This window comes from Kushneria sinocarnis, assembly GCF_003633775.1.
GTDB lineage: Bacteria > Pseudomonadota > Gammaproteobacteria > Pseudomonadales > Halomonadaceae > Kushneria > Kushneria sinocarnis.
The window spans coordinates 1-56,365 of sequence record NZ_RBIN01000002.1 but is presented as its reverse complement, the minus strand read 5'-3'; the positions used below and the strand labels follow the sequence as shown (position 1 = coordinate 56,365).

General features: G+C 63.4%; 51 protein-coding genes and 1 tRNA gene (1 of these 52 cut by a window edge). 30 read left to right on the top strand and 22 right to left on the bottom strand.

Annotation, left to right across the window (positions count from 1 at the left end; translation table 11 throughout):
• Nucleotides 1-240: the start of a LysR substrate-binding domain-containing protein gene (locus C7446_RS02820; RefSeq protein WP_121171118.1), read on the bottom strand. The gene continues 675 nt to the left of window position 1, outside the view; 240 of the gene's 915 nt are visible here — the first part of the coding sequence; it begins with the start codon at nt 238-240; the stop codon falls past the left edge of the window.
• Nucleotides 241-390: 150 nt separating this feature from the next.
• On the opposite strand from C7446_RS02820, the gene C7446_RS02815 reads away from it, so the two are divergent.
• Nucleotides 391-1,764, top strand: coding sequence for an L-serine ammonia-lyase (locus tag C7446_RS02815; protein WP_121171116.1), 1,374 nt, complete (start codon nt 391-393; stop codon nt 1,762-1,764).
• Nucleotides 1,765-1,770: 6 nt separating this feature from the next.
• On the opposite strand, the gene C7446_RS02810 is transcribed toward C7446_RS02815, so the two are convergent.
• A complete protein-coding gene (locus tag C7446_RS02810; protein WP_121171114.1) occupies nt 1,771-2,670 on the bottom strand; it encodes a LysR family transcriptional regulator in 900 nt (299 codons plus the stop codon).
• Between the two features lie 16 nt (nt 2,671-2,686).
• On the bottom strand, nt 2,687-4,069 hold the full coding sequence (locus tag C7446_RS02805) for an amidase (RefSeq protein WP_121171111.1): 1,383 nt from the start codon (nt 4,067-4,069) through the stop codon (nt 2,687-2,689).
• A gap of 393 nt (nt 4,070-4,462) precedes the next feature.
• Here C7446_RS02805 and gbdR point away from each other — a divergent pair, with 393 nt between their 5' ends.
• Complete coding sequence (gene gbdR, locus C7446_RS02800) at nt 4,463-5,584, top strand: choline metabolism transcriptional regulator GbdR (protein WP_121171109.1); 1,122 nt, start codon at nt 4,463-4,465, stop codon at nt 5,582-5,584.
• Between the two features lie 21 nt (nt 5,585-5,605).
• Here the strand turns inward: gbdR and C7446_RS02795 are convergent, their stop codons facing one another.
• Together C7446_RS02795 and C7446_RS02790 are read right to left on the bottom strand one after the other, a co-directional pair.
• Nucleotides 5,606-5,962, bottom strand: coding sequence for an AzlD domain-containing protein (locus C7446_RS02795; RefSeq protein ID WP_245977628.1), 357 nt, complete (start codon nt 5,960-5,962; stop codon nt 5,606-5,608).
• Nucleotides 5,962-6,492: an XRE family transcriptional regulator gene (locus C7446_RS02790; protein WP_121171107.1), complete on the bottom strand. Its 531-nt coding sequence runs from the start codon at nt 6,490-6,492 to the stop codon at nt 5,962-5,964. Before C7446_RS02790 ends, C7446_RS02795 begins: the two co-directional genes overlap by 1 nt.
• Nucleotides 6,493-6,710: 218 nt before the next feature.
• Between C7446_RS02790 and C7446_RS02785 the strand changes: the two genes are divergently transcribed.
• The 7 genes from C7446_RS02785 to C7446_RS02755 all read left to right on the top strand — a co-directional run bounded on the left by C7446_RS02785 (nt 6,711) and on the right by C7446_RS02755 (nt 15,517).
• Entirely contained in the window at nt 6,711-7,700 is a 990-nt protein-coding gene (locus tag C7446_RS02785) for a dipeptidase (RefSeq protein ID WP_121171105.1), read from the top strand.
• Nucleotides 7,701-7,898: 198 nt separating this feature from the next.
• Nucleotides 7,899-8,441, top strand: a complete 543-nt coding sequence (locus C7446_RS02780; RefSeq protein ID WP_121171103.1) for a DUF5943 domain-containing protein — start codon at nt 7,899-7,901, stop codon at nt 8,439-8,441.
• Nucleotides 8,442-8,465: 24 nt separating this feature from the next.
• The gene (locus C7446_RS02775; RefSeq protein ID WP_121171101.1) at nt 8,466-10,526 is read left to right on the top strand and encodes an oxidoreductase; all 2,061 of its coding nucleotides are present in this window, start codon (nt 8,466-8,468) and stop codon (nt 10,524-10,526) included.
• A 156-nt stretch (nt 10,527-10,682) separates the two neighbouring features.
• Nucleotides 10,683-12,671, top strand: a complete 1,989-nt coding sequence (locus tag C7446_RS02770; protein WP_121171099.1) for a (Fe-S)-binding protein — start codon at nt 10,683-10,685, stop codon at nt 12,669-12,671.
• Entirely contained in the window at nt 12,668-13,939 is a 1,272-nt protein-coding gene (locus C7446_RS02765) for an electron transfer flavoprotein subunit alpha/FixB family protein (RefSeq protein WP_121171097.1), read from the top strand. Before C7446_RS02770 ends, C7446_RS02765 begins: the two co-directional genes overlap by 4 nt.
• The gene (locus tag C7446_RS02760; protein WP_121171095.1) at nt 13,926-14,744 is read left to right on the top strand and encodes an electron transfer flavoprotein subunit beta; all 819 of its coding nucleotides are present in this window, start codon (nt 13,926-13,928) and stop codon (nt 14,742-14,744) included. Before C7446_RS02765 ends, C7446_RS02760 begins: the two co-directional genes overlap by 14 nt.
• A gap of 173 nt (nt 14,745-14,917) precedes the next feature.
• A complete protein-coding gene (locus C7446_RS02755) occupies nt 14,918-15,517 on the top strand; it encodes an HNH endonuclease (RefSeq protein ID WP_121171093.1) in 600 nt (199 codons plus the stop codon).
• Between the two features lie 20 nt (nt 15,518-15,537).
• On the opposite strand, the gene C7446_RS02750 is transcribed toward C7446_RS02755, so the two are convergent.
• Together C7446_RS02750 and C7446_RS02745 are read right to left on the bottom strand one after the other, a co-directional pair.
• A complete protein-coding gene (locus tag C7446_RS02750; protein ID WP_121171091.1) occupies nt 15,538-16,182 on the bottom strand; it encodes a transglutaminase-like cysteine peptidase in 645 nt (214 codons plus the stop codon).
• A gap of 81 nt (nt 16,183-16,263) precedes the next feature.
• Complete coding sequence (locus C7446_RS02745) at nt 16,264-16,797, bottom strand: DUF421 domain-containing protein (protein WP_121171090.1); 534 nt, start codon at nt 16,795-16,797, stop codon at nt 16,264-16,266.
• A 242-nt stretch (nt 16,798-17,039) separates the two neighbouring features.
• Between C7446_RS02745 and C7446_RS02740 the strand changes: the two genes are divergently transcribed.
• Nucleotides 17,040-17,297, top strand: coding sequence for a hypothetical protein (locus C7446_RS02740; protein ID WP_121171088.1), 258 nt, complete (start codon nt 17,040-17,042; stop codon nt 17,295-17,297).
• Nucleotides 17,298-17,389: 92 nt separating this feature from the next.
• Here the strand turns inward: C7446_RS02740 and C7446_RS02735 are convergent, their stop codons facing one another.
• Entirely contained in the window at nt 17,390-18,700 is a 1,311-nt protein-coding gene (locus tag C7446_RS02735) for an aromatic ring-hydroxylating oxygenase subunit alpha (protein ID WP_121171086.1), read from the bottom strand.
• Nucleotides 18,701-19,015: 315 nt separating this feature from the next.
• Here C7446_RS02735 and C7446_RS02730 point away from each other — a divergent pair, with 315 nt between their 5' ends.
• The 4 genes from C7446_RS02730 to fdhA all read left to right on the top strand — a co-directional run bounded on the left by C7446_RS02730 (nt 19,016) and on the right by fdhA (nt 23,036).
• Nucleotides 19,016-20,119 carry an FAD-binding oxidoreductase gene (locus C7446_RS02730; RefSeq protein ID WP_121171084.1) on the top strand — a complete coding sequence of 368 codons (1,104 nt, stop codon included), beginning with the start codon at nt 19,016-19,018 and terminating at the stop codon, nt 20,117-20,119.
• A gap of 108 nt (nt 20,120-20,227) precedes the next feature.
• Nucleotides 20,228-20,830, top strand: a complete 603-nt coding sequence (locus C7446_RS02725; protein ID WP_121171082.1) for a DNA-3-methyladenine glycosylase I — start codon at nt 20,228-20,230, stop codon at nt 20,828-20,830.
• 132 nt (nt 20,831-20,962) lie between these two features.
• A complete protein-coding gene (locus tag C7446_RS02720; RefSeq protein WP_342768342.1) occupies nt 20,963-21,562 on the top strand; it encodes a Yip1 family protein in 600 nt (199 codons plus the stop codon).
• 277 nt (nt 21,563-21,839) lie between these two features.
• The gene (gene fdhA / locus C7446_RS02715) at nt 21,840-23,036 is read left to right on the top strand and encodes a formaldehyde dehydrogenase, glutathione-independent (protein ID WP_121171080.1); all 1,197 of its coding nucleotides are present in this window, start codon (nt 21,840-21,842) and stop codon (nt 23,034-23,036) included.
• Nucleotides 23,037-23,100: 64 nt separating this feature from the next.
• On the opposite strand, the gene C7446_RS02710 is transcribed toward fdhA, so the two are convergent.
• A complete protein-coding gene (locus tag C7446_RS02710) occupies nt 23,101-23,868 on the bottom strand; it encodes a 2OG-Fe dioxygenase family protein (RefSeq protein ID WP_121171078.1) in 768 nt (255 codons plus the stop codon).
• A 323-nt stretch (nt 23,869-24,191) separates the two neighbouring features.
• Here C7446_RS02710 and C7446_RS02705 point away from each other — a divergent pair, with 323 nt between their 5' ends.
• From C7446_RS02705 to C7446_RS02655, 11 genes are all read left to right on the top strand, one after another.
• On the top strand, nt 24,192-26,132 hold the full coding sequence (locus C7446_RS02705) for a putative bifunctional diguanylate cyclase/phosphodiesterase (RefSeq protein WP_245977627.1): 1,941 nt from the start codon (nt 24,192-24,194) through the stop codon (nt 26,130-26,132).
• A gap of 158 nt (nt 26,133-26,290) precedes the next feature.
• A complete protein-coding gene (locus tag C7446_RS02700; RefSeq protein ID WP_121171076.1) occupies nt 26,291-27,541 on the top strand; it encodes a sarcosine oxidase subunit beta family protein in 1,251 nt (416 codons plus the stop codon).
• A gap of 60 nt (nt 27,542-27,601) precedes the next feature.
• On the top strand, nt 27,602-27,937 hold the full coding sequence (locus C7446_RS02695; RefSeq protein ID WP_121171074.1) for a sarcosine oxidase subunit delta: 336 nt from the start codon (nt 27,602-27,604) through the stop codon (nt 27,935-27,937).
• Entirely contained in the window at nt 27,934-31,002 is a 3,069-nt protein-coding gene (locus C7446_RS02690) for a sarcosine oxidase subunit alpha family protein (protein ID WP_121171072.1), read from the top strand. Before C7446_RS02695 ends, C7446_RS02690 begins: the two co-directional genes overlap by 4 nt.
• Nucleotides 30,995-31,660: a sarcosine oxidase subunit gamma gene (locus C7446_RS02685; protein WP_121171070.1), complete on the top strand. Its 666-nt coding sequence runs from the start codon at nt 30,995-30,997 to the stop codon at nt 31,658-31,660. The genes C7446_RS02690 and C7446_RS02685 overlap by 8 nt, the downstream gene beginning before the upstream one ends.
• Before the next feature lie 308 nt (nt 31,661-31,968).
• Nucleotides 31,969-32,784, top strand: a complete 816-nt coding sequence (locus C7446_RS02680) for a Crp/Fnr family transcriptional regulator (protein ID WP_121171068.1) — start codon at nt 31,969-31,971, stop codon at nt 32,782-32,784.
• A gap of 133 nt (nt 32,785-32,917) precedes the next feature.
• Nucleotides 32,918-34,033, top strand: coding sequence for an S-(hydroxymethyl)glutathione dehydrogenase/class III alcohol dehydrogenase (locus C7446_RS02675; RefSeq protein ID WP_121171066.1), 1,116 nt, complete (start codon nt 32,918-32,920; stop codon nt 34,031-34,033).
• A gap of 103 nt (nt 34,034-34,136) precedes the next feature.
• Nucleotides 34,137-34,988, top strand: coding sequence for an S-formylglutathione hydrolase (gene fghA / locus C7446_RS02670; RefSeq protein WP_121171064.1), 852 nt, complete (start codon nt 34,137-34,139; stop codon nt 34,986-34,988).
• Nucleotides 34,989-35,200: 212 nt separating this feature from the next.
• Nucleotides 35,201-35,899 (top strand): monofunctional biosynthetic peptidoglycan transglycosylase, encoded by a 699-nt coding sequence (mtgA, locus tag C7446_RS02665; RefSeq protein WP_121171062.1) that lies wholly within the window; start codon nt 35,201-35,203, stop codon nt 35,897-35,899.
• A gap of 184 nt (nt 35,900-36,083) precedes the next feature.
• Complete coding sequence (locus tag C7446_RS02660; protein ID WP_121171060.1) at nt 36,084-36,476, top strand: DUF4168 domain-containing protein; 393 nt, start codon at nt 36,084-36,086, stop codon at nt 36,474-36,476.
• 163 nt (nt 36,477-36,639) lie between these two features.
• Nucleotides 36,640-38,139 carry a sugar porter family MFS transporter gene (locus C7446_RS02655; RefSeq protein WP_121171058.1) on the top strand — a complete coding sequence of 500 codons (1,500 nt, stop codon included), beginning with the start codon at nt 36,640-36,642 and terminating at the stop codon, nt 38,137-38,139.
• Nucleotides 38,140-38,235: 96 nt separating this feature from the next.
• Here C7446_RS02655 and C7446_RS02650 read toward each other — a convergent pair whose 3' ends face one another.
• On the bottom strand, nt 38,236-39,120 hold the full coding sequence (locus C7446_RS02650; protein ID WP_121171056.1) for an AEC family transporter: 885 nt from the start codon (nt 39,118-39,120) through the stop codon (nt 38,236-38,238).
• Between the two features lie 430 nt (nt 39,121-39,550).
• Here C7446_RS02650 and C7446_RS02645 point away from each other — a divergent pair, with 430 nt between their 5' ends.
• On the top strand, nt 39,551-41,254 hold the full coding sequence (locus C7446_RS02645) for a multidrug ABC transporter permease/ATP-binding protein (RefSeq protein WP_121171054.1): 1,704 nt from the start codon (nt 39,551-39,553) through the stop codon (nt 41,252-41,254).
• On the opposite strand, the gene fhuB is transcribed toward C7446_RS02645, so the two are convergent.
• From fhuB to lpxO, 5 genes are all read right to left on the bottom strand, one after another.
• Nucleotides 41,207-43,186, bottom strand: a complete 1,980-nt coding sequence (gene fhuB / locus C7446_RS02640; RefSeq protein ID WP_121171052.1) for a Fe(3+)-hydroxamate ABC transporter permease FhuB — start codon at nt 43,184-43,186, stop codon at nt 41,207-41,209. The genes C7446_RS02645 and fhuB overlap by 48 nt on opposite strands.
• On the bottom strand, nt 43,183-44,148 hold the full coding sequence (locus C7446_RS02635) for an iron-siderophore ABC transporter substrate-binding protein (RefSeq protein WP_147408717.1): 966 nt from the start codon (nt 44,146-44,148) through the stop codon (nt 43,183-43,185). The genes fhuB and C7446_RS02635 overlap by 4 nt, the downstream gene beginning before the upstream one ends.
• 9 nt (nt 44,149-44,157) lie before the next feature.
• Nucleotides 44,158-44,925: an ATP-binding cassette domain-containing protein gene (locus tag C7446_RS02630; RefSeq protein WP_121171048.1), complete on the bottom strand. Its 768-nt coding sequence runs from the start codon at nt 44,923-44,925 to the stop codon at nt 44,158-44,160.
• 159 nt (nt 44,926-45,084) lie between these two features.
• The gene (locus C7446_RS02625; protein ID WP_211327835.1) at nt 45,085-45,837 is read right to left on the bottom strand and encodes a 4'-phosphopantetheinyl transferase family protein; all 753 of its coding nucleotides are present in this window, start codon (nt 45,835-45,837) and stop codon (nt 45,085-45,087) included.
• 14 nt (nt 45,838-45,851) lie between these two features.
• Complete coding sequence (gene lpxO / locus C7446_RS02620) at nt 45,852-46,748, bottom strand: lipid A hydroxylase LpxO (protein WP_211327834.1); 897 nt, start codon at nt 46,746-46,748, stop codon at nt 45,852-45,854.
• Nucleotides 46,749-46,940: 192 nt separating this feature from the next.
• On the opposite strand from lpxO, the gene C7446_RS16815 reads away from it, so the two are divergent.
• Both C7446_RS16815 and C7446_RS16810 read left to right on the top strand, forming a co-directional pair.
• Nucleotides 46,941-47,351 carry an aldo/keto reductase gene (locus tag C7446_RS16815; protein ID WP_342768341.1) on the top strand — a complete coding sequence of 137 codons (411 nt, stop codon included), beginning with the start codon at nt 46,941-46,943 and terminating at the stop codon, nt 47,349-47,351.
• Nucleotides 47,257-47,742, top strand: coding sequence for an aldo/keto reductase (locus C7446_RS16810; protein WP_342768340.1), 486 nt, complete (start codon nt 47,257-47,259; stop codon nt 47,740-47,742). Before C7446_RS16815 ends, C7446_RS16810 begins: the two co-directional genes overlap by 95 nt.
• A 139-nt stretch (nt 47,743-47,881) precedes the next feature.
• On the opposite strand, the gene C7446_RS02610 is transcribed toward C7446_RS16810, so the two are convergent.
• The gene (locus tag C7446_RS02610) at nt 47,882-48,481 is read right to left on the bottom strand and encodes a hypothetical protein (RefSeq protein WP_121171046.1); all 600 of its coding nucleotides are present in this window, start codon (nt 48,479-48,481) and stop codon (nt 47,882-47,884) included.
• Nucleotides 48,482-48,552: 71 nt separating this feature from the next.
• Between C7446_RS02610 and C7446_RS02605 the strand changes: the two genes are divergently transcribed.
• Both C7446_RS02605 and C7446_RS16880 read left to right on the top strand, forming a co-directional pair.
• Nucleotides 48,553-48,628 (top strand) — tRNA-Ile (locus C7446_RS02605).
• Nucleotides 48,629-48,688: 60 nt separating this feature from the next.
• Nucleotides 48,689-49,087: an NrsF family protein gene (locus C7446_RS16880; protein ID WP_425454100.1), complete on the top strand. Its 399-nt coding sequence runs from the start codon at nt 48,689-48,691 to the stop codon at nt 49,085-49,087.
• On the opposite strand, the gene C7446_RS02595 is transcribed toward C7446_RS16880, so the two are convergent.
• From C7446_RS02595 to C7446_RS16430, 6 genes are all read right to left on the bottom strand, one after another.
• Nucleotides 49,011-50,255 carry an efflux RND transporter periplasmic adaptor subunit gene (locus C7446_RS02595; RefSeq protein WP_121171042.1) on the bottom strand — a complete coding sequence of 415 codons (1,245 nt, stop codon included), beginning with the start codon at nt 50,253-50,255 and terminating at the stop codon, nt 49,011-49,013. The genes C7446_RS16880 and C7446_RS02595 overlap by 77 nt on opposite strands.
• A 255-nt stretch (nt 50,256-50,510) precedes the next feature.
• Nucleotides 50,511-51,524: a hypothetical protein gene (locus C7446_RS02590; RefSeq protein WP_245977625.1), complete on the bottom strand. Its 1,014-nt coding sequence runs from the start codon at nt 51,522-51,524 to the stop codon at nt 50,511-50,513.
• Between the two features lie 136 nt (nt 51,525-51,660).
• The gene (locus tag C7446_RS02585; RefSeq protein WP_121171038.1) at nt 51,661-52,758 is read right to left on the bottom strand and encodes an SIR2 family protein; all 1,098 of its coding nucleotides are present in this window, start codon (nt 52,756-52,758) and stop codon (nt 51,661-51,663) included.
• A 2-nt stretch (nt 52,759-52,760) separates the two neighbouring features.
• The gene (locus tag C7446_RS02580; protein WP_121171036.1) at nt 52,761-54,431 is read right to left on the bottom strand and encodes a restriction endonuclease subunit S; all 1,671 of its coding nucleotides are present in this window, start codon (nt 54,429-54,431) and stop codon (nt 52,761-52,763) included.
• Complete coding sequence (locus C7446_RS02575) at nt 54,428-55,918, bottom strand: type I restriction-modification system subunit M (protein ID WP_121171034.1); 1,491 nt, start codon at nt 55,916-55,918, stop codon at nt 54,428-54,430. The genes C7446_RS02580 and C7446_RS02575 overlap by 4 nt, the downstream gene beginning before the upstream one ends.
• Before the next feature lie 11 nt (nt 55,919-55,929).
• On the bottom strand, nt 55,930-56,365 hold a 436-nt coding region (locus tag C7446_RS16430), incomplete at its 5' end, for a hypothetical protein (RefSeq protein WP_170149988.1).

The window sequence follows — 56,365 nt, the reverse complement described above, 5'->3', positions numbered from 1 at the left end:
CTGGCCATAGGCCTCGATCACCACCCCGGCCAGCCGCTGCCCCTCGGCCGTCAGCGAGAGCCGACGATGGTGACGATGAAACAGCCGGAACCCCAGCCGTGCCTCGAGCTGCTTGACCTGCTGGCTGACGGCGCCGGTGGTGATATGCAGTTCACCCGCTGCCTGGGTAAAGGAGAGACAGCGCGCTGCCGCCGCGAAGACATGCAGTCCGCCGTGCATGGCGCCATTGAGTCGTGACATGACGGCCTCTGATGGATGGTTTAGTTTTACTAAAAGGTCGCTTAGACAATATCGCTTGAGGCAGCGGCCGTCAGCCCCGAATCTGTCATGACTATCCGTTGATTTCCCATGGTGGTTTAGCTCCACTTACAATAAATCGGGAGTAATGACATGCCCATCAGCGTCTTCGAACTGTTCAATATCGGCATCGGCCCCTCCAGTTCCCATACCGTGGGGCCCATGCGTGCGGCATGGCGATTTCTGCAGGACCTGCAGCAGCGTGCGGCACTGGAGCGGGTCAGCGGGCTGGAGATCCATCTGCACGGCTCACTGGCGGCGACCGGTCAGGGACACGGTACCGATCGGGCCGTCATCATGGGGCTGATGGGCGAGCAGCCGGATACCATCGAACCGGCGATCATCGAGCCCTGCATCGAGGAGCTGCTGGAGTCCCAGACCCTGCGACTGGACAATCGCGTCACCATCCCCTTTCTCTGGGGGCGCGACCTGCACTGGTCGCCGGAGCCACTGCCCTGGCATCCCAACGCGCTGACGCTGGTGGCGCATCTCGCCGGTGACACGGTGTTTTCCCAGACCTGGTACTCGGTCGGCGGTGGTTTTGTCATCGAGGCCGGAGAGATCGATCCCGAGGCCCCGCTCGAGGGCGAGGTCGAGCTGCCGCATGAGTTCGACAGTGCCGATGAGCTGCTGAAACTCTGTCAGCAGCACGATCTGAGCATCGCCGAACTGATGATGGCCAACGAGCGGGCGTGGCGCAGCGAAACGGAGATCCGCAGCGGTCTGCTCACCATCTGGCGTGCCATGCAGGCGTGTGTCGAGCAGGGGCTGCATCGGGAGGGCGTACTGCCGGGCGGGCTGAACGTACGCCGCCGGGCACCGCTGCTGTATCAGCGGCTGCAGCGCAATGAGCGCAACCTGATTGCCACCACCTTTTCGGCCATGGACTGGGTCAATCTCTATGCGCTGGCGGTCAACGAGGAGAACGCCGCCGGCGGGCGCATGGTGACAGCGCCCACCAATGGGGCAGCAGGGATCGTACCGGCAGTGCTGCACTACTGGATGCAGTTCGAGGAGAGTGCCTGTGAGCGTGGCGTGGTGGATTTTCTGCTGGCCGCCGGGGCGATCGGCATCCTGTGCAAGAAGAATGCCTCGATCTCCGGTGCCGAAGTGGGCTGCCAGGGCGAAGTCGGCTCCGCCTGTGCCATGGCCGCGGCCGGGCTGGCCGAGGTGATGGGTGGCACCCCCGCGCAGGTCGAGAATGCCGCCGAGATCGGGCTTGAGCACAATCTGGGGCTGACCTGCGATCCGGTCGGTGGGCTGGTGCAGGTGCCCTGTATCGAACGCAATGCCATCGCATCGGTCAAGGCGATCAATGCTGCCCAGTTTGCGCTCGGCGGTGACGGTACGCACTTCGTCTCGCTGGATCGCGTGATTCGCACCATGCGCGATACCGGTCGCGACATGCAGAGCAAGTACAAGGAGACCTCCCAGGGCGGATTGGCGGTCAATGCCATCGAGTGCTGAGCGGGGTCACTCACCCGGCAGTACCGGAGCTACCGGCGTTGCCATGCGTTCGACCAGAAAATCGACGAACTGACGCACGCGTGACGAGGGCTGGCGATGGCGGGGATAGACGATCCAGGCACCGGTGTGCGGATAGCGAAAGGCTTCGAGCACGCACTCCAGCCAGCCCGTTTGCAGATGCTCGCCGATCAGGTCCTCGGGCAGCTGCGCCAGCCCCATCCCGCGGGTCACGGCGTCCAGCATGGCGCGTGACGAGTTGGCCTGCCAGCTGCCGGTGACCCGCGGCTCCCGGCGCTGGCCGTGCACTTCGAACAGCCAGTGGTCGTCGGCGCCGGCCAGACAGTTGTGCCGGGCCAGATCATTCAGGGCCATCGGGCGGCCGTGACGTTCCAGATAATCCGGGGTGGCGACCACCTGAAGCCGGCGTTCGCACAGGCGACGGGCGATCAGGGTGGAGTCTTCCAGCACGCCGATCCGGATGCCCAGATCAAATCCCTCGCCGATCAGATCGACTGCCGTATCGGTGAAGGTCATCTGCACTTCAAGCATGGTGTGGGCGTTGGCGAACTCGTTGACCAGCGGGGCGATATAGCGTTCGCCGAAGACCGGCGGTGCCACGATCCGCAGGGTGCCGCTGGGCTCGTCACGCAGGGTGCGCACCGCCTGTTCGGCCTCGGCCAGGCCGCTGAGCATCGGCTGACAGCGATCGAAATAGAGCTGACCGGCATCGGTCAGATGCAGGCGACGGGTCGTACGGTAGAGCAGGGGCACGCCCAGCTGCTGTTCGAGCTGACTGATCAGCCGGCTCACGTGTGAGGGCGATACCTTGAGCTGACGGGCCGCCTGGGAAAAGCTGCCGACCCGGGCAACCTCGATGAAGGCTTCGATACGATCCCAGCGCTGCATGACGTGTCCTGTTCCGTTACCGAGGTGGCCATTCGGCCGTGACCAGCTGTTCCACCACTGCTGATGTCTGCAGTACCCGCTGGTCCTCGCCACCGGGGCAGGCCACCATCAGGCCCAGCGGTAGCGGCATCTGCGGTGACTGAAACGGCAGTGATAGCGCGCAGGCGTCGAGATAGTTGAAGACGTTGGTATGGCGCAGGGCGCGGCGATTGGTCTCCATGAACAGGGCCCGATCGCGCTCCAGCGGCGCCCGGGCGGGAGGCAGCAGGGGCGTGGCAGGCAGCAGCACGCCATCGAAGCCGACCAGATCGCGCTGAAAGCGCTGCTGCAGCGTCGTGCGGGGCCAGAGCCGTTCGAGATAGTCACGGGCGCTGGTGGTCAGACCGCCGCCGAGACGCTCGGCGACGATCGGATCGAAGCGCTCCGGCACTGCTTCCAGCCGCTCATGGTGCAGGGCAGCGGCTTCCGGGACCACCAGACCGCCGCGGGCGTTGATGGCCACGGTGTCCTCGATGGCCGTAATGGGCAGCCGCTCGAGCCGGCAGCCGTGTGCTTCAAGACGCGCACAGGCGTGCTCGAAGGCGTCGCGGACCGCATCATCAAGCTCCTCGAAGAGGGCGCCCTGCGGCAGCGCCAGGCGCAGCGGGCGCGGCGAGGCATCCAGCACGGGGCACTCCCTGCCGCTCAGTGCGGCCCACAGGCGGGCACAGCACTCCACGGTGGGAGCGATGGGGCCGATACAGTCGAGACTGGTCGACAGCGGCCAGGCCCCCTCGCGTGGCACGCTTGCCTGGGTGGGCTTGAAGCCGGTGAGGCCGCAGAAGGCCGCCGGTACGCGCAGCGAGCCGCCGGTATCGCTGCCCAGGGTGGCGGCCGCCAGACCGAAGGCAACCGACGCCGCTCCGCCCGACGTCGAGCCGCCGGGAATGCGGTCGCCATCGAAGGGATTGGGGGGTGTGCCGTAATGCGGATTGAGCCCCAGGCCGGAGAAGGCGAACTCGGTCATGTTGGTGCGCCCGAAGGCCAGCGCCCCGGCCCGGCGCAGCCGGCTCACGGCCGGGGCATCGCGCTCGGCCGGCGGTTGATCGGCGAGCACCTTCGAACCGGCCCGGGTGATTTCGCCGCGCACATCGAAAAGATCCTTGAGGCTGACCGGTACGCCCTCGATACCGCTGCCGACCGGCTCGAAGCCTGCCGAGGCGGCCTGCTCCAGACGCTCCAGATCAGGGTCGAGAAAAATGGTATCGCGGGCCGAATGGTTGCGAATGCGCTCCGCCAGCGCCCGGGTGGCCTGACCGGGAGAGAAATCGCCACGCTGCCAGGCAGCAGTCAGCTCGGCCAGCGAGCGCCGGCGTGGCGGACGTTGCCAGAATTCGTGGGCCTGTGCCAGCTCCGTCATCACCCTGTTTCCCTGCCCCTGCAATGGTTGAACCGGCCGCCGGTTATTGCGGTGGCCCGTCCGATGGCGGCCGCTGTCGTGAACGGAGTCGGTCAGTGCCGCTCACGGGTACCAGGGCCATGTCATGACAGCGTCATACTGTACTCATGGTGCCGCATGAAATGCGCTCGCACCATCCTGCCCTTGCCGCTCGGCCGGGACCGACGGCCCCGTCCCTTGAGTATCCGTTCAATTATTGCAGTACAGCAATGATGATTTGCGTCAGGATTGCCAATCGATGCGATGACACACCGGCCATGGCAGGCATAGTAGAGCCGTGTGCAGGGGCCATTTCGGCTGCGACACAACAATAACAATCGATGCCGTTCGAGACGGCTTGTGGAGGTTCCCTTGATGGCAACGAATGACAATATTTCCGTCTCATCGGGCGATGTCGGTTCCAGGCCCCAGACGGTCGGCTTTCTGCTGCTGAACGACTTTACCCTGGTCTCGCTGGCCTCGGCGGTGGAACCACTGCGCATGGCCAATCAGCTGGCGGGGCGGGAACTCTACTGCTGGTACACCCTGACCCTGGATGGTGAAGCGGTGCGGGCCAGCGATGGCCTGTCGATCACGCCGGATGGCATGGCCTCCCAGATTGCCGAGCTGGACATGGTGGTGGTCTGCGGGGGCGTGGGCATTCAAAGCAGCGTGACCCGGGCCCACGTCAACTGGCTGTGTAGTCAGGCCACGCCGGCGCGCCGGCTGGGCGCGATCTGCACCGGCAGCTGGGCGCTGGCGGCTGCCGGCCTGCTCGATGGCTACGAGGCCAGCGCGCACTGGGAGTGCCTCGCCGCCATGCAGGAAGCCTTTCCGCGTACCATGCTCTCTACCCGGCTCTATTCGATCGATCGCGATCGTTTTACCTGCACCGGGGGTACGGCGCCGATGGACATGATGCTCAATCTGATCTCGCGTGATCACGGTCGCGAGCTGGCTGCCGGCATCTCGGAGATGTTCATTTGCGAGCGCATGCGCAGCGAGCAGGACCAGCAGCGGGTGCCGTTGCGCCACATGATCGGGGCCCGTCAGCCCCGGCTGCTGGAGATCGTGTCGCTGATGGAGGCCAATCTGGAAGAGCCGATCACCCTCGATGAGCTGGCCCGTTACGTCAATGTCTCGCGGCGTCAGCTGGAAAGGCTGTTCCAGCGCCACCTGGGCTGCTCGCCGTCGCGGTACTACCTGAGCCTGCGACTGGCACGGGCGCGTTCGCTGCTGCGTCAGTCGGCCATGTCTGTGATTGACGTGGCAGCCGCCTGCGGCTTTGTCTCCACCCCGCACTTTTCCAAGTGTTACCGCGAATCCTTCGGGGTCTCACCGCGTGACGATCGCGGGGCGACCATCCGCATGCAGCGTCTTGAACCCCTGCCGAGAGCGGTCAAATCGGGCGGGGAACGGCTGACGCCGGTCAGTGCCGCGGCACTGGCACTCGACCATGCGCGGGGGGAACCGACCTACGCCAGCCTGGCGGTCTGACTGAATGCCTGCGCTGATGAGTCAGCCACCCATCAGCGCAGTCACCATGCCGAACACGGCCACGCCGGCCGGTACGGGCCAACCGAGCGAACGGGTGCGATACCAGACCAGTGGTGTGGCACCTGCTCCGGCCAGCGTGGAAAGCCAGGCCATTGGCTCGTTACCGCTCGGTACCAGCGCGTGTCCCGGTAGTGCGGCAATCATGAGCGGCCCAAGCCGGCCCAGCCAGCGTGGCATGGCGTCGTGTCTCGCGTCCCTTGCCCGGGCATGCAGCCGTGCCCGGGCCCAGAACAGCGGCAGCAGTCTCATCATCAGAGTGCCCAGGGCATCGCGCATGCCACCCCGCCAGGGCTTCATGGTCATGCCCTCAGCGCTCATCAGCGAGGCCTCCGCGGGGCATGGAGGATGGTGATCAGCATCGCGACCGGTTGATCGCCGGCTTCGTAGAGATGTTCGCAATCCGCGTTGAACTCAAGCGAGTCGCCAGCGTCGAGTTCCGCTGGTGCTTCGGTAGGACCCACCCGAATGTGGCCATGAATGACCTCGACCCGCTCGCGGGTATGGGGCGTATGCGCTTCGGCAATACGACGGCTGTGCGGATCGCAGTGCATCAGATAGGCATCGACCGGACAGGCATCATCAGTTCCCTGTTCGAGCAGGGTGACGCGCATGCCGCTATCGATCAGGGCGCCTGCCGCCGGGGCGACCAGGGTGCCGAAGGGCACTTCCAGTTGCCGGGCCATTCGCCAGAGTGTATCGAGCGTGGGATTGCCGATCCCCTGCTCGATACGCGAAAGATTTGATTTGGCAATCCCGGCCCGCTCGGCCAGATGGGAAAGCGACCACTCGCGCTGCTGCCGCAGACAAGTGATGCGTTCGCCCAGTGCCTTCAGGGCGTGCTCTTCCATTCAGGGGCTCCTGTGGTCAGATTGTTCCTTTAATCGAACGTTTTATATATGGAACAGCCTGGCGTCAAGTCGACGCGTGATTGGCCATGACGCTTTCGGAACACCGGGGTGTCGCTTTTGTTGGTCGGGTGTCTCCGAGTCAGCGATATGCTGCGACGAACATGAACTGCCCGCCGTTCAGCGGGTATGCCTGCCATCCGCCCCGGAGGAATTTCGTCATGGCCACCGCAGCTGCCACGTCATCGCTTCATGATGACGCCATCGTGATTGATGGCCTGATCATCGCCAAATGGGATCGCGAGCTGTTCGAGGACATGCGCAAGGGGGGGCTGACCGCGGCCAACTGCACCGTCTCGGTGTGGGAGAACTTCGAGGCCACCGTGAACAACATCGTGTCCGTCAATGCCCTGATGCGTGAGAGCAGTGACCTGGTGCGCCCGGTACAGACCACCCGGGACATTACCCGCGCCAAGGAAGAGGGCAAAACCGGCATCATTCTCGGTTTCCAGAATGCCCAGGCCTTCGAGGACCGGCTGGGCTATGTCGAGATCTTCAAGAAGCTCGGCGTGGGCATCGCCCAGCTCTGCTACAACACCCAGAATCTGGTGGGCACCGGGTGCTATGAGCGTGACGGCGGCCTCTCCGATTACGGCCGGGAAGTCATCGGCGAGATGAATCGGGTGGGCATGATGTGCGATCTCTCGCATGTCGGTGCCAAAACCTCCGAAGAGGTCATCCGCGAGTCACGGAAACCGGTCTGCTACTCCCACTGCCTGCCGACCGGCCTCAAGGAACATCCCCGCAACAAGTCGGATGAGGATCTGAAGTTCATCGCCGATCATGGCGGCTTCGTCGGCGTCACCATGTTCACGCCGTTTCTGAAGGCCGGCGTCAACGCCACCATCGAGGATTACGTCGAGGCCATCGTCTACATCATGAATATTGTCGGCGAGGATGCCATCGGCATCGGTACCGACTTCACCCAGGGCCAGGATGCGAACTTCTTCGAGTGGCTGACCCATGACAAGGGCTATGCCCGTCGGCTGACCCGCTTTGGCGAGATCATCAACCCGAAGGGGATCCGCACCATCGGCGAGTTTCCCAACCTGACCCAGGCCCTGCTCGATCACGGTCTGTCCGAGACGGTGGTCCGCAAGATCATGGGGGAGAACTGGATGCGGACCTTGCGTGACGTCTGGGGCGAATAAGCCTGACGAGCCGGCTGCACGTCGCGAATACGGCGTTGAAGTCTGCCGCTTTCTGCTTATGGACAACCCGGTCCACTGCGCGATACCGACAGACTTCGCCTTGTCTTCGCCAGCTCGCTCGGCTCCTCGAGCGTCGTGGAAGATTCGGCTCGTAGCGCGTCACTCGCCAGCCAAAGAACAATTTTCGAGGTATCCGATATGACCCTGACGGCTCCCGAACTGCCCATCAGCGTCGACAGCGAAACCGGTATCTGGACCACCGATGCGCTGCCGATGCTCTATGTCCCGCGGCACTTCTTCATCAACAACCACGTGGCGGTGGAGGAGGCCCTGGGCGTGGAGACCTACGCCCGGGTGCTCTATGACGCCGGTTACAAGTCCGCCTGGCACTGGTGCGAGAAGGAGGCCGAGCAGCATGGCATCGAGGGCGTGGCAGTCTTCGAGCACTACATGCATCGGCTTTCGCAGCGTGGCTGGGGTCGTTTCATCACCGAAGAGATCGATCTCGAGCACGGTATTGCACGGGTGCGTCTGGAACACTCCTGTTTCGTCTATCAGCTCGGCAAGGTCGAGCGGCGGGTCGAGTACATGTTCACCGGCTGGTTTGCCGGTGCCATGGACCAGATCCTCGCCGCGCGTGGCAGTCCGCTGCGGACGATAGCGGAGCAGACCCAGAGTGCGGCGGAGACCGGCTGCGAAGTCGGTTATTTCGAAGTGATGCCGAAAGCAGCACCGGCCTGACGGGTCGGACGATCGAGGTGTGCCATGGCTTATGAAACCCTGCTCAAGCCGATTCAGATCGGCAACCTGACCATACGCAACCGGGTAGTCAGTACCGCTCACGCCGAGGTCTGTGCCACCGAGGGCGGCATGACCACCGATCGCTACGTGCGCTACTACGAAGAGAAGGCCAAAGGCGGCTGCGGACTCTGTATCTGCGGCGGTTCCTCGCCAGTGTCGATCGACAGCCCGCAGCAGTGGTGGAGTTCGGTCAGCATTGCGACCGATGAGATCGTGCCGCATTTTCGCAACCTGTCCGAAGCGGTGCATCGTCACGGCGGCAAGATCATGATCCAGATCACCCACATGGGGCGGCGTTCGCGCTGGGATGGCTTCAACTGGCCCCATCTGCTGTCGCCGTCGGGGATCCGCGAACCGGTCCACCGCGCCACCTGCAAGACGATCGAGGAGGAGGAGATTCATCGGGTGATCGACGACTTTGCCCAGGCGGCACGCCGGGTGAAGGAGGGCGGTCTCGATGGCATCGAGCTCTCCGCGGTGCACCAGCACCTGATCGACCAGTTCTGGAGTCCGCGGGTCAACAAGCGCACCGACCAGTGGGGCGGCAGCTTCGAGAATCGCATGCGTTTCGGCATGGAGGTGCTGAAGGCGGTGCGCGCTGAAGTGGGTGACGATTTCTGTGTGGGCATGCGCATCTGTGGCGACGAGTTTCATCCCGATGGCCTCGGTCACGAGGACATGAAACAGATCGCGGCCTGGTACGATGCCACCGGCATGCTGGACTTCTTCGGCGTGGTGGGCTCGGGGTGCGATACCCACGACACCCTTGCCAACGTCATTCCCAACATGTCCTATCCGCCCGAGCCCTTCCTGCACCTGGCCGGTGGCATCCGGGAAGTGGTGTCGGTACCGGTGATTCATGCCCAGAACATCAAGGATCCGACCCAGGCCAATCGCATTCTCGAGGGGGGCCATGTCGATCTGGTGGGCATGACCCGGGCGCACATCGCCGATCCGCATCTGATTGCCAAGATCAAGGCCGGCGAGCCGGACCGTATCCGCCAGTGCGTTGGCGCCAACTACTGCATCGACCGTCAGTATCAGGGGCTGGATGTGCTCTGCATCCAGAATGCGGCGACCTCGCGCGAGTACATGGGGCTGCCGCACGAGATCGAACGCAGCGACGGGCCGCCGCGGCGGGTAGTCGTGGTCGGCGGTGGCCCCGGTGGCATGGAGGCCGCTCGCGTGGCGGCCGAACGCGGCCATTCGGTGACCCTGTTCGAGATCGAACCGCAGCTCGGCGGGCAGATCACCATTGCCGCCCGGGCGCCCAGTCGCGATCAGATCGCCGGCATTACCCGCTGGTACGAGATGGAGCTGGCCCGGCTGGGGGTCGATCTGAAGCTGGGCACGCGGGCCGATGACGCCATGATTCGTGACCTGCAGCCCAACGTGGTGATACTTGCCAACGGGGGCAACTCCTTTACCGATCAGGTGCCGGAGTGGGGTGCCACCGATGGCCTGGCGGTATCGAGCTGGGACATTCTCCGGGGCACGGTCGAGCCGGGGCGCAATGTGCTGGTCTATGACACCACCTGCGAATTTGCCGGCATGTCGGTGGCGGACTATCTCGCCAGCCACGGCGCCCAGGTGGAGATCGTCACCGACGATACCAAGCCGGGCGTGGCCGTCGGTGGCACTACCTTTCCCACCTACTACCGCAGCCTCTACGAGAAGTCCGTGGTGATGACCGGTGATCTGGGCCTGCAGAAGGTCTACCGCGAGGGCGAGTCACTGGTCGCGCTGCTGGAGAACGAGTACACCGGCGAGCAGGAAGAGCGGGTGATCGATCAGGTGGTCATCGAAAACGGCGTACGTCCCGACGAGACGCTCTACTACGCGCTGAAGCCCCGCTCGCGCAATCACGGTCAGCTGGATCTGGAGGCGTTCTACGCGGCCCGGCCGCAGCCATGCCTGGCGCATGATGAAGGGGATTATGCGCTGTTCCGGATCGGGGACTGCGTGTCGCCGAGGAATACGCATGCGGCCATCTACGACGCGTTGCGCCTGTGCAAGGACCTGTAGGAAAGCCATTGCGCTCGGTCAGGCCGTATCGAAGGCCGGCTCACGATACTCATGGACACAGCCGTCCACTGTGCTCGTTCGCCGGTCTTCGCCTCGCCTGACCTTCGCTGATGAGGCTTTCTCGGCGTAGCACCATGGACCGAGGGAGAAGATGCCATGGACCAACTACTCTCCGTTCTGATTCCGGCCGCGCTGATCGTGGGGGCGCTGGGGGCCTGGCGGCGTGTCCGACTGTGGCGTCAGGGGCGCCCGGCCGCGGTCAATCTGCTGCAGGGCATGCTGCGCATGCCGCGGCGCTATCTGGTCGATCTGCACCACGTGGTGGCGCGTGATCGCTATATTGCCCACACCCATGTTGCCACCGCAGGCGGTTTCGTGGCGGCCATGGCACTGGCGATCGTGGTGCATGTGCTGGGGGTCGAGAACGTTGTAATGGCCGGCCTGCTGGGCCTCGCCGGTCTCACCATGCTGGTGGGCACCCTGTTCGTGGCGCGCCGGCGTCTGGAGCCACCGGCACGGCTGTCGAAGGGGGCCTGGCAGCGTCTGCCGAAAAGCCTGATGGCGTTCTCGCTCGGCATGCTGCTGGTCAGCCTGCCGCTCGGCGGTCTGGTGCCGGAGGGGGCGGCCAGCGTGCTGACGACGCTGGTGCTGGGCGTGCTGGTCGGCTGGGGCCTGCTGGAGCTGGTGGTCGGCATGGGCTGGGGCGGGCCGATGAAGCACGCCTTCGCCGGCGCGGCGCATCTGGCCTTTCACCGGCGTCCGGAACGGTTCAGCGATGTCAGTGGAGAAGGTCGGCATCCCGGCAGCCGCTCCACGGCACTGCTGCCGCTCGATCTGGACAGCGAGCAGGCGCCGGGCAGCGAACAGTCCATGGGGGTGGCCCGGCCCGATGAGTTCGGCTGGCAGCAGCTGCTGGGCTTCGATGCCTGTGTGCAGTGCGGCCGCTGCGAGGCGGCCTGTCCCGCCCATGCGGCCGGACAGCCGCTCAATCCCAAGAAGCTGATCCAGGATATGGTAATCGGCATGGCCGGGGGCAGTGATGCGCACTACGCCGGCACGCCCTATACCGGGCAGACCACCGGCGAGCACGGCGGAGCGCCCGGCGAGCGGATCGTGCCGCAGCTGGTCGAGCCGGAGACACTGTGGTCCTGCACCACCTGCCGCGCCTGCGTCGAGGAGTGCCCGATGATGATCGAGCATGTCGATGCCATCGTCGACATGCGGCGCTTTCTGACCCTGGAGGATGGTGCCACGCCGGAAAAGGGCGCCGTGGCACTGGATAACCTGATTGCCACCGACAACCCCGGCGGGTTCGACAACGCCAGCCGGCTCGACTGGGCCGCCGATCTCGAGCTGCCCCGCATCCGGGAGCGGCCGGAGGGCGTGGATGTGCTGCTGTGGCTGGGGGATGGCGCCTTCGACATGCGCAATCAGCGCACCCTGCGCTCGCTGGTGACCGTGATGCGGGCCGCCGGGGTCGATTTTGCCGTGGTCGGCGAGGAGGAGCGCGACAGCGGCGATCTCGCCCGACGGCTGGGCGATGAGGCCACCTTCCAGCAGCTGGCACGACAGAACATTGCCACGCTGTCGCAGTATCGCTTTGCGCGCATCGTCACCTGTGATCCGCACAGCTTTCATGTGCTCGGCCGCGAATATCCCGATTTCGGTGGACATTACCGGGTGCTGCACCACTCCGGGCTGCTGGCCGAGCTGATCGATGAGCAGCGCCTGCAGCTGGCGCCGGCGGCCAGCGGTTCCTCGCTGACCTGGCACGATCCCTGTTATCTGGGCCGATACAACGGCGAGTTCGAGGCCCCGCGCCGGGTGCTGCGGGCACTGGGCATGGAAGTGCGCGAAATGGCGCGCTCCGGCCACCGTTCGCGCTGCTGCGGCGGCGGCGGTGGCGCGGCGCTGACCGATGTGCCCGGCAAACAGCGCATTTCCGACATGCGCATGGGCGATGCCCGGGATACCGGCGCGGAAGTCGTGGCAGTGGGCTGCCCCCAGTGCACCGCCATGCTGGAGGGGGTGGTCGAGCCCGGCCCGCAGGTGCTGGATCTGGCCGAACTGGTGGCCCGGGCGCTGGTGGTCAGCGAGCACAATTCATCGACACTGCGTGAACCGCAGGAGGAGGTGCCGGCATGAGCAGTGGCATCATCGTACGCCGGGATCCGCGTGCCGAGCGGATCCGGCGCAATCGGCTGCATCCCCGCCATCACGAGTTCTGTCAGCCGGCTGCGCGCTGGATGGGGCCGAACGGGGTCATGCGACGCAACCCCCACACGGTGGCCGCGATCGGCCCGAACGGTCTCAGGCGGCTCGATCGCAGCGGCGCCACGGTTACCGGCGGGCCGTCACTGCGCAGCGTCAACGACGAGAGTCACGAGCAGCGCCGTCAGGTAACCCTCGAGTCGCCGGACTTTCTGGTGGCCGTGGTGCCCGAGTGTCCGGAAGGGCGGCTCTCCTCGCACGATCGTGACCTGTTCGGCCTGGCGCGCCAGCTTGCCGACCGCGATCCGGCCAGCTCCGGTGCGGTAGTGGCGATCACCTTCGATCACAATGCCCCCGAGCTGGCCGATGCCGGTGCCGATCGCTGGCTGGCGTTGGATGATGACAGCTATGCCGGCTACAGCCCGGAGACCCGGCTGACGGCACTGGAAACCGTGGCACGCAGCTGGTCGCCCCGGCACTGGCTGCTACCGGATGGTCCGGCTGTCGGCAGTGACCTGGGGCGGCGGCTGGCGGTACGGCTGGCCGGGCTTCAGCCGGGCAGCGAGGAGGCGCGCGCGGCAGCCCGGGTCTGGCAGGTCGACGGGGATCACTGCATCTGCCGGGGTGGTGGTGAGCATCGGGATATCCATCGGCCGCTGCCGCAGGTGGTGCTGGCACTGGCGGAGTGTGCCGAGCCGGTCAGCGAGACCCGCCACGAAGCGCGTCCGATCACGCTGGACACCGCGCCGGTGCCGTCGATCCGGCGGGTCACCGATCACGGTCGCGTGGCCGTCGATCCGTCGTGCATTGCCCTCGACCAGGCCCCCTTCATTCTGGCCGGTGGCCGGGGGATCGGCGACTGGCCGGGCTTTCACGAAACCGCCCGCCTGCTGGGGGCGGCCGAAGGAGCCTCCCGGGTGGCGGTCGATGACGGCTACATGCCGCGGGCGCGTCAGGTGGGCGCCACGGGGACCTTTGTCACGGCCGGCTGCTATATCGCCGTGGGCATCTCCGGTGCGGTCCAGCACCTGCAGGGGATCGAGCACTGTCAGCGGGTCGTGGCGATCAACAGTGACCCCGGCTGTGACATGGTCAGGCGCGCCGATCTGGCACTGATCGGCAACGGCGATGCGATCCTGGCAGCGGTAGCCGCCCGACTCGAAGCGCGCCAGCATGAGGAGTATCGCCATGACGTCGCCTGAGGTACGCGTACTGGTGTCCAGCGGGCGCCATCCGGTCTCCGGGCGCTCGGGCGCGGCCCGGGAGGATGCCCGGGCGGTGGAGATGGCGCTGGCACTGGCGGGCGAGGGGGTGACGCTGCTGCACGCCGGCGATCCGGCGGATGCCTCGCTGCGCTACTATCTGGGCATGTTTCACGAGGTGCCGGGCCTGCCGAGCGTGGGGCGGGTCGGTCGGCTGGACCTGCTGAGCATGCCGGCGGAGTCGGACGCCACGTCACTGCTGGCCGAACAGCTGCGCCATGCGGGCGCTTCGCTGGTCCTGACCGGCATGCGCTCGGAAATCGGCGAGGGGTCGGGGCTGCTGCCCTATCTGCTGGCCGAACGGCTGGGCTGGAACCTGGTGGCCGGCGTGGCGGCCATCGAGCACTGTGACAGTGAGAGTGCCACCATCCTGCAGGCCCTGCCGCAGGGGCAGCGGCGCCGGTTGAGCGTGCGTCTGCCCTGTATCGCGACCGTGGATCGGGCTGCGCCGGCGCCGCGTCAGAGCGCCCATGGTCCGGCACGTCGCGGGCAGATCCGGGTCATCGAGCCGCAGGAGAGTGCCGGGGTGGCGCTCGATGAACCGCGTGGTCAGTGGCGATTCGAACCGGCCCGGGTACGCCCGAAGCGGCTGAAGGTGGTCAAGGGCGGTTCCGCGCGCGAGCGCATGCGTGCGGCGGCCTCGACCGGCGGCGGCGGTGGCGGTCGCGTGCTGAGCGATCTGGATCCCGAGGCGGCGGCCGATGAGCTGATCCGCTATCTGGAAAGCGAGCGCGTGCTGCAGTGAGCCGCGGTTCGGGCGGCCGGCCCGGCGAGCGGGCCGCGCTCCGTCGAATGGCCGCCATCAGGCGCCATCCGGGGCGTTGATCCGGAAAGGGAAGTTGGCGGGCAGACTTGTCACCAAAGGGACACGCTGGTATAGCATCGTTTCAGCACCGCTTGCTGACATGGGGAGTTCCAATGCGCCAACCCATGGTGTTACGTCTGCACGCTTCCGGTATTCCGATCGACTGGCTGACGCTCGAAGAGGCTGCCGTACTGATGACCCGGCCCTCGGAGGGTGGTCTGGTGTGGTCGGACGGCGAGGGCGCGCACCGTCTGCATGGCGGCACCAGCTCGCTGACCGGCTGCCAGTCCTATATCGACATTCCCGAGGTGATGGGGGTGGCGCCTCCCACTCACGCCATGCTCGCCTTCGAGCATACCGGCTTCAACCGAATGCTGTGCAAGTACCGCGAGGGGCTGCGCTGTGCCTATTGCGGCGATCTGCTCACCCGCCAGGCACTGACCATCGATCATATCCTGCCGCGTTCCCGCGGGGGGCGGCTCTCCATGCTCAATGCCGTGGCCTGCTGCCAGCGCTGCAATAGCCTCAAGGGCAGTCGAACCCCCGAGGAGGCCGGAATGGCGCTGCTGCTCAAGCCGTTCGTGCCGACCATGGCCGAAGTGCTTTACATGACCCGGCCGCGCCACATGACACCGCGGCAGCTGTGGTATCTGAAGGCGCAGTTCCGCAACGCCTCGCTGCGTGACTACCTGAGCGAGGCGCTGGCCGCCTGACCCGCCACGGGCGGTCGGACTCAGTAGTCCAGCAGCCGCTGCATGCGCTCGCTGAGTCTGGCATCTCCCAGCACGACCCGGCTCGGATCGACGGCCTCGAAGGTGCCCTTGCGATAGCGCGCGGCATGCTGCTGATCGAAGGTCACGATGGGGGTCAGGTCGCTGCGTGCGCTGGCGGGCAGAATCAGCGGGGTCAGATTGTCGAGGATCAGATGGCTGCCGTCATCGCGGCGGTAACGCAGCACGGCGTGATAGCTCGGGGTCAGGCGATCGCGGGCAGCCATCAGATCGAGCCGGTCGGCGGCCATGCCGGCCTGAAGCAGGATCTGATACTTGGCCAGCGCAAAATCCTCGCAGTCGCCGGCGTTGTCGCGGGTCAACCGATCGAAGCCCTTCCACTCGTCGCGGCGATCGGGCGTCTGACGGGCAGCGTTGTTGATCACCCGATTGACATAGGCCAGCTGTTCCAGCCCCGAGCGCCTGGCCGCTTCGGCGACGAAGTCGCGGCGGCTCAGGGTGATTGCCGAGGCGCTGTCATCGTCCCAGAAGGTAAAGGCCGCTGCCGGCGCTGCAACCGCCAGGAGCGCGACAAGCAGCAGACCACCCGCAGGAGCGGTCCACCGGCAGGCCGACAGTAACAGTAGCGATTGCAGCAGTCCGCGCATGGCGATTTCCGGCAGGGCACTGAGGCCCAGTCTAGCGGTGCAACGGATGAGCAATGGGGCAAGCAGAGGCCGTTTGCGCCGTCAGTTTGCCCGGTGAGTCGGCTCTTCTGCCTCCTTCAGTGCAGGAGCGGGATGCACGTCATTCAGCGCGGAGTGGGTAGTGCCGGGTCGGGGGATCACGCTGAAACTGCCATCGGTTTCCAGTACCACGGCGGCCACGCTCTCGACATCGGCGATGCCCTTTTCGCGAATGGCGGCCCGGATCTCGGCTTCGACTACCCGCTCGCGGTGCATGACATCATGCCGATACCCGCCGGCCTCGAGCAGCAGGGCGGGTTCGGCCTTGATCAGACGGCGCATCACCGGAGAGCGTACCGAGGTAAAGGTGATGGCGAACTGCAGCAATACCAGCACCACCAGTGCCACGATACTCTGCAGCAGGCTGACGCGCGTGGACATCAGGGCGGTGGCCAGCACCGAGCCGAGTGCGATGGTAACGATGAAATCGAAGGCGTTCCATTTCGACAGGGTGCGCTTGCCCGACAGGCGCAGCACCACGATGAGCGCGACATAGGTAAGAATGCCGACAACGAGGACGTGTCCGACTGGCTGCATGAGAGACTCCGGAATTGAGGCATGGCGTATCAGTGACGTGCTTTCAGCGTAGTGCGCTCGAAGCTTTTGAACACTTCGAAAAAGGGTCGCCAGCCACCGGTTGCGACGGTGAACTGTCCGCCAGCGTCATCATCCTGTCAGGCGATTGTGGCGGTGATGAAAGCCCGTTATCCTGGCAGGACAAGATAATCCGCACCCCGCCGGTGCGAGACCCCCATCCCCGCCATGCTGGAGGGCCTGCCATGATGATCGTCGAACTCATTGATCAGACCGATTTTCGTGAACGTCTGAGTGCGCTGGGCATCGAGATCCATGCGCAGGCCTCACCGGAGTGTGCGGCACGACTGGCAGCCCGCTGTCATCGCGCCCGGGGGGTTGAGGGGCTGGAGGCACTGGTCCGTGAACTGATGGGCAAGCGTGATATTCTGCTGCCCAGTGTGCACGAGGCCATCCGGACCCATCTGCTGCCGGCACTCGAGGTCTCCCCCGAGCACGGCTGAGGCCGGTCATGACCGAATGACACGAAGCGCCCCGGTCACGACGACCGGGGCGCTTTTGTGAGCCGGCGGCCTGTCGCCCGCCGGCGCCGCCATCAGCCCCGCGCCAGCGACAGGGCCGGTTCCTCCGTGACGGGGTCGTCCGCTTCTTCGGTTGCCAGATGGGTGAGCATGCGCTCGCCATACCACTGCAGAAAGTCGATCACGCCGAATTCATAGGTCGGTGAATAGGGTCCGGGGCGGTAGGCCATGGAGTTGATGCCGCGCTGATTCTCTTCGGCCAGACGCCGGTCCTGATCATTGGTGGCATCCCAGACCTCCCGCAGCCGCGCCGGATCATAGTCGACCCCTTCCACGGCATCACCGCGCACGATCCATTTGGTCGTGACCAGGGTGCGCTGGGGGCCCAGCGGCAGCACGCGGAAGGTGATCAGGTGATCGCCGAGGCAGTGGTTCCACGAGTTGGGCAGATGCAGGATGCGCAGCGAGCCGAGATCCGGCGTGGTGAGCTGCCCCATCAGCTTCCGGCAGCCGACCTTGCCATCCATGGTCATCGACACGATGCCCTCGGTCAGCGGGGTGCGGGTAAGACGGTTGCGCCGGTCCAGTCGGGTCAGCTGCCAGGGCACACCACACGCCTCCCAGGTCGCCTGCTGGCGCCTGACCAGATCCCGGTAGGCGTCACTGGCGCGTGGATCATCGGTATCGTCGAACTCCTGCAGCGAGGCCAGCAGCTCCGGATGGGCACCGCTGCAGTGATAGCACTCGCGGTTGTTCTCGATCACCAGTTTCCAGTTGGCTTCCTCGACAATGTCGGATTGCACGGCCACCCGGGCATTGTCCATCTCGTAGGGGGCCATGTAGTGCTCGAGCGTGCTCAGGAAGTCCTCGATCGGGGGCGGGGTGTCGGCCAGACAGACAAACACGAAACCACCGGCTTCACGCACGTGAATCGGCTGCAGGCCATAGGCGCCCAGATCGAAGTCGCCTCCCATGTCCTGACCGGCGAACAGCAGCCGACCGTCCAGTTCATAGGTCCACTGGTGATAGGGGCAGACCAGCTTGGCGACCTTGCCCTTCTCATGCAGGCAGAGCCGTGAGCTGCGATGACGACAGACATTGTGAAAGCCGTGCAGCGCGCCATCGCCGCTGCGCACGATGACAATCGGGTTGTCGCCGATGTCGAGGGTCACGAAGTTGCCCTTCTTCGGCATTTCGCAGCCCATGGCGGCGAACAGCCACTCGCTCCTGAACAGGGTTTCCATTTCCAGTTCGAACACGCGCTGATCGTTGTAGAACGGCTGTTCCAGTGACAGCTGCGGATCGCGCCGGCCGAGCATCTCCCGGACGGCATGACGGGTCTGCTGGCGGACATCATCTTCCGGCAGGCGGACAAGCGAGTGCATGGTAACTCCCTCCCATGGCACGGCAGTAAGAACAGTGATGCGCTCATCGGCATCGATGTGCCTTCCAGTCTGCGCCGGAAAGCCGCCGGCGGGTTGTCCGCTCGCGACGCCATCTGATGTGAAACCGACGCTTTCGAAGGCCATGCCGGGCCCCGCTGGTGGGAACGACTAACTGCATGTCGTGAATGGGAAAGTCATGGCGAACGAGTGGTCCGACAATCGCTTGCATGATCTCCCGTATGGAGATGCTGCCATACCGGCTGTCACGTGAAGCCGGTTCATCCGTATCGCTATCGCGCTGGCAGGGGGACGACCATGTCCGAAGCGTTTCTCAATCCGGTCAACACCCAGACCTGGACCAACGGTCGCCACGAGGTGCGCTGTGTCAAGGTCATCCAGGAGACGCGTGATGTACGCACCTTCTGCTTCATGGCCGAACAGCCGGTAATGTTCTTTTTCAAGCCGGGGCAGTTCGTGACGCTCGAACTCGAGATCGGCGGGCGCCAGATCATGCGCTCCTACACCATCTCCAGTGCTCCCTCGGTGCCCTACAGCTTTTCGATTACCGTCAAGCGGCTTCCCGACGGAGAGGTGTCGAACTGGCTGCATGACAACCTCGGTGAAGGGGATCGCCTGGTGGTGCATGGGCCGGTAGGCAGTTTCAACGCCATCGATCATCCGTCGGAAAAGGTGCTCTACCTCTCCGGCGGTGTCGGCATCACGCCGCTGATGTCGATGACCCGCTGGTTTTTCGATACCAACGCCAATGTCGATATCGCCTTCGTGCACAGTGCCCGGACGCCGGCGGATGTGATCTATGCCCGGGAGCTGGAACACATGGCGTCGCGCATTCCCGAGTTCGATCTGCACATCGTCTGCGAGCGCCGCGAGATCGGTCAGAGCTGGGCGGGTTACCGGGGCTTTCTGACCCAGCAGCTGCTGGAGCTGATTGCTCCGGACTATCTTGAACGCGAAATCTTCTGCTGTGGCCCCGAACCCTACATGGCCGCCGTGCGCAAGATCCTGCAGAGCCAGGGCTTCGACATGGCGCACTACCACGAGGAGTCCTTCGGTGCCACGCCGGAGTCGGTGCGCGAGGATGCGCTGGAGTGGTCGGAGGCGGCCGAGGCGCAGGCCGAGGAGGTCGATCGGGCCGATCTGATTCCGATCGAGTTTGCCGAAAGCGGCCGCAGTATCCGGGTGGGCGAAAACGACACCATCCACTCGGCCGCGGCGCAGCTCGGTCTCCATATTCCCAAGGCCTGTGGCATGGGCATCTGCGGCACCTGTCGGGTCATGAAGCTCGAAGGCGAGGTCGAGATGGAGCACAACGGCGGAATCACCGAGGACGACGAGGCCGAGGGATACATCCTGTCGTGCTGTTCGCGCCCGAAAGGGCGGGTGGTGATCGACTACTGAGTGCGTCATGCCAGACTCGCCCGGGTCAGTGTTGAAGGCATTGGGCGGGCGGCGCCGTTTGCGGCATCATCGGTTATCGTTGTCACGGGCTTGAGGGGAGAGCAGGGCATGGTCACCGACGAGTGCCGCTGTCGCTGGGCGCAGGGCAATGCCCTGCTGGCCGACTACCACGATCGTGAGTGGGGGGTGCCGGAATACGACGACCGGGCGCTGTGGGAAAAACTGATGCTGGACGGTTTCCAGGCCGGGCTGTCGTGGCTGACGGTGCTGCGCAAGCGCGACGCCTTCCGTGAATGCTTTGTCGGCTTCGACCCCGAGCGGGTGGCCCGCTTCGAGGAAGCCGATGTGCTGCGACTGCTTGATGATCCCCGCATCATTCGTTCGCGGGCCAAGATCGAGGCCACCATCGGCAATGCCCGCGCCTGGCTTGACATGCGTGAGCGGGGCGAACCGTTCGGCGCCCTGATGTGGGAGATGGTCGGCCATCGTCCGATCCTGAACGAGGGGCCGGTACCCACCCAGACACCGCTCTCCCGCGATATTTCCCGGATGCTCAAGCAGCGGGGCTTTCGCTTTGTCGGGCCCACCATCGTTTATGCCTGGATGCAGGCCGTGGGCATGGTCAACGATCATGCCGAGCACTGCTGGCGCCGGGCGCCGGTGGCGGCCATGGCAGGACATGGCGAGCTCCCGTCCCGGTTCTCATCGTAAGGTTTGATGGCCTGCAGGCGCTGCTGTTCTATGCTGTTCGGTAGGGTCGCATGACGGTCCAGCCCGGATAACCGAATCGTAACCAGTGCTCGTCTGCGTTGGTGGCCCGCGACAGACGGGAGGAGGCATTACATGATGATGCAACACGTCTGGGGACTTCTTGCCCATCCCGGCCGGGAGTGGCAGCAGATCCGAGGTGAGTCCGAGTCGGAAACGGTGACACAGCACTATGTTCGCCATGTCCTGATTCTGGCCGCGATCCCCGTGGTCTGTTCCTGGATCGGTACCACCCAGTTCGGCTGGAACTTCGGGGAGGGCAGAACCATACCGGTTTCGCCGGTCACGGCGCTCTATCTGGCGGTGGTCTTCTACATCATGCTGCTGGCGGCCGTGGCGCTGATGGGCAGCGTGCTGCACTGGCTGGCTCACCGGTTTCCCAATCGGCCCAGCCGACGGCGCTGCATCATCTTTGCCGGCTATATCGCCACGCCCATGTTCCTGAGCGGCATCGTGGCACTCTATCCGCTGATCTGGCTCTGCCTGCTCGCCGGTACGATCGGCCTGTGCTATACGGGCTGGCTGCTCTATCAGGGTGTTCCCGGCTTCTTCAGCGTCAATGCCCGGGATGCCGGGATCGTGTCCGTATCCACCCTGGGCATCGGGGTGCTGGTGCTCGAGGCCCTGCTGGCCGCCACGGTCGTGCTCTGGGGCTACGGACCGGATCTCTTCTGACAGCCCTGATTCGACAATGCGGTACCACTTTCCGATTTGCGGCCACCCCCGGGTGGCCGCTTCTTTTTCGCGTATTTCATCACTGCTGCGTCATTCACCTGTCCGAAAGCGACAGCTACGACAAATGGCTAGGTTTCTCTTTTGCAAACCGATCGGATACTGATGAGTGGAGCGCCGTGTCGCCTGCCGGACGGGGCAGGCAAGTCCGGGCATCGGCACGCGCTGCTGGCGTATCGGGACCCTATACGCCTGACATTCCAGGAGAGGAGTGAGCCTCATGGCTTCAGCAGACAATCGCGGTGTTGTTTACCGAGGCGCCGGCACGGTGGCGGTCGAAGATATCGCCTTCCCCGAACTGGCTCTGGGTAATCGCAAGTGTGAGCATGGTGTCATTCTCAAGGTGCTGACCACCAATATCTGCGGCAGCGATCAGCATATGGTGCGCGGGCGCACCACGGCGCCGGAGGGGCTCGTGCTGGGCCACGAGATTACCGGGGAGGTCATCGAGTGCGGCCGCGATGTCGAATTCGTCAAGCAGGGCGATATCGTGTCGGTACCCTTCAATGTGGCCTGTGGTCGCTGTCGCAACTGCCGCCGGGGCGATACGCACATCTGTCTCAACGTCAATCCCGAACGCCCCGGGGGCGCCTACGGCTATGTTGACATGGGCGGCTGGGTCGGCGGCCAGGCCGAATATGTCATGGTGCCCTATGCCGATTTTCAGCTGCTGGTCTTTCCCGATAACGACCAGGCGATGGAAAAGATCCTCGATCTGACCATGCTGACGGACATCTTTCCGACCGGCTTTCATGGCTGCGTGACCGCCGGCGTTCAGCCGGGCTCGACCGTCTACATCGCCGGGGCCGGGCCGGTAGGACTGGCGGCGGCCGCTTCCGCCCAGCTGCTGGGCGCAGCCTGCGTCATCGTGGGCGACATGAAGCCGCCACGTCTCGAGCAGGCCCAAAGCTTCGGCTGCGAGACCATCGACCTGCGCCAGGATGCCAGCATGCCGGAGTTGATCGAATCCGTGCTCGGCGTTCCCGAGGTTGATGCAGCGGTGGATGCCGTCGGTTTCGAGGCCAGCTGCCACGGGCACAATCACTCACACGAGCAGCCTGCCACGGTACTCAATGCCACGATGGAGATTACCCAGGCGGGTGGCCGGGTCGGTATCCCGGGACTGTATGTCACCGAGGACCCGGGGGCCTCCAGCGAAGACGCCAGACACGGCAACCTGTCGATGAAGTTCGGGCTCGGCTGGGCCAAGGCCATGTCCTTCCACACGGGGCAGACGCCGGCAATGCGCTATCAGCGGCAGCTGATGCAGGCCATCCTGCATGAAAAGACGCATATCGGGAGTGCCGTGAACGCGACTCCGATCAGCCTCGATGAAGCATCCAGGGGGTATGCCGATTTCGATAGCGGTGTCGCCAGGAAGTTCGTGCTCGATCCGCACGGCGTCTTGAACAGCTGATGCTCTCCGGCGCTTGAACCGGGTCACCGGGCCACTACGGTGGCCCGGTGAGTTCATGACCGGATCAGCTGACTTCGTTGATCACGGCGTAAGGAAAGTGACGCCGCAGCATGCGGTTCTGAAAACCGTCGACGAAGCGGCAGTTGATGATGATGATAAAGCGCTCGAAGGGCTGCTCGGGATCCTCCTGCTCGAGACCGTCGGCACCGTGATAGAGGCAGTCATCGCGCAGGTGCAGGACTTCGCCCGGTTCGAGTACCCGGCGGGTCAGCAGTCGGGTACCACCCTTGTCGGCGTAGAGATAGCTGTCTCCCCCCCGAACATTCTCGCGATTGAGTACCATGATGCTGAGGAACTGGCTGCCATCGGCATGAATGCCCTGTCCCTGCAGCGGATCCAGCTCGCCGGTTCCCTTGACCCCGGTAATCTGCATCAGGATCGGTTCCCGCGCACTGATGCCCCATAGCTCGGTCCATGCCCGGATAAAGGCCTGCACATCCTCGCGCTCGACAAAGGAGCGCTCCAGCGGCGGATAGTAGCGCAGCTTGTCGGCCATGCTGTCGGCATCGTTGAACATGCCGCCCTGTGCCATCGGGCATTCGCCCATCACGGCGATGTCACCCTCATCGGTCAGGTTGAGCCACGCCATGCGCTTCCAGCGGTCCTCGACATAGGGGTCCCGGGGCAGATCGGCAAGATAGCGCTGCCAGGCAGGCAGATCGATGTGATGGCTCACGTCACTGATGCTCCATTTGTGCTCTTGCAGTTCGCGCTCGACGTGAGGTGCCCAGTAGCGATTGCGAGTGGCAGCACTGATATGGGTAACTTGCATGAGACTCTTCCTCTTGATGCTGGTCGCCCCGCAAAGGGGCTGGTTAATGACGGGTCCGTCCGCGGACGAACCTCTTCAGCAGGGCAACAAAAGCTGTTAAAGAGTGTTGTTTCGCGTATCTGAGCGGTACACGGGATGCTGTTCTGCGCATTTGCAGCCCTTTTCATGCTTTTGCGTTGCAAAGTGGTAATACGCGTGTAAAAAGAGGTGTCAGAGTCACTCCCTGGAAGAGTGACCGTGTTCAGCTTGCGGGGTGAGCCAGTAAATGGCATTGCTGCAGGGGTGTGGCACGGAGCGGCACACTTTGGACTGAGGGAGAGGAAATGGCCGACCGGGAAGGCAGATGGGCAATGGGGACGGCCATTGCACTGGCCATGGCGCTGGCCTGTGGTCTGACGCTACTGGAGTGGGCACAGCAGAATCCGGCCTGGCAGCACGCCCTGAGCGTGACCATCCTGGCGCTGCTGTTGCTGACCATCGGCTACATCGCTCGCGGCTGGCGGCGTCTGGACACCGAGCTGTGCGCCCGGGTCGGCCCGGAAAAGCTGGCGCTGGCGCAGCGCCGTCACGGGGAGAGCGAGCAGCGTTTCCGGGCGCTGCTGGAGAGCCTGCCGAAGGTGGCCGTCCAGGGGTATGACCGCGAGCGCCGGGTCATCTACTGGAACGAGGCCAGCACCCAGCTCTACGGCTACGATGCCGAGGAAGTGCAGGGCGAGCTGCTGGAAGACCTGATCATTCCCGAGCAGATGCGCGAAGGGGTGATCACGGCCCATCGCAACTGGATCGAACACGGCACGGCCATCCCGGCCGGGGAGCTGGAGCTGGTCAGCAAGGAGGGCGCATCGGTTGCCGTGTTCTCCCACCACGTCATGCTGGGCGAGCATACCGCCGATCCGCTGATGTTCTGTGTCGATGTCGATCTTTCCGATCAGAAGCAGGCCCGGCGGGAGCTCGACTTCGTTACCCATTTCGACCCGCTGACCCGGCTGCCCAACCGGCGTACCTTCGAGGCCGAACTCGAAGGCTTCATGTTCGAATGCCAGCGGCGACGCGCCCATCTGGCGGTCCTGTTCATCGATCTCGACCGGTTTGCCGACGTCAACGTGGCCCGGGGATTCGCCCAGGGCAATCAACTGCTGCTGCAGGTGGCCGACCGGCTGCGTCAGTGTCAGCAGGAGTCGGCCCTGCTGTCGCGTTTCGATGCCGACGAGTTCGTGATGGCCTTTGCCTATCTGAGTTCGGAACGGGATGTGCTGAGCCTGATCGACCGGATCCTGGAGGTGTTCGCCGAGCCCTTCGTGCTGGCGGGGAGCGAGCTGCATGTCACTGCTCGCCTGGGGGTGAGCCTCTATCCCGACAATGGCGGCGAGGCGGCCGAGCTGGTGCACAATGCGGAGCTGGCCAAGAATCGCGCCAAGCACTCCGATCACAGCCGCTACTGGTTCTTCAATCGCCAGATTCATGACACCCTGGTACGCCAGCACGACCTGCTGGAACGGCTGCAGCGGGCGATCGAGCGCGGCGAGCTGTGCGTGCATTATCAGCCGCAGGTGGCAGCGGCAAGCGGGCGTATCGAGAATCTGGAAGCGCTGGTGAGATGGTTCCCCGAGGGCAGGAGTGAGCCCGTGCCGCCGAGCGAATTCATTCCGCTGGCAGAGCGTTTCAACCTCATCCATCGGCTGGGCGACTGGATCGTGCAGGAGGTCTGCTGTCAGCAGGCGCACTGGAAGGCCGAGGGGCTGGGCGGCTACCGGATCGATATCAACTTCTCCGGGCGCCAGATCGCCGTGCCCGGCGTATTCGATCAGCTGCAGGCCTGCATGCAGGAGTACCAGCTCAGTCATCGCGATATCGGCATCGAGCTGACCGAGAACGTGCTGGTTCAGGCCGATGACAGCGTGCTCGAGGCCCTGCACCGGCTCTACCACCGCGGCATGAAGATTGCCATCGATGACTTCGGTACCGGCTATTCGACGCTGAGCTATCTCAAGCTGTTTCCGGTGACCTCACTGAAGATCGATCGCAGCTTCATTACCGATGCCCCTGCCAGCCCGCGCGATCGCGCCATTCTGTCCGGCATGGTATTCATTGCCCATCGGCTGGGACTGGAAGTGGTGGCCGAGGGTGTGGAGACGATCTCCCAGCTTGAGCTGATACGCGATCTCAACTGTGATCTGGTACAGGGGCATTATCATTTCCGGCCCATGCCTTCCCATGAAGTCCAGCGCCTGATGCGGGACCAGCCGCTGATCAACATGTTCTGAATCCTCGCCCTGCCTGCCTGCGCCAGCGTGTCGCAAATGCGTCATGTCATGGCGCCGGCGGGCACTTCCCCCGTGCGCATGCGCTCTAACATCGCTCGTGACAGGCTCGTTCCGCGAAGGAACGGGACACGGCAGCGTGACGCGCGGGGAGAAGTATCATGGAACGCTATTCGGGATTCGGACTGGTCCGCCATGCGCTCAGCCATCATGAGCAGTGGCAGCGCATGTGGCGCAACCCGACGCCGAAGCGGCACTACGACGTCATTATCGTCGGTGGCGGTGGTCACGGCCTGGCCACGGCGTGGTATCTCGCCAGGGAGCACGGCGTCACCAATGTGGCCGTGATCGAGAAGGGCTGGCTGGGCGGCGGCAACACTGCCCGCAACACCACCATCGTGCGTTCCAACTATCTGTTCGACGAGTCCGCACGTCTCTACGAGCACGCGCTCAAGCTGTGGGAGGGGCTCTCCCAGGACATCAATTACAACGTGATGTTCTCGCAGCGCGGCGTGCTCAATGTGGCGCACACCATGCAGGATGTGCGCGACACCCGCCGCCGGGTCAATGCCAACCGGCTCAATGGCATCGACAGCGATTATCTCGACGCCGATGGCGTGAAGCATCTGGTGCCGGCCATGGACTGCTTGGAGAACGCCCGCTACCCGGTGCTGGGCGCCTCCTTTCAGCCGCGCGCCGGTGTGGCCCGGCACGATGCCGTGGCGTGGGGGTATGCACGTGCGGCCGACAGCCGTGGTGTGGATCTGCTGCAGAACACCGAGGTCACCGGATTTCTGATCGAGAACGGCGAGGTGAAGGGCGTCGAAACCACCAGCGGCGAGATCCGCGCCGGTCGGGTGGGCGTGGTCACGGCCGGCAATTCGAGCACCATGGCCCGCATGGCCGGCTTCAATCTGCCGGTGGAATCCCATCCGCTGCAGGCGCTGGTCTCCGAGCCGCTCAAGCCGGTGATCGACACCGTCATCATGTCCAACCAGGTCCACGGCTACATCAGCCAGTCCGACAAGGGCGATCTGGTGATCGGTGCCGGGGTCGACGGCTATGTCGGCTACGGCCAGCGTGGCAGCTATCCGATCATCGAGCATGTCATCCAGGCGATCGTCGAGATGTTCCCCTCGCTCTCGCGGGTACGCATGAATCGCCAGTGGGGCGGTGTCGTCGATACCACGCCGGATGCTTCCCCGATCATCTCCACCACGCCGGTCAAGGGGCTCTTTTTCAACTGTGGCTGGGGCACCGGCGGCTTCAAGGCCACGCCCGGCTCGGGACACATCTTTGCCTGGACGCTGGCCAAGGGACGTCCACACCCGATCGCCGAACCCTATTCGATGCAGCGCTTTCATACCGGCGCGCTGGTGGATGAACACGGCGCGGCGGCGGTGGCGCACTAGGCCCCGGGCGGACGGTTTGCGCTCTCACGGACTCTCAGGCTTTGCAACGGGACAAATACCATGTTCTACATCCGCTGCCCCTACACCAACGAATATCACAGCGAAGAGGAGTTCAAGCCCTGCGGGCAGGCGCAGATCCGGCGCGCCGATTCACCGGTCAGCACCAGTGACGAGCAGTGGGGCGACTACCTGTTCTTTCGCGACAACATCCGCGGTGTCCACCACGAAATGTGGCTGCATCTGCCGACACGCCGATATTTCAACGTGACCCGGCACACCGTTACCAACGAGATCCTGGAAACCTGGCGCATGGGCGAAGAGCCGCGTTATCAGTCGGATGGACGCGGCGGCGTGATCGATACCCGGGCCGATAACGACAGCGAGGAGGTGGCATGAGTCAGGTCAATCGTCTCGACGCGGGGCGGATGAGCAGCGAGCACATCGATCGCTCATCGACGCTGTCGTTTACCCATGATGGACGCACCCTGCCGGCGTACCCCGGCGATACCGTGGCTTCGGCGCTGCTGGCCAACGGGGTCGATGTGATCGGGCACAGCTTCAAGTATGCCCGGCCGCGTGGTGTCATGGCGGCCGGCTGCGAGGAGCCCAATGCCATCCTGCAGATGGGGGCCACCCCCGAAACCCAGACGCCCAACGTGCGCGCCACCCAGCAGCCGGTCTTCGATGGGCTGGTCTGCGAGAGCGTGGGGCGCGGACGCAGTTTCATCGAGCGTCAGCAGAAGGCCCTGACCGGCCTGATCGGCAAGTGGGGCGGCCGGTTCATGCCGGTGGGCTTCTACTACAAGACCTTCATGGCACCGCAGTCGGCCTGGCTGACCTACGAGAAGTTCATTCGTGCCGCTGCCGGGCTGGGGCGTGCGCCCACCGTGCCCGATGCCGATACCTATGATCACATGAACCGCTACTGTGATGTGCTGGTGGTCGGTGCCGGCCCCGCCGGGCTGGCAGCGGCGCTGGCAGCCCGGCGGGCCGGCGCGCGGGTGATCGTCTGCGACGAGCAGGAGCAGATGGGCGGCTGCCTGCTGGACTCCCGCGAGCGTCCCGATGATCGGCCGGCAGGGGAGTGGCTGAAGACCACCCTGGCCGAGCTCGAGGCCATGGACGATGTGCTGCTGCTGCCGCGCACCACCGCCAACGGCTACCACGATCACAACTTCGTGACCCTGCACGAACGCCGCACCGACCATCTCGGCGATCGCGCGCCGGCCGGCATGACCCGACAGCGCATGCACCGGGTACGGGCGCAGCGGGTGGTACTGGCGACCGGCGTCCATGAGCGTCCGCTGGTGTTTGCCAACAACGATCTGCCCGGTCATCTGCTGGCCGGCGCGGTATCCTGCTACATCCGCCGCTACGGGGTGGTGCCGGGCCAGCGGCTGGTACTGGTGACCACCAATTCGCACGCCTATCGGACCGCGCTGGACTGGCTCGATGCCGGCCGGGAAGTGGCGGCGATCGTCGATGCCCGCGCCGAACCCGCCGGCACCCTGGTGGACGAGGCGCGCAGCCGCGGCATTCGCATCATTGCCGGTGCTGCGGTGATCGAGTGCCGCGGCGATGACCGGGTCAGCGGCGCGCTGGTGGCGGGTATCGACATCGAGAATTTCCGCGTGACCGGCGAGACCGAAACCATCGCCTGCGATACCCTGGCCAGCTCCGGCGGCTACAGTCCGGTGGTGCACCTGTCGGCACACACCGGCTCCAAACCGGTCTGGAACGATCGCATTCAGGGCTTCGTGCCCGGCGAAACGAAGCAGCAGCTGCACTGTGCCGGCGGTGCCCATGGCATCTATCCGCTGGTGGATGTGCTGGCCGATGGCGCCATGGCGGGAGGCGATGCTGCCGTGGCAGCCGGCTTCGAGCGGGTCTCGCCGACGCTGCCGGGCCTGGCGCGGGTCGAGGAGAGTCCTCAGGCAGCGCTTTATCATGTGCCGCATACGCTGGCGACGATGCGGGCGCCCAAGCAGTTCGTGGACCTCCAGAACGACGTGACGGCCGCCGGCATCGAACTGGCCATCCGCGAGGGCTTCGAGTCGATCGAGCACGTCAAGCGCTACACCGCGATGGGCTTCGGTACCGATCAGGGCAAGATCGGCAACATCAACGGCATGGCGATTGCCGCCCGGGTGCTGGGGCAGACCATTCCCGAAACCGGCACCACGGTCTTTCGCCCCAACTATACGCCGGTCAGTTTCGGGGCGGTCGCCGGACGCTACTGCGGCGCGCTGTTCGATCCCGAGCGGTATACCGCCATGCACCGCTGGCACGTCGAGCAGGGTGCCCTGTTCGAGAACGTCGGCCAGTGGAAGCGGCCCTGGTACTACCCCGGATGGAAGGGCGCGCGTGGCGCCAATGGCGAGGAGACCCTGCAGGAGGCGGTCAATCGCGAGTGCCTGGCGGTGCGCAACGGCGTGGGCATCCTCGATGCCTCGACGCTGGGCAAGATCGACATCCAGGGGCCGGATGCCCGCGAGTTCATCGGTCGGGTCTACACCAACGGCTGGGAAAAGCTGCCGGTGGGCAAGGGGCGCTACGGGCTGATGTGCGGCGAGGATGGCATGGTGATGGATGATGGTGTCACCACTTGTCTCGGCGAGCATCACTTCCTGATGACCACCACCACCGGCAACGCCGCCCAGGTGCTGGACTGGCTGGAGTTGTGGCATCAGACCGAGTGGCCGGAGCTGGAGGTGTTCTTCACTTCGGTGACCGATCACTGGGCCACCATGACGCTGACCGGGCCGAAGAGCCGTGAACTGCTGGAGCAGCTCACCGATATCGATCTCTCCCGCGATGCCTTCGCCTTCATGGCCTACCGCGAGGGCACGGTGGCGGGCATTCCGGCGCGGGTCTATCGCATCTCCTTTACCGGCGAGCTCTCCTTCGAGATCAACGTGCAGGCCAATTACGCCATGCACGTGTGGGAGGCGCTGTTTGCCCATGGCGAGGCCTTCGAGCTGACGCCCTATGGCACCGAGACCATGCACGTGCTGCGTGCCGAAAAGGGCTTCATCATCGTCGGGCAGGATACCGACGCCACCATGACGCCCGAGGATCTCGGCATGACCTGGGCGATCGGCTATCGCAAGCCGTTCGACTGGGTCGGCAAGCGGGGCATGGCGCGTGTCGATCTGCAGCGTGACGATCGCAAGCAGCTGGTCGGGCTGAAGCCGCTGGATGGCAGCGAGGTGGTGCTGCCGGAGGGCGCCCAGATCGTCTTCGATCCCGAGCAGCAGATTCCCATGACCATGGTCGGGCACGTGACCTCGAGTTACTACAGCGCCACGCTCGGCCACGGTTTTGCGCTGGCCGTGGTACGCGGAGGCCATCGCCGCAAGGGAGAGCATGTCTACCTGCCCCAGCCCGACGGCTCCACGCTGTCCGCCGAGATTGTCAGCTCCATGTTCTATGACCCCAAGGGAGAGCGCCAGCATGTCTGAATTTGCCGTTTTCGATCCGCATCCGGTGCGTGCCGGAAGTGCCGAGGATTCGGCCGACAGTCTTGACGCTGCCCGGTCCCGGTCACCGCTGCATGATGCCGCCTCGCCGGTGTCACTGACCACGCAGGAGCGCGCGGGGGTACTGCTCGGCGAACGTGCCTTCCTGGGGCATCTGGTGATCCGCGGCAATGCCGAGGACCCCGGCTTCGTTCGTGGCGTCGAAGAGGCACTGGGGCTGGAGCTGCCGGTCACGCCGATGACCTCGGCAGTCAGCGAGACGGCTCGCATACACTGGCGCTCGCCCGACGAGTGGCTTCTGATCGTGCCCGGCGGTGAGGAGTATCGCCAGGAGATGGCGCTGCGCTACGCGCTGAGCGGCCATGTCGCCGTGGTGGATGTCAGTGGCGGGCAGACGGTAGTGACGCTCTCCGGGCAGCACGCCCGTGAAGTGCTGATGAAATCCGCCCCGGTGGATGTTCATCCGCGTGCCTTTCCGGTAGGCCGCAGTGTCACCACCTGCTTTGCACGTGCCCAGGCCATGATCTCCCGGGTCGGCGAAGAGCAGTGGGAGCTGGTGATCCGGCGCAGCTACGCCGACTATCTGTGGCAGTGGCTGCTGGACGCCGGCCAGGAGTATGGCGTCGCCCTGCAGAGCTGAGTAACGGCGCCTCATCCTGATCGTGCACCGGACGCCCAGGGCGTCCGGTGCTTTTTTCGGATGCCCGAACCGGCCCGGCGGCAACGTTCACCGGGTCGTGCTGCCTTGCTGCCCGCAAGCGCCCGGTGCAGCGTCCCGTTTTCCGGATAACACCATGACTCTCGGTGATTTTTTCGCCAGGCGATTAACGCAGGTTATAACAGCCTGCCCGCTTATCCCCTGACAATGCGATCATCGGCTCCTGCAGCGTGCGATGCAGGGGCCCGGACAAGTAAATCGCATGCCAGGTGATGAGGGGAAAGACATCCATGGATGGTAGTGACGTCAATATCATTCGCCACTTTGAGAAGTACTGCGAACTCGACGATGATGACAGGACGTTGCTGACCGAGCTGGAACGCCATCCCATGACGCTGACAGCCGGTGAGCTGCTCTGGGAAGAGCATCAGGCCATTGATGCCTTCTGTCTCCTGCGCAAGGGCTGGGCCTACTCCTATCGCTCGATGAATGACGGTACCCGGCAGGTGCTGGATGTCTATCTGCCGGGGGATGTCATCGGCCTGCGGGAGTTCTCCTTCCAGCGCCGTCTGAGCAGTGTGGCCATGCTCACCGAGGCTTCGCTGGGACGGTTCAATCACCGCTATCTGATCGGGCTGTTCGGCAGCTCGCACCGGGCCACGGCCCTGTTCTTCTCCATGCTCGCCGGACAGCAGGCGTTACTGACCGAACGCCTGGTCAACATCGGCCGGCGCAACGCCCGCGAAAAGCTGGCCCATTTCATCTGCGAGATGTACATGCGTCTCAAGCGGGTCTATCCGGAACTGCCGCAGCATTTTCACATGCCGCTCTCCCAGCAGATGCTGGCGGATATCCTGGGGCTCTCGTCGGTGCACGTCAGTCGCACCTTCAGCGAGCTGCGGGAAGCCGGACTGGTCTATCGCGACCGCAATCGCATCGAGATTCCCGATCCCGAGGCGCTGATCGAGGCCACCCAGTTTTCCGATCACTACCTGCGCGAGCGGGTAGCCGATCATCTCTTCGAGTCGGGCAAGCCGTGGCCGGAAACCGCGGTGGCGGCAAAGGGCTCGCCGGTTGGCCAGGGGCGCGCTGCTGACCCCGAGTAAGCGCTGCCTGCATGTGCTGACGCAATGGCTGCCGACGGCGTCGCTGTCGACTATGCGCCATCGGCAGGGATGATTTACACTACGTGTGATCATTCTCCCGGATACGGGTCAACATCAGCACACGAGGTGGGTCATGAGTGTCAGATCGCGCGCTGCGATTGCCTGGGAAGCGGGACAGCCGCTGGAAATCGACGAGATCGATGTCGAGGGCCCGAAGGCCGGTGAAGTGCTGGTGCGCGTGGTAGCCACCGGTCTGTGCCATACCGATGCCTACACCCTGTCGGGCAAGGACCCCGAGGGCAACTTCCCGGCCATTCTCGGCCACGAGGGAGGGGCCGTGGTCGAGGAGGTCGGCGCGGGCGTGACGTCGCTCGAGCCCGGTGATCACGTCATTCCGCTGTATACCGCCGAGTGCGGCAAGTGCAAGTTCTGCCTCTCCGGCAAGACCAACCTCTGCAGTTCGGTCCGTGCCACCCAGGGCAAGGGCGTGATGCCCGACGGCACCTCGCGGTTTTCGAAGAACGGCAAAATGCTCCATCACTACATGGGCACCTCGACCTTCTCCGAATACACCGTGGTGCCGGAAGTCTCGCTGGCGAAGATCAGCCGCGAGGCACCGCTCGACAAGGTCTGCCTGCTGGGCTGCGGGATCACCACCGGTATCGGTGCCGTGCGCAACACGGCCGGGGTCGAGCCGGGCTCGACGGTGGCCGTGTTCGGTCTCGGTGCGATCGGCCTGTCGGTGATCCAGGGCGCCCACCTGGCGAAGGCCTCGCGGGTGATTGCGGTCGACATCAATCCCGACAAGTTCGAGTTTGCCCGCCAGATGGGCGCGACCGACTGCGTCAATCCCAACGACTATGACCGGCCCTTCCAGGAAGTGCTGGTCGACATGACCGATGGCGGCGTTGACTACTCGTTCGAGTGCATCGGCAATGTCAATGTCATGCGGACCGCGCTCGAGTGCTGCCACAAGGGCTGGGGCGAATCGATCATCATCGGGGTGGCCGGTGCCGGCGAGGAGATCTCCACCCGGCCGTTCCAGCTGGTGACCGGTCGGGTCTGGAAGGGCTCCGCCTTCGGTGGTGTCAAGGGGCGTACCGAGCTGCCGGGCTATGTCGAGAGCTACATGCGTGGCGAGATCAACATCGACGATTTCGTGACGCATACCATGAAGATCGACGAGATCAATCATGCGCTTGATCTGCTGCATGAGGGCAAGAGCATCCGGACCGTGCTGACCTTCTGAAGCGTTCCTGCACCGGTCGGGATGACGATGCAGCCCGCCGGCCTGCCGCCCGATCGGGCGGCAGGCCGAATCACGTGGCTCAACCGTACTGAAGGAGCAAACGATGCCACAGCATGCGATCGAGCGGGTCAGTGCCAACAGGAGCTTCGGTGGCTGGGTCAGTCGTTTCACGCACCGCTCGGAGGTGCTGGGTTGTGACATGACCTTTGGTATCTACCTGCCGCCCCAGGCCGAGCAGGGGCCGGTACCGCTGCTCTGGTGGCTGTCGGGGCTGACCTGCACCGACGAGAACTTCATGCACAAGGCCGGCGCCCAGAAGCTGGCCGCCGAGCTGGGAATTGCGATCATCTGCCCGGATACCAGTCCGCGCGGCACCGATCTGCCGGGTGAGCACGAGCGCTTCGATTTCGGCTCCGGAGCCGGCTTTTACGTCAATGCCACCCGTGAGCCCTGGTCGCAGCACTACCGCATGTATGACTACGTGACCCGGGAGCTGCCCGAGCTGGTGCGCGAGCATTTCCCGCTCAACGGCCGCGAGGCGATCAGCGGCCACTCGATGGGCGGCCATGGCGCGCTGGTCTGTGCCCTTCGCCAACCGGGCCGTTACGTGTCGGTGTCGGCCTTTTCGCCGGTCTGTCATCCGATCAACTGCCAATGGGGCGAGCAGGCCTTCAGCCACTATCTTGGCGAGGATCGCGCGCTGTGGGCCGAGTACGATGCCTGCGAGCTGATCCGGGCCGGCACCTCGAAGCAGCCGCTGCTGGTCGAGCAGGGCGAGGACGACAACTTCCTGAGCGAACAGCTCCAGCCCGGTGAGCTGGAACGGGCCTGTCGCGAATGCGATCATGCCCTGACACTCAACTATCGGCCGGGCTACGATCACAGCTATTTCTTCGTGGCCAGTTTCATCGACGACCATCTGCGCTATCACGCCGAGCACCTCTTCGCCGGCTGAACCGGACGGGCGGCACGCCCCTGGCGGGCCGCCCGTCGTCCTCTCCCGTCATCCCGGCAGGCGCCGTTTACCACAATCCTTTACAATGGCCGCCATTACGGTAACCGGCAGCGCGCCGCCCCGATGGGGCAAGCGCTGCGCCGTTGCCAGCGATCATCACCGTAACGCTGGCGCCACGGCGGCAGACGTCACGGTCCGGGAGAAGGGTGAGCATGCTGGGGCGAGTGTGGCGTTGGCTGCTGAAGGCCGTGGGGCTGCTGATGGTGCTGAGTGTGCTGATCGTGCTGCTCTTTCGCTTCGTGCCGCTGCCGGGATCGATGGTCATGGCGGAGCGCTGGGTGAGTTCGCGCCTGGCCGGCGAGCCGCTGGCCATCGACTATCACTGGCGGGGGCGTGCGCAGCTCTCCGATCAGGCTGCCATTGCGGTCATTGCCGCCGAGGACCAGCGCTTTCCCTACCATCCCGGTTTCGACTTTCATCAGATCCGACACTCGCTGAAGGCGTGGTGGTTCGAGGACAGGCCGCTGCGCGGTGCCAGTACCATCAGTCAGCAGACGGCCCGCAATGTCTTTCTCTGGACCCAGCGCAGCTGGCTGCGCAAGGGGCTCGAAGTCTGGTTTACCGCCCTGATCGAACTGCTCTGGCCCAAGACCCGGATTCTCGAGGTCTATCTCAACGTGGTGGAGCTCGATCACGGGGTGTTCGGTTTTCAGGCGGCGGCGCGGCACTACTACGGCATCGATGCGGCTCGGCTCGGTGCTGACCGGGCGGCCCGGCTGGCGGCGATTCTGCCCGACCCGCGGCATCGCAGTCCGACCCATCCCGATGCCCGGGTACTCGAGCATGTTCGCTGGATTCGTCAGCAGATGCGTCAGCTGGGGGGCACGGCCTATCTGAAAGAGCTCCGGTGATCGTGCTAGGATGATGACGACAGTGGTCGCTCGGGAAAACTGGCAGTCATTACAAATTGTTACTGTGATTTCCTGAACTCCCGGGGATGCCGGCCGTCAAACTGTCAGGTGTTTCAAAGCAGGCATAAAGCGGGCGGAGCCGCGGCTCGAACGTCCAGGGCAAAAGCAAAGTATGGAGGAATCAATGAAACGGACGACTGCGTTTCTTTCAGCCACGCTCATCGCTGCCGGGTTTGCCTCGGGGCCGGTCATGGCTGCCAGCCAGTCCCAGGGAAGCGCCGGTCAGGCCCAGACCCAGGGTCAGACCCAGCAGAACTTCAGCGACCAGCAACTCCAGAACTTTGCTTCGGCATCGCAGGAGATTGCCGGAATCTCGCAGAACTATACCCAGCGTCTGCAGAATGCCGATGGCTCCGAGCAGCAGCAGAACATTCGCCAGGAAGCGAATGACAAGATGGTACAGGCCGTCAAGGACAGCGGTCTGAAAGTGGATGAGTTCAACCAGATCGGCCAGGCCGTTCAGAACAATCCGCAGATGATGCAGAAGGTCCAGAAGATGGCTCAGCAGCAGCAGTAAACGCTGTGGGCCGAGGCCTTCGAAAGAACCGCCTTCGGGCGGTTTTTTTGTGCGCCGGCAGTGAATTCCGCCTCGCGAGCCCGGATATCTTCTACTAAAGTCGTGTCCCTGAAAAATCAGAGCGAAAGCAGGACGCTTTCGAAAACATCAGGGAAGGGACTTCATGACACAAGGGCAGGAATCGCCCGGCAATGCGCTGGGCTATGTGATTTCCATCTGTCTGGTAGCCGCCCTGGGCGGCATCCTCTTCGGCTATGACACGGCTGTCATTTCCGGCGCGATCGACTCGATCGCCACCTATTTCGATCTCTCGCCCACGCTCAAGGGCTGGGCCGTTTCGAGCGTGGTCATCGGCAGCATTGTCGGCGCCGGGGGCGCCGGCTGGCTGGCCAATGTGCTCGGCCGTCGTCTGACCATGATGCTGGCGGCCGTGCTGTTTCTGATTTCGGCACTCGGTTCGGCGCTGGCCTTCAGCTTCTGGTTCTACATCATACTGCGCGTGGTCGGTGGCCTGGCCGTGGGCATTGCCAGCGTGGTCTCGCCGATGTACATGGGGGAACTGGCGCCCCAGCGCTGGCGCGGACGAACGCTGAGCATGTTCCAGCAGTCGCTGGTGGTGGGTCAGACCATCGTGTTCTTCGTCAACTACTTCATTGCCCGGGATGTTACCTCGCAGTGGCTGACCGACCTGGGCTGGCGCTGGATGCTGGGGTCGGAAGCGATCCCCGCGGTGCTGTTCGGGACCCTGCTGTTTCTGGTGCCGGAGTCGCCGCGCTGGTGCATCATGAACAACCGGTTCGATCGTGCCCGCCGGGTGCTCAACCGCTTCAACAGCCGTGAGCAGACCGAGCAGATGATCGAGGAGGTGCGCTACTCGCTGCAGGGCGGCCAGGCCAGCGGTCGCCGGGCGATGAACCAGCAGCGGCGCAGCGAGCGCCAGGCCTCGCGCAGCGCCATCCGGCAGCCGATCATGCTGGCCATCACCGTGCTGGGGGTCTTCCTTTCCGCCGCCCAGCAGTTCACCGGCATCAACGTGGTGATGTACTACGCACCGACGGTACTCTCCAACGTTACCGAGTCTACCGGCAGTGCGCTGCTGCAGACCGGCTATGTCGGGCTGGTCTTCATCCTGGGCAACCTGCTGGGGATGCTGCTGATCGACCGCACCGGCCGCATCCGGCTGATGACGATCGGCACGCTGGCCTGCATTGCCAGCATGGCCGTGCTGGGGACCATCTTCTGGTTCGACGTGCAGGGCTATACGGCGATGCTGGCGATCATGGTCTATGTGGTCGGTTATGCCATCTCCTGGGGCTGCTGCAGCTGGACGCTGCTGTCCGAGATCTTCCCCAACGCCATCCGTGGCACGGCCATGGCCTGGGCCATGGGCGCGCAGTGGACGGCGGGTTTCATCGTCGCCCAGACCTTCCCGATGATGCGCGGCAGTGAATGGCTCAACACCGTGTTCAACGGGGCCTTCCCGTTCTGGCTGTTCGGTGCCATCACCATGATCAGCCTGCTGATCACCTGGCGGTTCGTGCCGGAGACGCGCAACGTGCCGCTGGAGTCGATGGAGCAGCTGATGGGCGAGAAGTTCCGCCATGGCCGGGTGAAGAACCGCGAACGCTTCATGACGGCCGAGACCGGCACCAGCACCGGCTGACGCTGGTGGTCAGACCGACAGACGAGACGCCCCGGCACTGCCGGGGCGTTGTCGTTGGGAATGGAACAGGCCTGAGGCCTGAGGCCGGAGGCCGGGCTACTGTCCGTGCGACATCACGAAGGAGAGCAGCAGCGGCAGGTAGATGAACGAGGTCAGGGTCGAGCAGAGCACCAGGTTGGCCACGAACTCCGGCGAGTGCCCGGCCTTCTGCGCGAACAGGTAGTTGTAGACGGCGACCGGCATGCACATCATCACCACCAGGATGCCCAGCGCCTGGGGGGTCAGCCCCAGCAGCCAGCCGATCAGCATCGCCATGCCGCCGGCGACCACCACGCGGGCCAGGCCGAAGCCGATCCCCACGTTGAGACTGCGCGCCCGGATGCTGGCCAGTGCCACGCCCAGGGTGATCAGCATCATCGGGATGGTAAAGCCCGCCAGCAGATCCACGCTGTTGGCCAGCCATGCCGGCAGCTGAATCTGAAAGGCCATCAGCAGGATGGCGATGATGATGGCGTAGATGGTCGGCGTGGTGAAGATGCCGCGGATCGGCCGTGAGCTGCTGGTGATGCTGCCGACCACGAACTGGGCCATCGACATCACCACGAAGACCGCCACGGCCAGCGGAAAGCCCTTGTCGTCGAAGGCGTACATCGCCACCGGCAGTCCCATGTTGCCGGTATTGGGAAAGAGGGTGGGGGGCACGATCACCCGCCAGTCCAGCCGGGTGATGCGCGCCAGCAGCAGGCCGATCAGCCCCATCGCCACCAGTACGCTCACGGTCGCCAGCGCCATGCGCGAGAAGGCGGCCAGTTCGACATGGGTACTGGTCAGCGAGTCCACGATCAGACACGGGGTGCCGACATTGAGCACGAGCTTGGTGATGAAGCCCGTGGGGTAGGGCTGCTTGAAGCGTACCCAGAAAAAGCCGACGCCGGCCCCGGCCAGCACGGGTGCCATGACGGCGAAGAGTTGAGCAAACATGATGATCCTTGCAGATGGCGGTTCTGCCGTACCGGTATGCAACGGCCGGAGGCGTCTTATTGTCCTTATCGGCTGTACCGTTATGCAAGTTGAAAGTGCAATAGGACCATGGTTGTAGGGAGAGCTGTTCTGTTGCGCCTGCCGAGCCACGCGCACCAACTGCGCCCTGGTGTGGTCGCTGGTGCGGATGATGCGCGAACCCGAAAACAGAGCGCCGCTGCTACTGGCGCAGAGGCGCCGTACCCGGCGGTACGGCCTGCACGACAGGTTCCCGCGAAAGTCTCGGGATGAGCAGGCTCCGGGCTGATGAAGGTCCCGGTAGCCGGTGTTCGGGGCCTGTACATGCAATGGCCCGCCGTTGATGGCAAAATGAGAATCGTTAGCGGTTGCCCGCCCACTTGTTGTCCCTGCCGATCGGATCGAACCTGACATGACGCTGCTCAAGGTCGTACTGCGCCATTACCGCCTGTCGTTCATCGCCGTCATGGTGCTCAGCCTGCTCAGTGCCGTGCTGGGCATCGGCGTGATCGCCTTCATCAATCGGCGCCTGATTGATGCCCAGGGGCAGACGATCGCCACGCTCTGGCCCTTTCTGGGGCTGATCGCGCTGCTCTTGCTGGTATCGCTGGCGGCGCAGCTGTCGCTGACCCTGCTGGGGCACCGGTTCGTCTACAACCTGCGGGCCCGGCTGGTAAAACGTCTGCTCGATACCGACATCGAACGCATCGAGACGCTGGGCAGCGCGCCGCTGCTGGCCGCGCTCTCCAGCGATATTCGCAACATCACCGTTGCCTTTGTCCGCCTGCCCGAACTGATCCAGGGGGTAGTGCTGTCGCTGGCCGCCACGGTCTATCTGCTGATGCTGTCGGTGCCGCTGTTTCTGGTGACAGCGGTGTGGCTGGCGGTGACGCTGGCGGTAGGCAGCCGGATGGTGGGCAGCGTCTACCGCCATCTGGGCCATATCCGCGATGCCGAGGATCAGCTCTATGGCGATTTCCAGTCCATCATCGACGGCCGGCGCGAGCTGGCGCTCAATCGTGACCGGGCGCGCCGGCTGTTCGAGGAGGACTTCACCCGCCATGCGCAGGCGTATCGTCACCATATCGTGCGTTCCGATACCAGCCATCTCTCCGCTGGCAACTGGACCAACATCATGATGCTCGGCGCCATCGGCGTGGTCTTCCTGCTGGCCAACGCCTTCGGCTGGGCGGATACCGCGGTGGCGGCGACCTTTGCGCTGACCCTGCTGTTCATTCGGGCACCGCTGATCCAGGCGGTCGGGGCACTGCCCACGCTGCTCGCCGGGGAAGTGGCCTTCCGCCGGCTGCAGGCACTGGAACTGGCGCCCTGGCAGCCGGACTTCCAGCCTGCCGAGCGGCTCCCCGATGACTGGCAGCGGCTGCAGCTGCAGGGCGTGCGTTATGGCTATCCTGCCCGGGGCGAGAGCGCCGCCTTTACGGTGGGGCCGCTCTATCTCACCCTGCAGCGCGGCGAGCAGGTGTTCGTGATCGGTGGCAACGGCAGCGGCAAGTCCACCTTCGGGCGGTTGCTGAGCGGCCTGTATGCGCCGCACGCGGGCGCGTTGAAACTGGACGGGATGGAGATCGGCGAACCCCTGCGGCCTGCCTGGCGGGAGCGCTTTGCCGCGGTACTGACCGACTTTCACCTCTTCGATCGGCTGCTCGGGCCGCAGGGCGACGAGGCCGATCCGGCGCTGGTGGAGGCGTGGCTGGATCGGCTCGGGCTGCGCGACAAGGTGAGCCTGGCGGCCGGTCGCATCACCGATACCCGGCTCTCCCAGGGCCAGCGCAAGCGTCTCGGGCTGCTGCTGGCGGTGGCCGAGCAGCGCGACATCCTGCTGCTCGATGAGTGGGCGGCGGATCAGGACCCGGCCTTTCGCCGGGTCTTCTACCTGGAGCTGCTGCCCGAGCTGCGCCGGCAGGGCATCACGGTGATCGCCATTACCCATGACGAGCGCTACTTTGCCCAGGCCGATCGACTGCTGATGATGCAGCACGGTCAGCTGCGCGAGCTGGAAGGAGAGGAGTATCACCGCGCTGCCCGCGATGCGCTGCAGATGGCCGCGTCAGAGTCGGCGCAGGCCCCACATGAACCAGGCTCCGCCAATCAGTGACGCCACCAGCCCGGCCGGGATCTGATCGGGGAAGGCCACCACCCGGCCCAGCCAGTCCGCCAGCACCATGATCAGCATGCCGATCAGCCCGGCGCCGAGCAGGTGCGAGCGGGCATCCGGCAGACCCGCCAGCCGCGCCATGTGCGGTGCCATCAGGCCGATGAAGGAGAGCGGCCCCACCACCAGCGTGGCGCCGGCGGTCATCAGCGCCATCAGCGCCAGCAGCAGGATTCGGCTGAGGCGTACGTTGAGGCCCAGCGCGTGGGCACTGTCCTCGCCCAGCGGCAGCAGATCCAGCCAGCGGTGAAAGGGCAGGGTGGCGATCAGCAGCACGACAGCGATGGCCAGCGCGATCAGCGCCGTGGTGCCATCGACGTAGTAGGTCGAGCCGGAGATCCAGGCCAGCAGCTGTTGGGTGCGCGGACTGTTGTCCGCCAGTGCCAGCCGCTGCAGGGCATCGAACAGCGCCGTGATGGCCACCCCGGAGAGCAGCAGCCGCTGGGGCGCCAGGCCGTTGCGACGGTTGAGCAGGATCAGCACGGCCAGGGTCAGCAGGGCGCCGAGGGTGCCGAACAGCAGGGAGGCGCCCTGGCTGGCCAGCGGCGTCAGCAGGATGACCCCCAGCACGCCGATCGCCGCGCCGGCACTGATGCCTAGCACTTCGGGGCTGGCGATGGGGTTGCCGGTGATGCGCTGCAGGATGGTGCCGGCCAGCGCCAGCATCAGCCCGCTGGCCGCTGCCGCTGCCACGCGCGGTGCCCGCCAGGGCCAGGCCTCGATCAGCCCGCCCGGGCTCGGCCAGTGCCAGCCGGCACGCGCCTGGCCCAGGCTCAGGGCGATGACCACGCCCAGCGCCAGTGCCAGCGCCAGCAGCATCAGCAGCCGCTTCGGTGCCGGATGACGATGGAGATAGGCCATGTGGGCGCTGGGGGCGCGATCTCCCTGCAGCGACAAACGCGGAATCAGCCACAGCAGCAGGGGCGCGCCCAGGGCCGCGGTGGCCGCCCCGGTCGGCAGCAGGGTCGCCAGCGGGCCGCTGCCGAACTGCAGCAGCAGATCAGTGGCCAGCAGCAAGAGTGCTCCCAGCAGGGGCGCCCAGCGCAGCCGATGGCTCAACCGACGGGCGCCCAGCAGCCGAACGATTGCCGGCGAGGCGAGGCCGATGAAGCCGATGATACCGACCTGGCTGACCACACAGCCGGTCATGAATACGGCAATCGCCAGCGTGGCGAAGCGCAGCTGGCGCAGCGAGACGCCCAGATTGCGCGCCCCCTGATCATCGAAATCGAGCAGTGCCAGCGGGCGCAGCAGTACCAGCATGGCGGCCGCCGCCAGGCCCAGCCGCAGCAGCAGGAACTGCGTGCCCGCCCAGCCGTTCTGGATCAGCGAGCCGGCGTTCCAGATGAACATGTCGCGCAGCCGCTCGGGGTAGAACAGCATCAGCGCGCTGTTGACCGCGCTGAGATAGAGGCTGACCACCAGCCCGGCCAGCACGATCGCCATCGGGGCCAGTCCGCGCCGCCAGGCCAGCGCAAACACCAGCAGCGTGGCCAGCCCGCCGCCCAGCAGGGCTACCCATTCGCGCCCGGCGACCAGCCAGCCGGGGGCCCACAGCGAGACCACCACCAGCGCCAGCTGTGCCCCGCTGGCCACACCCAGGGTGGTAGGCGAGGCCAGCGGATTCTTCAGTACCTGCTGCATCAGGGTGCCGGCCAGCCCCAGTGCTGCCCCGCCCAGCAGGGCCACGCAGAGCCGCGGCAGCAGCGAGAAGTGCACCACGATCTGATCGATTCGTTCATCCCGCGGCGCGTGCAGTGCCGTCAGCCACTGCTCGACGGGCAGCAGCTGATGCAGCCGGTAGCCGACCATTGCCAGGCAGCATAGTGCCAGCAGGCTGCACAGCTGCCCCGGGGTGAGCGCCGGCCGGGTCATGGCGTGGCTCCCTCGGTGGCAGGCAGGGCCTGCGCGACTTCCCCGGCAAAGCGCGCCATGGAGGCAAGCCCGCCGAAGCTCCAGACCGGCGCCAGTTCATGTACCCGGCCCCGGCGGACCGCCGGCAGGTGCTGCCAGAGAATGTTGTCCTCGAGCTGGCCGTTGACCGTGGTCGGCAGCGGCCGGATCACCAGCAGCCGGGTGTCGGCGGGCAGGCGGGCGAGCTCATCGATGCCCAGCTGACGAAAGCCCCAGTTGTTGACGTCCCCCTGCCAGGCGTTGGTCAGGCCGATCTGATCGAAGACCGCCTGGAACAGGCTGCCCTCGCCATAGATGCGCACATGGCGGTTGTCGATGAACTGCAGCACCGCCACCGGTGGCTGATCGCTGCGTGTTTTGCGACGTGCCCCGGCAAGCTGCTGCCTGACCCGGGTGATCAGCCGCTCGGCGCCCTGCTCATGGTGGGTCAGCCGGCCCAGCTGGCGGGTGACCTTCAGCGCGCGCTGCCAGGGATCGCGGCTGCTGGTATAGATATCGAAGGCATGCACCGGGGCAATGCGGGAGAGGCGGCTGTCGCCGGCCAGAAAGGAGACGGTGACGATGCCGTCGGGATCGAGCCGCGCCAGCAGTTCCAGGTTGGGCTGATCGCGCAGGCCGATGTCGTGCACGCCAGCGGGAATGGCCGGGGCGCCGACCCAGCGCGCGTAGCTCTCCGGTGCCGCCACGCCGAGCGGGGTGACGCCGATCGCCAGCAGGGTTTCGGTCATCGACCAGTCCAGCGAGATCAGCGCCGGGGTCGGTTGCGTGTCATCGGCCTGCACCGGGGTGAGCGCCAGGCTGCACAGCACCAGCAGTAGCACCAGCGGCAAACGCCACGAACGGTGACGCGAGGACAGGGGGTGAAAGGCTGATTCGGCAGTCGGTCGGCGGGTGGCCGCAGGCCGGGGTGACGCTGACGTCACGCGCAGTCCTTAATGAATGACGGCGACGGGGTGAGCCCCGTGTGGATGGGCAATGACATGCATCGGGATGCCGTAGATGGCTTCGAGCGTCTGATCGCACATCAGCTCGCGGGCATCGCCGTGCGCCAGCAGCCGGCCGCCGTGCAGCGCCACCAGCCGATCGCAGAAGCGGGCGGCCATGTTGATGTCGTGCATCACGATGACGACGCCGAGCTGCAGCTCGCGGCTGAGATCGCGCACCAGCTCGAGCACCTCGATCTGGTGGGCGACATCGAGGGCCGCCAGCGGCTCGTCGAGCAGCAGATAGTGGCTGCCCTGGGCGAGCAGCATGGCCAGCCAGACGCGCTGGCGCTCACCGCCGGAGAGGGTCTCGACCAGCCGCTCGGCCAGCGCTTCGGTGTGGGTCAGCTCGATGGCGCGATCGACGGCCTGATGATCCTTGCGGGTAAAACGGCCCAGCAGCCCGTGCCAGGGGTAGCGGCCGAAACGCACCAGCTCGCGCACCGTGAGATTTTCGGCGCTGGGCAGCTGCTGGGGCAGATAGGCGACCCGGCGGGCGAATTCTCGGCTGCCCCAGCGGTGCAGCGGTCTGCCATCCAGTTCGATACGGCCGCGGGTCGGATTCTGCTGCTGGGCCAGCAGCTTGAGCAGGGTCGATTTGCCGGAGCCGTTGTGGCCGATCAGGCCGCAGACACAGCCTTCCTCGAAGGAGAGATCGAGCGGCTGCAGCAGTGTTCGGCCTGCCACATCAAAACCGGCCGCGTTGAGTTCGAACATGCAGACTCCGATCCGGGTCAACCGGGGAGAAATACCTCATGCAGGGACTGTATCCGCCGCAGGCCGCGCCGGGCGGGCATGCCGCATGGATCAGAATGGTATCGAGCCTATCTGAAATACGAATTATTATCAACGTTAACTGTGCCGCTGGCGGGCCTGTCAGACACCCTGCGAGACGCCGATGAAGGTCATGGCCCGCCCGGCCAGTTCGGCGAAATGCCCCTCGATGTGGGTACCGGCCGGCCATGCTCCGGAAAGCGGGCGCAGCAGGGCGAGCCGACAGCGCCCCCGAGGCTCGCGCAGCCGGAGCAGGGCCTGCGGATCGAGCTCGGCGTCCCGGAAGTAGAAGCGGGTACCGGTCAGCGGATAGAGCGCCTTGAACAGGCTCTCCTTGAGCGAGAAGGCGAGGGTGACACAGCGGGCGCGGTGCTCCGGGGCAATGGCAGCCAATGCCTGGTGCTCGCGCGGGGTCAGCACGGCCGGTGCGATGCGCTCGGCGCGGGCACCGTCGAGCCACTGTTCGGCATCCGTGCCCACGCCCGCCCAGTCCCGGCGCGGGGCCACCACGGCGGCGGCCAGCCCATGGCTGTGGGTAATCGCGCCGCAGGCCTGCACCGGCCACTGCGGCTGACGATCGGGCTGCGGTGCCAGCGGAGTATCGGCGTGGCCCAGCGCCCGCAGACCCTCGCGGGCACAGCAGCGGCCGGCGAGATATTCGGCGTGGCGCTTGGCCACGGCGCTCGCCAGTGGCGCCGGACACTCGAACCCCGCCTGCTGCCAGGCCTCCGCGTGAAAGCGCTGGTGATCGAAGTGGCTGACAAACAGCCGGGGTGCCGGCTCCGGCGCCGGCAGGAAGGGCCAGGCCGGAGATGGCGGCGTCATGAAGGCGGGCGGTTCGAGTGGTGCAGTCAAGGCGATGACTCGGTTCAGAGCGACAGCAGACCGACCACGATGCCGCCGAAGATCAGCCACTTGACCGCGTAGTAGACGACGCGGTTCTTCTTTTTCAGCTTCTTGCCGACTTCGCGCACCTTGTAGACGTACTTGAAGGCCCGGTTGATGCCGCCGGTGCGATCGTTCTCGTCGTTGGGCGAAGCCGCTGCGGCCATCACGTTGCGGCTGAACCAGTGGTTCACGGCAGCGGCCCAGCGGTACTTCATTGGCCGCTCGATATCGCAGAACAGGATCAGCCGGTTCTGTTCGCTGTGGTTCTCGGCGTAGTGGATGAAGGTTTCATCGAACAGCACCGCCTGGCCATCACGCCAGCTGTAGGACTCGCCATCGACATTGATCAGGCAGCGGTCATCGTTGGGCGTGCGCAGGCCGAGGTGATAGCGGATCGAGCCGGCGTAGGGGTCGCGGTGCTTCATCAGCTTGCTGCCGGCGGGCAGCTCGGCAAACATCGCCGCCTTGACGGTAGGGATTTCGGCGAGGATCTCGGTGGTGCGCGGGCAGAGCTGGCGTGCCGACTCGTGGCTGTCGTTGTACCACTTGAGATAGAAGCGCTTCCAGCCACGGCGGAAGAAGGAGTTGAAGCCGGCATCATCCTTCTGCTGCGACCCCTTGATGTGGTTCTCCAGTGCCAGGGCCTCGTCGCGGATCTCCTCCCAGCGCTCGGTCAGCGGGGTCAGCTCGGGGAAGTCCGCCTCGCGGTGATAGGGTCGATCGGGCACCTTCGAGAAGAGATACATGAAGGCGTTGATCGGTGCCATGAAGGTGGAGTGATCGGAGAGCTGGCGGAAGAAGCGATGCCGCACCCGGCCGCGGAAGTGCACATAGAGCACACTGGCCACGATCAGGGCCACGATGATGATCTTGATCATGGAACTGCTGTACCTGACTGGTTCGTTCGGAGGGTTCGCGTTTATCGCGCAGCAGTCTCGCATGTTCGACCAAAGGTGTCATTGCACCCGGGGCAATCGTTTCCACCCTAACGACTTGAACGCCAGCGGGCTCGCCCGCAGCTACCCTGTAGCAGGACATGATCCGTCACTTTCAGCTCGACAGGAGGTTGCATGCTGCCATCCATCGGAGTGGGGACCTACAAGCTCAAGGGCCAGGAAGTCATCGATTCGGTGACCAGCGCACTCGATCTGGGCTATCGCCACATTGATACCGCACAGGTCTACGACAACGAGCGCGAGGTCGGCCAGGCCATCGCCGCCAGCGGTGTGCCGCGCGACGATATCTTCCTGACCACCAAGGTATGGACCGACCGCTTTCGTCACGATGACCTGATCGCCAGTCTGCGCGAGAGCCTCGAGCGGTTGGGTACCGAGTACGTCGATCTGGTGCTGCTGCACTGGCCGTCCCCGGGGGGGCGAGGTGCCGGTGGCGGAGTCCATCGGCGCGCTGGCGGAAGCCAGGCGGCTGGGGCTGACGCGGCATATCGGCGTCTCCAACTTCACCAACGCCCAGCTCGATGAAGCGCTGAACGTCGAGGGCGGCGATCAGATCATCACCAACCAGGTTGAAGTGCATCCCTTCCTCGCCAACCGCAAGGTGGTCGATCACTGCGAGGCCCGGGGCGTGAAGGTGACCGGCTACATGCCCGTGGCCCGGGGCAAGGTGATGGACGACGACACGCTGAAGGCGATTGCCGAAGAGCAGAACGCCACGCCGGCGCAGATCGCACCGGCCTGGGTGGCCTCCAGGGACATCGTGGTGATCCCTTCCTCCACCAAACGTGAGCATTTGGCGGCCAACCTGGAAGCGATGAAGATCTCGCTGACCGCCGATGAGATGACCCGCATCGACGAGCTTGACCGGGGGGAGCGCATTGCCAATCCGAGCTTTGCGCCCGAGTGGGATGAATAAGCGCATGGGATGAAGAGCGAGCGGGCCGGATCACGCGCCGGCTCGCCCGGCAGACCGGTGCTGCCGTTTTTCGCGGCTTCCCGCGACAACGCCCTGCCAGCTTGGCAGGGCGTTGTGCGTGGCGCGGCCGGAGCGCTGATCAGTTGCTCGGGACCAGCTGCGCCTCGAAGTTGACGGGGATGGTATCGGTGAGCTTGTTGTAGCCCAGCAGCGACATGACCGTCTCGGCATTATCGAGCTGCATCAGCTGCTGCGTATCGACGCTGATCGGCTCGGCGGTGGTAACGTGATAGCGATCCTGCGCGGTGCGCGTGAGCTTCAGCGGCACCCGTTCGGTGCGCTCGAAGTGATTGCCCTTCGCCCGGATGGGCAGGTTGCGGGTCATCGACTCGCCCACGCCGAGATCGGTCAGCCACTGCGGGTCGATCTTCGCGTGCAGGGTGGCCAGCGGCGATTTCGAAAACCCGGAGAGCAGCCCCGAGAGGTTGCCCTGATCCTTGAGCAGATCGGTCTGCGACAGGCTCAGGGGCAGGGTCAGGTTGCCCGCGTTGTCGATGGTGCCGTCGAGCTGCGAGGCGTGATAGGTATGAGGCACGTTACCGCCCGGGCGCTGATCGGTCACCACCGCGGTAATCCGGCTCTGATCCGGATTGAACTGCCATGCGGCTTCTGCCGCGCTGCTCAGGGTTGCCGCCATCAGGCCGCTCAGGGCCAGGGCAGTCAGGGACGTCAAACGCATAGTGCTCTCCATGCCGGTAGGCGCTGGCCTCATCCGAGACCTTTGGTTTATCATACGCCCCCGTCGATTCAGGGCCCATAGCTCAGTGGTCAGAGCAGGCGACTCATAATCGCTTGGTCGCAGGTTCAAGTCCTGCTGGGCCCACCACTGCCTTCTGCTGCTTCGGCTTCGACCCCTGTCCGGGTCATTGGCCTCCCTTTTATTTGATTGTTTCCGGTTCGGCCTCCGGCTGTCCCCGAGGCCTCGCTGTGCGCGGCCATGATCGCTTTGCCGGTACAACACTCACTGCCTTTGCTGCTTAGCGTGATGCGCCAGGGAGCCGCGAGTTCAGCCAGCTCCGCCGGTACTCGTGACAGGGTCCTGACCGGCGCGCTGAGCGCCGGTGCCCATGCCTGGGCGTGTCAGAACGATGTCGGCCTCTTCCTGCTGGTGCGGTACTGCGGCGCGGTGGCCCTTGTCGCTGTGATGGGTGCGATGCCTGGCCAATGCGGGGCGAACGCGAGTCGCCCCGAAGCATGGAGTACCACTGCTACTGCCGCTTCTCCCTCAGCCTGGCGCTTTCATCGTGTATCCAGTCACGGATATCCACTCCCCAGATACGTTTGAAGCCCTTGAGGAAAAGCACAAGAATGATAAGAGGCATGATAATGGTTTTCAGGATGAAAACGGCCATCATGTTAAGCAGCGATGTGGTGATCCTGTCGAGCTTTTCCTTGAGAGCGGAGAAGTCGGTTGCAGCTTTCAGCTTATTCAGGCCACTTTGCATGCTGGCAAACCAGCCGCTGCTTTCACCGCTCAATCTCCCATTGATCTCTGCCGTCTCATCATGGATCGAGGCCATTGAGCTGGTGGCTGCTTCCAGACGAGCAACAGACGCATCAAGTGCTGCCTTTCGGTTCTCGAGCTCCTCTGACAGGGTCTTGTACTGACTGGTGCGATCGAAGACATTCAGCTTTTCCACCATGCCAATGTCGGCTCGGTACTCCCTGAAATCCCGACGCGCCGTTTCCAGTGCTTCCTGACTTTCGCTGACCTGGCTTTTGGCGGCCTGTACCTTCTGGCTGACCCGCTCTTCTTCGGTTTTCAGAAAGGCCAGCCTGCCATTCAGACTGGCTTGTTCTTCTGCGCTGATATCGGATGGCTGCGCCGGCGCAAGGCCCGGTACGGCGCTGCCCACTTCATCGGCTGAAGCGTCGATGACGCTGGCTTCCCTGTCAGCATATTGATCGACAAAGGCGTGCGCGATCATGCCATTCATCAGCACGACAAGCACGATGATGATTCTGATAAAGGCAAAAAAGGAGAAGACTCGGAAAAGAGCGCTACTTGTCAGACTCTGTCGGAAGAAGATACTGATACAGAGCAGCGCGCCGGAAAGCGTCAACAGGATCTTGAACAGAGTGGTCGAGGCAATTTCGATCACCATCTTCTGACCGAACAGTGAGGCGATCGCCAGCTTCATGACATCGGAGAACTGCTCCGCCAGATCGTTGATGGGATCGAGCAGCTCTCCCGGATGGATGGTAGCTATCACCGGTCCTGTCTGGATGGATTGCAAGATAGAAACAATTGCATTGAGCGTGCGTGCCGTGGAAAACGCCAGAAGGGCAGAGATGGAAGCGCTGTCGATATAGTCGAGTGCCAGACGATCAAGCAGCCCTGTCCAGGAAAGCCCGATGATCAGTGCGTTGCCACCAATGATCCATATTCTCTGATCCCTTGTACCGTTTGCCTCCTGCGAGGGCGCATCCGGTGCCTCGTTATTGTGTGCCATGCTTTCCTCGGGTCCTGCTGAAAGGTGATATAGACGCCGGGTACGAGGGTCATGAGCCACGTTTTACCGGCACTGCGCTGGTCTATCGGCCGTGAGCAGGGCAGCCTGAAACGGATATGCAATTTTTTTGATGGAAAGCGTGCAGGGCCGGATGGCCCTGCAGGCGAGTGTTTAGGCGGAGAGGAGAGGGGCAACTTCAAGAACGGAAAGCGAAGCCGGAAGTCGCCATCGGACAGGAGGCGGCTGGCAGGTGAATCAGAATGTGTCGATCCCCCAGGCCTGTTTCAAGCGTGTCACCGTGTAATCCCATTTGGACACCGTAGGCTTACACACCGTGTTCTGGTTGCCGAACAGGCCTGCCTCGCGAAATGCCTGTTCGGCAGGGACGCTTTTGATCCACCGTACGGGAACAACGTATTCCAGCGTTTCCTCATCGTCGGCATCACCCTGCTCATGAATGTGGTTGTACTCGGCGGGCGTGGTCATCGAGAGCAGGCTCTGCCAGCCATGTTCGGTTTCGATCATGAACTCATCGCCGCGGCGCCGCTCGCCGGTCACTTCTGCCACGCCGACATAGCCGGTTTTGGGGATGTTGACCCACACGCGATCTCCTTCGGAGAGCAGGTTGAGGGTCTTGGAGTACCATGCGGCACCGCCACCGGCGATAAAGCCGTATCGGCGCGCCAGCTCCCACGGCCGGTCATCGCCGAATGAGGCGTAGAACTCGCCGTTCCAGGGCGTCTTTTGCCCCTTTTGTGAGGCGGGCTGGACCGGCTCGTCCGGATCCATCATCCAGGCGCGGCTCAAATACTGATTGCCGTTATCCTCAAAGGCGCTGAAAAACATCGCATTGATGCTCAGGTTTTCACCACCATAGTTATTGAGATAGTTGATGATCCGTTCGCTGCTGGCATCCAGTCGTGTCGCCACGACCACCATCTGATGACTGTCGTTGAGGGCCACGTCAGTAAGCGCAATACCGAATTTGGCCTCGAAGGCTTCACCAAGTGACGCATGCGAGCGGGGGTAATGTTCGGCGAACTTCTCGTAAATCTCGATCAGCTGATAATCGGACAGCGTTACCACCCATGATGCGTAATCAATGGCCTGTGCCACGACCTCGCGCGGGGTCCTGTCGCGCTTCAACTCGATGATGATGACGTTGCCGTTGACATCCAGCGCCAGCAGGTCGATCAGCTTGTCAAAGTCGGTACGCACCTGGCGGCCGATCAAGAGCCAGTCCCGGTTGAGGATCGAGACATCCTGCATGATCTGCTCTTCGAGCAGACGTTCGTCAGCCAATCCCGTCGGGCGCAGCCGCTGTGGCCGCTCGTGGGTGTCGTTGGCCAGCTTCCAGATGCCCTGCTCGATTGCCATGCTTTTCCTTCGTTTATGTTCAAAAGTTCTACGAGTAATTCAGTTCAAGCTTGATAAGACTTAAAATTTCAGAGGGAGCCTCCCAATCTCCATGCGGGAACCAGATAGGCGTGATTCCTAGTTCTGCAAGAAATTTATCCCGCTCGATGCGCTCCTCCTCATCATCAGGTGCCGTAACGATTGCAAAATGGTCGGGCATGAAATCAGATTGAGTAGCGCGAACCTCTTTTAATACATCCAGATACCTGTCTCCGACGAGACTGCAGCCTAAAAAAATGGTTGAATAGTTCCCAAAAATTTTTTTGAGTTTCTTAGGAATTGGCAGATTCCAGTCTATCTGACCTTTCCCATAGGCTGAGTCGTATTCTTCTGCTGTTAGAACTCGGTCATTTTCTTCATCGATATTCCCGTGAAGTTTTAATAGGTAGTGATCTCCAGAAAATATAGCTCTGATAAACCTTCCAGAATTTTCGGTGCCAACCTGTTTTTCTGAGAAAGGTTTGGTGATGCCTTCCTCTAATACCCTATCGAAATTCGTCGTTATGATGCACTGCTCGAACAATCCATCGAACTCTGTGCAAGGGCTAAGTGCAGGCGCAATATTTTGGTTATGAAATCTATGTTCAAAATCTCTTTTGAACCTGTCGAGAGATATTTTATGGATAATTTCAGTCATCAGTGCCTCATGCTCACCAGCAGCAATCCTTTGCTCTATTGCAGCTTCAGATAAACGTGCTTTTTTAGCTTGCTCGATTATATAGTCTGACCAAGATGGGCATCCTGCAGATACTGAGAAGCCTGCGCCGACAAAGGGTATTATTGCCGCTCTTTTTTTTATCAAGTTGAAAATTTTTTCATAGTTTCCTTCATTTTCTTCATAAACATCTAGTCTTAGTATTTTTCTTTTGTAATTTGCTTTTGCCTCTGCGATTTGCTGTCTATATTCTTCTGGATCACCGTAAAAAAGGGCTTCTGCTACTTTAGGGATGGTATATTCATTTTGACCTTTTCGAACGACCACTTCGATGCTGTCACTGTTGTTAATCTCATTATTTAAAGGAGAGTTTTTATAAAACTTTTCTGCTTCAAGAATAACCTTTTTGAATAAATCTTTTGATAAGGTCATTGTTAAATCGCCTGCGCCACTACTGACTTGGCCAGATGCTTGCGGGTTTCGTCAGCGTCGTTCAAGCATGCCTTGAGTTGGTTACAAAGGGCCATAAGCTCGTCGACCCTAGCGACTATACGGTGTTGTTCAGAGATAGGAGGTAACACAACTGGAATTTCCTTAAGCTTCGCTGACTTTATCCCGGTAGCTGTCATACCATTGGATTTTTCTTTTAATTGTTCTTGGAAAGCTGATGCCATTAACTGGATCAGCATGAACTGCGCAATACACCCCATATGCCATTGAAAGCAGATAGCTCTTTGGGCTAAGGCAAAGTCTTCTTGGATGTTAATGTTCGCTACATTGCCAAGTGGTGCTTCAGTGGTAAAAAGAGTATCCCCGGTTCGAGGGAAGCCTCTTGTCATCCATTCAAGATAGTCTTCTTCTGAGATAAACTCTTCAGGGGACGAGTCGATGTATCCCTGCCTTATATTTTTAGCGGTTATTAAACGTTTGCCGCTTTTTATTTTATTGGGTGTTCTTCCTCGGTAGTCGATAAATTTTGCAGTATTGCCGAGCTTTATCCAACTCCAGTGGGTTGGTGTAGATAAATATATTTCATGCTCATCAATGGTGTCTGAAGCCTTGGTTCGCATCCCTTCGTCATCTTTAAGCCTGTTACGCTCATCGATGATGGCATTTACTAACACACTGGCCGGTTTATCATTCGGATCCTGCTCCACCAGCCGACCCATCACCGCGAGCTGCAAGATCGCCTGCTTGAGCTTTTCGATGCTGGCTTCCGTGGTGAACAGCGTATCGAAGTGTTCGGCCAGTCGAGCCCATTGCGCGGCCACTTCATCGGCATCTTCTGCGCGGGTGAGGGCCTCGAGCAGGGTGTCGACCAGCACCTCGTGGGCGTCCAGCTGATCGCCGGTGTGCTGCTCGAGGCGGTCGCAAAGAGTCATGAGCTCGTCGACTTTGGCGACGATGCGGTGTTGTTCTTCTGTAGGCGGAATTGCAAATAGCTGTTCGTTCAGTATTTTGAAATGGCGTGCGTACCCTCGGTTTTCCAAGTCATAGTGAAGAAGGCTAAAATGGAAGTATTTTGGTTCTATCAATACCGGGCACAGAATTTTAGTGCCATCTGCTCCAGTTACAAAGTCAAAGTCGATATACTTTCTTGCGGTAGTATGATCACCAAAAATAATAACAGGGTTCGGTATGTGAATAACTAGCGATTCATCATTGTGATAGCCGGCTATGTGCGATTTACCTTGATCGATTACAGGGAAAGAACCTTCCTCGCTCACTTCTGAGCTTTTAACATTTTTTCCGTTTGGCGATATCGAATAGTAGGTTTCTGGGAGTCTCGACCATACCCACCCATTAGGGAGTTCAAACGGTTTCTCCTCCTGAGTAATAGAAGGCAACTTTTTTGGTTTCTTGATCTTCCCTTCCTTAACCAGCTGCGCTTTTTTCTCAGCAATTCTTTCCAGCAGCACACTGGCGGGCTCGTCATTCGGGTCCTGCTCCACCAGCTTGCCGCGTACCGCCAGCTCCAGAATCAGTTCGCGAAGCTTCTTGATGCCGGTGAGTTCGCGGCCCTGACTCGCACTACGGCCGCTCTTGCGGGTGACCGCACCCGTCCAGAGGTCGAGATGGTCAGTGATCAGCTGCTCGGTGCTCATGCCTCACCCTCCGAGGTTTCTGAGTCTGTACGGTTCAGCGCCGCACTCAGAATGCCCTTGAGCTGGTCGCGAAGTTGCTGAATCTCGGCCTGCTGCTCGGCGTACTGGGCCAGCAGCTCGTCGGGATCATGGCTGATCTGCTCGCCCTGCCAGGGGTTCTTGATATCGAGGTTGTAGTTGCGCGCCTTGATGTCCTCGATGCTGACCTTCCAGGACTGCTCGGTTTCCTGGCGGCTGGCGAAGCCGTCGGCTTCGTCGCCCCACCAGTCGATCTCGGTGGTGAACTCCTCAACGCGCATGGGCTTGGTTTTGCTGTAGTTCTTGTAGCCCTCGGGGTAGGGGTGCTCGTAGTACCACACCTGTTCGGTCGGCTGGCCCTTGGTGAAGAACAGCAGGTTGGTCCTGATACCGGTGTAGGGGTTGAACACGCCGTTGGGCAGGCGAACGATGGTGTGCAGGTTGCACTCGGCCAGCAGCTTCTCCTTGAGGCGCGTTTTCATGCCCTCGCCGAACAGGAAGCCATCCGGCAGGACCACCGCGGCGCGGCCGCCGGGTTTCAGCAGCCGAATGAACAGCGCCAGAAACAGGTCGGCGGTTTCCCGGGTGCGAAACTCCGCCGGGAAGTTGTTCTCGATGCCGTCTTCCTCGGTGCCACCGAACGGCGGATTGGCAACGATTACATCGACCCGCTCGTTCGGGCCCCAGTCCCGGTAGGGGCGGTTGAGGGTATTGTCGTGGCGAATCCGGCTGGGCACCTCGATGCCGTGCAGGATCATGTTGGTGGTCGCCAGCAGGTGCGGCAGTGGCTTTTTCTCCCACCCGTGGATGCTGCGCTGAAGCTGCTGTTCGTCGTCCGGCGTCTGCACGTAGTGCTTGCGCTTGTGCTCGATGGCGCAGGTCAGAAAGCCGCCGGTACCGCAGGCCGGGTCGAGCACAGTCTCATTGAGCTTTGGGTCGACGCGATTGACCATGAACTCGGTCACGGCACGGGGGGTGTAGAACTCGCCGGCGTTGCCGGCGCTTTGCAGGTCCTTGAGGATCTGCTCGTACATATCGCCGAAGGCATGGCGCTGCTGAGAGGCGTTGAAATCGATGCCCGCCTGAATGCGGTTGATTACCTGGCGCAGCAGCTGGCCGGATTTCATGTAGTTGTAGGCATCCTCGAACACGCTGCGAATCACCGCGGCGCGGGCGTCACCACTCGCATCAAGGTTTTGCAGACCGGGGAAGAGGGTGTTGTCGATGAACTGTTTCAGTGCCTCGCCGGTCATGCCTTCCGGGTCGGCGGCCCAGCTGCTCCAGCGCAGGCGCTCGGGAATGGGGCTGACGTAGTTGTCGTAGACCAGCTCCCACTCCTGCTCACGGTCATCGTAGATCTTTAAAAACAGCAGCCAGACCAGCTGGCCGATGCGCTGGGCGTCGCCGTCGACGCCCACGTCCTTGCGCATGATGTCCTGAATGCTTTTGATGGTGGTGCTGATGCTCATGTATGGCCTGGTCAGGTAAACAGTGAAGTCCAGTCGCTCCAGAAACGAGCGAAGGTTTCCGGGGTAAGCTGGAAAAATAAAGAGACTGCGGTAATGATGAGGCTGACAGAAATTGCCCAGCGATTAAATGCGCTATCCTTTTTTTGAAGTGCGTCCTGCTGCTGCTGTCGTGTTTTTTGTTCTTCCTTGTTGCGCTGTTCACGAATCAAATTGGCAACTTCGGCCAGTTGCTCGGTCAGCTCCCGGCGAAGCTCTTCCAGCCGCCAGTGCCTTGAATGCTGTTCCCAGATGTTATATAGCTCGTGGCTTTTCTGCTGATCCACGGGGTGGCTGAAATAATCGGCCGCGTTAAGGAAACGCTGCATAAATCCCGCCGCAGCTGCCTGATCGCCATCGGCGGGGTAGAATCTGGCTACCCTGTCACCACCTGACCGAGCTACCCGATGA

What these genes read in the sequence shown, in the direction of transcription:
- C7446_RS02815 (WP_121171116.1), top strand. Translation starts at nt 391, where the DNA reads ATGCCCATCAGCGTCTTCGAACTGTTCAATATCGGCATCGGCCCCTCC.
- C7446_RS02810 (WP_121171114.1), bottom strand. Translation starts at nt 2,670, where the DNA reads ATGCAGCGCTGGGATCGTATCGAAGCCTTCATCGAGGTTGCCCGGGTC.
- C7446_RS02805 (WP_121171111.1), bottom strand. Translation starts at nt 4,069, where the DNA reads ATGACGGAGCTGGCACAGGCCCACGAATTCTGGCAACGTCCGCCACGC.
- gbdR (WP_121171109.1), top strand. Translation starts at nt 4,463, where the DNA reads ATGGCAACGAATGACAATATTTCCGTCTCATCGGGCGATGTCGGTTCC.
- C7446_RS02795 (WP_245977628.1), bottom strand. Translation starts at nt 5,962, where the DNA reads ATGAGCGCTGAGGGCATGACCATGAAGCCCTGGCGGGGTGGCATGCGC.
- C7446_RS02790 (WP_121171107.1), bottom strand. Translation starts at nt 6,492, where the DNA reads ATGGAAGAGCACGCCCTGAAGGCACTGGGCGAACGCATCACTTGTCTG.
- C7446_RS02785 (WP_121171105.1), top strand. Translation starts at nt 6,711, where the DNA reads ATGGCCACCGCAGCTGCCACGTCATCGCTTCATGATGACGCCATCGTG.
- C7446_RS02780 (WP_121171103.1), top strand. Translation starts at nt 7,899, where the DNA reads ATGACCCTGACGGCTCCCGAACTGCCCATCAGCGTCGACAGCGAAACC.
- C7446_RS02775 (WP_121171101.1), top strand. Translation starts at nt 8,466, where the DNA reads ATGGCTTATGAAACCCTGCTCAAGCCGATTCAGATCGGCAACCTGACC.
- C7446_RS02770 (WP_121171099.1), top strand. Translation starts at nt 10,683, where the DNA reads ATGGACCAACTACTCTCCGTTCTGATTCCGGCCGCGCTGATCGTGGGG.
- C7446_RS02765 (WP_121171097.1), top strand. Translation starts at nt 12,668, where the DNA reads ATGAGCAGTGGCATCATCGTACGCCGGGATCCGCGTGCCGAGCGGATC.
- C7446_RS02760 (WP_121171095.1), top strand. Translation starts at nt 13,926, where the DNA reads ATGACGTCGCCTGAGGTACGCGTACTGGTGTCCAGCGGGCGCCATCCG.
- C7446_RS02755 (WP_121171093.1), top strand. Translation starts at nt 14,918, where the DNA reads ATGCGCCAACCCATGGTGTTACGTCTGCACGCTTCCGGTATTCCGATC.
- C7446_RS02750 (WP_121171091.1), bottom strand. Translation starts at nt 16,182, where the DNA reads ATGCGCGGACTGCTGCAATCGCTACTGTTACTGTCGGCCTGCCGGTGG.
- C7446_RS02745 (WP_121171090.1), bottom strand. Translation starts at nt 16,797, where the DNA reads ATGCAGCCAGTCGGACACGTCCTCGTTGTCGGCATTCTTACCTATGTC.
- C7446_RS02740 (WP_121171088.1), top strand. Translation starts at nt 17,040, where the DNA reads ATGATGATCGTCGAACTCATTGATCAGACCGATTTTCGTGAACGTCTG.
- C7446_RS02735 (WP_121171086.1), bottom strand. Translation starts at nt 18,700, where the DNA reads ATGCACTCGCTTGTCCGCCTGCCGGAAGATGATGTCCGCCAGCAGACC.
- C7446_RS02730 (WP_121171084.1), top strand. Translation starts at nt 19,016, where the DNA reads ATGTCCGAAGCGTTTCTCAATCCGGTCAACACCCAGACCTGGACCAAC.
- C7446_RS02725 (WP_121171082.1), top strand. Translation starts at nt 20,228, where the DNA reads ATGGTCACCGACGAGTGCCGCTGTCGCTGGGCGCAGGGCAATGCCCTG.
- C7446_RS02720 (WP_342768342.1), top strand. Translation starts at nt 20,963, where the DNA reads ATGATGATGCAACACGTCTGGGGACTTCTTGCCCATCCCGGCCGGGAG.
- fdhA (WP_121171080.1), top strand. Translation starts at nt 21,840, where the DNA reads ATGGCTTCAGCAGACAATCGCGGTGTTGTTTACCGAGGCGCCGGCACG.
- C7446_RS02710 (WP_121171078.1), bottom strand. Translation starts at nt 23,868, where the DNA reads ATGCAAGTTACCCATATCAGTGCTGCCACTCGCAATCGCTACTGGGCA.
- C7446_RS02705 (WP_245977627.1), top strand. Translation starts at nt 24,192, where the DNA reads ATGGCCGACCGGGAAGGCAGATGGGCAATGGGGACGGCCATTGCACTG.
- C7446_RS02700 (WP_121171076.1), top strand. Translation starts at nt 26,291, where the DNA reads ATGGAACGCTATTCGGGATTCGGACTGGTCCGCCATGCGCTCAGCCAT.
- C7446_RS02695 (WP_121171074.1), top strand. Translation starts at nt 27,602, where the DNA reads ATGTTCTACATCCGCTGCCCCTACACCAACGAATATCACAGCGAAGAG.
- C7446_RS02690 (WP_121171072.1), top strand. Translation starts at nt 27,934, where the DNA reads ATGAGTCAGGTCAATCGTCTCGACGCGGGGCGGATGAGCAGCGAGCAC.
- C7446_RS02685 (WP_121171070.1), top strand. Translation starts at nt 30,995, where the DNA reads ATGTCTGAATTTGCCGTTTTCGATCCGCATCCGGTGCGTGCCGGAAGT.
- C7446_RS02680 (WP_121171068.1), top strand. Translation starts at nt 31,969, where the DNA reads ATGGATGGTAGTGACGTCAATATCATTCGCCACTTTGAGAAGTACTGC.
- C7446_RS02675 (WP_121171066.1), top strand. Translation starts at nt 32,918, where the DNA reads ATGAGTGTCAGATCGCGCGCTGCGATTGCCTGGGAAGCGGGACAGCCG.
- fghA (WP_121171064.1), top strand. Translation starts at nt 34,137, where the DNA reads ATGCCACAGCATGCGATCGAGCGGGTCAGTGCCAACAGGAGCTTCGGT.
- mtgA (WP_121171062.1), top strand. Translation starts at nt 35,201, where the DNA reads ATGCTGGGGCGAGTGTGGCGTTGGCTGCTGAAGGCCGTGGGGCTGCTG.
- C7446_RS02660 (WP_121171060.1), top strand. Translation starts at nt 36,084, where the DNA reads ATGAAACGGACGACTGCGTTTCTTTCAGCCACGCTCATCGCTGCCGGG.
- C7446_RS02655 (WP_121171058.1), top strand. Translation starts at nt 36,640, where the DNA reads ATGACACAAGGGCAGGAATCGCCCGGCAATGCGCTGGGCTATGTGATT.
- C7446_RS02650 (WP_121171056.1), bottom strand. Translation starts at nt 39,120, where the DNA reads ATGTTTGCTCAACTCTTCGCCGTCATGGCACCCGTGCTGGCCGGGGCC.
- C7446_RS02645 (WP_121171054.1), top strand. Translation starts at nt 39,551, where the DNA reads ATGACGCTGCTCAAGGTCGTACTGCGCCATTACCGCCTGTCGTTCATC.
- fhuB (WP_121171052.1), bottom strand. Translation starts at nt 43,186, where the DNA reads ATGACCCGGCCGGCGCTCACCCCGGGGCAGCTGTGCAGCCTGCTGGCA.
- C7446_RS02630 (WP_121171048.1), bottom strand. Translation starts at nt 44,925, where the DNA reads ATGTTCGAACTCAACGCGGCCGGTTTTGATGTGGCAGGCCGAACACTG.
- lpxO (WP_211327834.1), bottom strand. Translation starts at nt 46,748, where the DNA reads ATGATCAAGATCATCATCGTGGCCCTGATCGTGGCCAGTGTGCTCTAT.
- C7446_RS16815 (WP_342768341.1), top strand. Translation starts at nt 46,941, where the DNA reads ATGCTGCCATCCATCGGAGTGGGGACCTACAAGCTCAAGGGCCAGGAA.
- C7446_RS02610 (WP_121171046.1), bottom strand. Translation starts at nt 48,481, where the DNA reads ATGCGTTTGACGTCCCTGACTGCCCTGGCCCTGAGCGGCCTGATGGCG.
- C7446_RS02595 (WP_121171042.1), bottom strand. Translation starts at nt 50,255, where the DNA reads ATGGCACACAATAACGAGGCACCGGATGCGCCCTCGCAGGAGGCAAAC.
- C7446_RS02590 (WP_245977625.1), bottom strand. Translation starts at nt 51,524, where the DNA reads ATGCAGGATGTCTCGATCCTCAACCGGGACTGGCTCTTGATCGGCCGC.
- C7446_RS02585 (WP_121171038.1), bottom strand. Translation starts at nt 52,758, where the DNA reads ATGACCTTATCAAAAGATTTATTCAAAAAGGTTATTCTTGAAGCAGAA.
- C7446_RS02580 (WP_121171036.1), bottom strand. Translation starts at nt 54,431, where the DNA reads ATGAGCACCGAGCAGCTGATCACTGACCATCTCGACCTCTGGACGGGT.
- C7446_RS02575 (WP_121171034.1), bottom strand. Translation starts at nt 55,918, where the DNA reads ATGAGCATCAGCACCACCATCAAAAGCATTCAGGACATCATGCGCAAG.